This is a genomic window from Nocardiopsis sp. NPDC006139 (assembly GCF_040614155.1).
Taxonomy (GTDB): domain Bacteria; phylum Actinomycetota; class Actinomycetes; order Streptosporangiales; family Streptosporangiaceae; genus Nocardiopsis; species Nocardiopsis changdeensis.
Map to the genome: position 1 here is coordinate 189,278 of NZ_JBEXTT010000001.1, position 57,671 is coordinate 246,948.

Consider the following 57,671-nt stretch of genomic DNA (forward strand, 5'->3'; position numbering starts at 1 on the left):
GCCAGCACCCACGCCGCCGCGGCCTGGGTGATGCGCTCGTCCAGCCAGGAGTTCCAGGTGGCCGCCGTACGCTTGAGCCGGAACGCCCGCCGGTACTCATCATCCAGGCGGTCTTTCACTTCCGGCAGTGCCTTGACCTGCGCGGCAAGGTCGGTCTCGGCCTCCTTGACCTGGCGTTTCAGATCGTTCAGCAACGCCTTGTGGTCGACCACGCGGCCCCTCCCCCATCTTGTGCTTCTACAGGCCCCGGGTGCCATTGCTCCCCGGGGCCGAAATCGTCGTCCATCGTCATCCGCCGGAGCGGTGCAGGTTGTTCACCCATGCGTCCGACAGCCGGACCCACTCGCCCAGTGCCGCCTGGTAGGGCACGGCAACCCCGCCCAGGCGGGGTTCGCGCGCGGGGTCGTCCTGCGGGCAGAGCATCCACAGCCCGCGTGCGCCCTGCCGGGACACCTCGGCGAGCCGGTGCAGGACGTCCATCGCGTCGTAGCGGGCGAAGACACCGGTATCGGTCATCAGCACCGGCGGCAGGCTCGCACCCGTCCCCGATGTCAGCAGCTCGCGCAGCCTCGGTTCGACCCGACCCCAGGCAGTGGTCGCATACTCGGCGAATCTGCGTGCCGCGTTGGAGCCCACCGGAGCGGCGTCCGCCTTGAGGATCGTCTCCCAGCTCGGCTTGGGCTTGGGGTCCACCAGAGCGTGCAGGGCCTCCAGGAACAGCGCCGTGACGGAGACCTGCTCGGCCGCGAACCGGCCCCCGGTCTCCGACAGCTCCGCCACCGCGAGCGGACTCAGCCCGGTGCGCACCGTCAGTACCCGGAACCCGTCCCGCCGCACGGAGGCGGCCAGGTGCTCCTCCGCCGCGGCGGCGTCCGCGATCTGCGGGTCGTCGGCGTAGCGGGTGAAGGCGCCGACGCGCGTGCTGCGGCGCCGACCGCCCATGCTCAGGTAGCTGGACTCCGCCGACTCCTTGGGCGGGAGGTAGCGCAGGGTCCCGGTGTTCTCGCGCGTGGCCAGGACCAGGTCGAAACCGGCGTCCTTCAGGGCCTTGGTGAGGGGCCCGTCGAAAGGCAGCTCCCGGCGCCCGCGGGCGTCCACCAGCTCCGGGAACCGCGCCCGCACCCGCTCGTGGATCTCGCCGGGGGGCAGGCCGGGCTGGTCCGCCCAGGGCAGGTCGGGGACCATCCGCACCAGACCGGCCTGGGACAGGCGCAGGGCCCGCACCAGCGACAGGTCGCGCGGATAGATCTCCAGGCGCGGAGTCACCGCCGCGTTGGTCGAGGCGGCGGCGGCCATCTCCACCAGTCGGCGCTCGTTCCACTCCACCCTGCCCGGGGGCGGGTCCACCGCACCCAGTTCCGCGAGCACGGTGGCCGTGGTGGGAAGGGTGTCCTGCTGGCTCAGCCGGTCGGCGGCCCGGCCCAGGCGCACCGCGTAGTCGATCAGGCCCGGTGCGGACGGGGTGTCGGGGGCCTCGTCCTCCCCGACCTCCAGGGCCAGTAGACCGGCGCTCATGTCGGCGTCCGCCGCCTTGCGGTTGGCCTGGTGAAGGAAAGCCGCCTCCTCCGGGACCAGTTGCTCCGCCTCGACCACGGCGCGCACCGCGGCCAGGGCCAGCGCCCTGCGGCGATCGCGCCCCCGCAAGCGGGTACCGCGGCGGACGATCAGCGCATCGGCGACCTCGGCCACGGAGGCGGCCCGGCCCCGCTCCCGGAGCAGGTCGATGACCTCCTCGCGCAACGCCTGGAAGGCCGGCAGCCCCTTCCAGCGCTTGCGCTGTTCCTTGAGGGACAGGGAGACACTGGCCGGGTTGAGCCCGACGATCTCAGCGACGTCCTTCTGCCGCGGCCAGACGGCGATACCGGGCAGCACGCCCTCTTCGTCGGGGAGCCGCAGCAGCAGGCGGACCGTCTCCACCGTGTTCCCGTTGGACCCGTTGTTGTTGCGCTTGGGCACGAACAGGGTGGCCAGCGCGTCCAGGCTGACCGAGCGCAGGGCCTCGCCCGGCAGCGGCGCGGAGCCGTCGTGTTCCACGAGGCGGTCGGCGAGCGCCGACTCCAGGTCGCTTCCCAGCTCCTCGGCGGCCTTTCTGCGGCCCTCCGGGGTGAGCGGCGAGTCCGCGGCCGGCCGCAGCCGCTCGCCCCACTCGCGCTGGCGGCGCTGGATCTCACCGCGGGTCTTGGCCCCCATGCCGGGCGCGTTGAGGAACTTGCGCTGGCTGTGCTCGAGGAGTTCGCCGACCGTGGTGATGCTCAGGTCGTACAGGGCGGACTCCGCCATCGGGCTCAGTCCGGCGGCCGACAGGTGGGTCTCCCGGGTGGCCGCCCGCGCCAGCTCGTCGCGCTGCTGCTCGGTCGTCAGGGGCTCGGCCTCGGGAACCACCGAAGCGGGGGCTCCGTCGAGGGACTGGGCGGCATCGCCGGTCGACGCCGTTCCCGTCAGCGCGGGGTGGATGGTGGTCGGGTGCCCCGAGGACGGCCTGTTCTGCGCGTCCAGGAAGATCTTGCGCCACCGGTCCCGCATGGGCTTGAGGTCGCCGAAGCGCTGCGCGGCATCGCGGTGGAGGGCCTTGCGGAAGAACTTCTCCAACCCCTCGCGGACTGCGGGGTCGAAGGCCTCGGCGGCGATCTGCGGGTGGGGCCACTCCTCGGGATCGGTCTGTGCGGGAACGACACTGCCGTCGCCCCAGCGGGGCAGCTCGCCCGAGGCCATCTCGTGCAGGGTGACCGCGATGGCGTAGCGCTCGGCGTGGTTGTCGTAGACCGAGCGCTTGAGCCCGCCGATGAACGGGTCGAGGTAGCCGTCGGTGCCCGCCTCGACGGCCTTGGCCGGGTATCCGGCCAGGGAGAAGTCGATGAGGACCAGTTCCCGCGTGCGGTTGGGGCGCACCCGGATGGCGATGTTGTCCGGCTTGATGTCGCGGTGCCAGATCCCCTCGCTCTCCAGGGAGTCCACCGCGCCGAAGAGGTAGTCGCCGTAGGAGTACAGCTGGTCGACCTTCAGACGTCCGCCCTCGCGGAGCTGTCGGGCCACGGTCTCCTCGCGCCGGCGGGGGGTGCCCCGGGAGGAGGTGCGGTCCTCGTCCGGACGCTCGTCGCCGACGTACTCCAGCGCCAGGACGGTGCGCCCGCCCAGGGTCAGCGGTTCGGGCTCGACCAGGCGGATGATGCCCTGGTGGGCGCGCAGCGTGCCGAGGATCTCGGCCTCGCGGGCCAGGATCTCCCCGCGGCTGTCGGACAGGGCCACCTTGAGCACGGCCAGGGGGCGGGCCCCCTTCACCTGGGGGTCCACGGTGAGGTCGCGGACCAGGAGGGCGCGGCTCGTGGAACCGGTGCCCAACTGGCGCTGGACCTCCCAGCGTCCGCCGAGGACGTCGCCCTGGGACGCCTCCAGCGGATCCTGTTCGGGCTCGTGCGAGGAAGTGCCCGGCGTGGTCAGGGCGTCCTCGACGTACTCCAGCATCTCCAGGAACTCGTCGACGCTGGACAGCCGCTGTTCGGGCCGGTAGGCGGTGGCGGCCTGGACCAGCTCGTCGATGTCCTGGGACAGGCCGTCCACGACGGCGCTGGGGCGCAGCCCCTCGCCGGCCTCCAGGCGGGCGAGCAGCTCGGCCTGGCTCGCGGCCGGGGCCCGGCCGGTGGCGAGCAGGTAGGTGAGCACGCCCAGGCCGTACACGTCGAGGTGGACGGGGTCGGGGCGGCTGGCGCTCAGCTCGGGTGCCAGGTAGGCGTCGGCGCTGTCGGAGACGTGCCCCAGGGACAGCGAGGTCGGTGCGAACCGCCGGGTGTCCTCGCGCCCGCTGTGGCGCACGGCGACCTGCCAGTCCGAGATCCGCAGACGGGGGGCGAGCCAGCGGGCATCCTCGCCGTCGCCCCGGGACGGCCCGGGGGCCACGTGGACCGCGTGGGCGGAGAGCGTGCGGTGGTGGATGCGCCGGGAGTGCGCCGAGCGCACGGTCTCGGCGAGCTGGCGCACCAGCGACATCCGGGTGAGGATGTCGAGCCTGTCGCCGTACCGGATGAGGTACTCGTCCAGCCGGAGCGTCCTGGGGTCGTGCTCGAAGATGAGGGCGGGGCCGGAGCGGTGGCCGGACGGGTCGTACTGCTTGAACCGGACGACCCCGGGGTGCTGGAAGCGGTTCAGAACGTCGGACTCGCGGCGGGCCGCGTTCTCCACGGACTTCCTCATCGCGGCGCTGGCGCCGCGCTCGACGAGGTAGACGCGCACGCGCACCTGCTCGTCCAGGTCCGTGTGGCGGGCGATGTGGTCCACCCAGGTGGGGCCGGTGTCGAAGGGCTTGCGGTCCAGCAGGTAGGGGCCCACCTTGTACTGGGCATCGCTGCGGTGGATGCCCACCTGCTTCAGCCCGTTGGTGACCTGGGTGCAGCGGGGGCCGGTGATCCGGCTCTTCACGTCGTAGGGAGGGCGGTGGAGCATCTCCAGCAGGCCGTCGACGAAATAAACGCCGTTCTGGTCGTTGGCGGGCAGCCGCAGCCGCAGGGAGGAGTCCGTGAAGCAGACCGAGCCGGACACGTAGACGCCCTGGACGCCCTTCTGCCTCAGGAGTCCGGCCAGTTCCTTGGCCTTCTGCTCCACCAGGTGCCTCGGGTTGCCGTGCGGCTGCCTGCCCCCGTTCGGCCTGGTCTGGACCCAGGTGCCGTACTCGGTGGTGACGCTGCCGTGCCAGTTCTTCAGCTCGATCATGTGCAGCCCGCTGGGGGACAGCACGAGCAGGTCGACCTCGCGAACGTGGCCGCTGTTGGCGGTGAAGGTGAAGTTCGACCAGGCGTGCCAGACACCGCTGTCGGGGAGCTTCTCGCGAATGGTCTGCAGCCCGCGGTGCTCGTGGTCGAAATCCGACTCGGTGACGGTCGTCCACCGGCCTTCGCGCATGCGCCGCTCCGTCTCGTCACCTCGGGGGCGCATGAGGGATTGCGCCCGAGAACATCCTAAAGGGGGAGGCTATCGGAGCAGTACGTCGTTCCAGAAAGGCCAAGAGTCCCGAACCGGGCGCCTCTCTGCGGAAACGTCCTCGTTCGGCCCTACCGGCGCGGATGCGAAGGCGGTCGCTGCGCCAGGGGCGGCCACGGAGGTTCCGGCGTACCGTTCGCGCGGGTGAGTCTGACGCCTGGGACGGGATCGGCCGTGAGGGAACATTCACTCACGCCCGATCCCGATTCCAGCACTATCAGCAGCGCGTCGTCACGGGTTCCAGCACCCGGGTCAGGGTCAGGGTCCGGAGACCGGGCACTCCGGCGAGGCCGGTGGAGGAGACGCCCCGGTAAGAAGCCGGTGACTCACCGAACCAGACGACCAGGTGCGGGGGCTTCGCCTGGAGGGCGGCGGCGAAGGCATGCTCCCACCGGTACTCGGAGCGGCGGCCTCCGATCAGAGGTGGGCGCTGAGCGCGCAGAGTCCGGCAGGAGGGGCGCGCGCAGGACGGGCAGAACGGGCCGACCTGCGGGCTCCGCCGCGGCAGCGGCGGCAGCGGGCGTGGGGGGTGAAGTAGTGGCGGCACCGCTGCGGCACCGGTTCCCCCAGCCGCAGGGTCACCTCCGGCAGCCGAACTCGACCGGTGCGTCCATGCGCGCGAGGTTGAACAGGGGAACTTGCGCGTTTCGCAGACGCGGGGGACGGTCGCGGCGTAGATCGTTGGGGTCGCAAAACCCCTGAAGAGCGAACGGTGATCGACAAGCTGGTGTTCCAGAAGAGCAGTTACAGCGGGATCGGCCAGAACTGTGCGGAGGTCGCCGATCTGCCTTGCGGGGCGGTCGTCCGGAACTCCAAGCACACCACCGCCGGCCCTCTCCCTTCCCACAGCGAAGTGGGATGCCTTCCTCGTCCCGTCCGTATCCGGCAGCCGTAACACTCGAAGCCTCCCCGACGCAGCACCCCGTCACCCCCCGGCCGAGGCGTTAGTGCTTTCTCAACATGTTCGCCACGGGGAAGGCATGCTGTACTGGTGCTCGACCACGACGTCACCATCGGAAAGGCACCGCCATGACCGTCACCACGCAACTCCGCACCTAGACCGTCCACGGGGTCTGCTCGACGAGTGGGTCCGGCGGTGGCAGGAGGAGATCGTCCCGCCGCGTCGGGGCTTCGGGGTCTCCCCCGGTGCTGTCTGGATCGATCGGGAGCGCGACCGCCTCGTCGGGGAGATCTCCTACGACGGCCCCGAAGGCTTCGCCGAGCGCAACCGCGTCTACCGGGGCTCTCCCCAGCGGGAGACCATGGCCCCGGATCTGGAGGACCATCTGGTCTCCACTGAGGTACACGAGGTCACCCGGGTCCACCGACCCTGCCCTTCTCCCTCAGCATGCGGGAGAACCGAACCGACAGAAGGCCCGATGCAGGAGATCCGTCTGCTGGACGAGCGCTGGAACGGAGCACGCCTTCAACTGGTCAAGGACACCTTGCTGGCCAGTGTGGAGGCCGAGTCCGGACCCGGCCTTTTCACCGACGACTGGCTCGCGGTCCCCTTCGACCTGGCGGGTCTCCGTCCTCTGGGTCCCGTGAACTCCTTCGGCTTCCCAGTTCACCTGGTGGGCCTTCCCTCACTCGGCCCCGCCCCCGTCCTGGCGTCCATCACCTCCGGAACCCTGAAGATCACCGATGTGCGCGACGGGGCCGTTCTGAAGATCTTCCCCCTACCCCGCACGGGGACGGAGGAACGGTTCCATGTCGTGTGTGATCTGGCCCTGGGCCACCACCGTGGCCGCGACCTGCTTTTTCTGCATGAGGAGAGCGACAGGGGGCCGTACCACCGTTGGGTTTCGGTTGTGGACCTGACCGTCGGCGAACCGATCCCGGACATGGCCTTCGACCACTACCGGTACCGGGAGATCAGCGAGCGCCTCACCCTTCAGCACGGCTATCTGGCATGTCCCACCACCGAGGAGGTCGTCGAGTTCCAGGCCGACGACTTCAGCGTCATCGACAAACCCTTCATCCACGTACGGCGGGCGGATGACGGTTCCTGGGTGGGGAAGGTCAGTCTCCACACGGGGGTCCCCGAGGGCCGGGCCGCCGAGATCGCTCACACGGCCGGGCACACCTACCTCGCCGAGGCCGGGGACATCGTCACCCTGCCCGATCTGGAGCCGGTGTTCACGAAAAGGGTTCCGTGGGTGGCGGTGTCTCGAGTGACCGAGTGGGACGGACGTCCGGTCGCCGTCCTCGTCCAGGAACGGGCCTCCTCGGAGGAGCTTCCAGGGCGGCTGTGCCATCTGTTCCTGGACACGGACCACCCGAAGAAGGTCGACCTCCCCTGGTCGGTCCCGCCCGAGGCATACGACCTTCTGGCCACCCCCGACGGCACGATCGTGGTCTCCTCGGCCGAGGGCGTCCACGTACTCAACGTGGACCCCGCAGAGGCTTCTCGCGCCAACCCACGTTGAACCGGTTGCAGCGGAGCGTCCAGCCCACCAGAACCGCTGACGGCTCTCCACTCCCCTTTCCCCGGGAGACACGGCACAGCACTGCAGCCGCGAGGCTCCTCGGTGCCCGCCCGGTCCGTGTGGCCACTTCCCTCTCCACCGCTTTTTCGGTCTCCAGGGATCGGGAGGTCAGCGGCTCCGGGGAAGGAAGGCGCACCGAAGAAGGCCGGCGAAGCTGCAGGACGGCAATGGCCGCAGGGACGCCATCGCGCCCGCGTTCACGGCCGCAGCCGGGTTCGGTTCGGTGGCCCCTCCCGTCCGAGTACCTCATGACCGTTCACGGTCACCATGAGCCCCAGCCATGTGCCAGAACGTGACCGGAAGCGGACAACCGGGCGAATTGGAACGCAGAACCGGGAAGACCACCGGGTGATCAGGTAGCGGACCCCCATGAGGTGAAGCCGTGCCCACTCCCCCCGGGCGGACCCTGTCCCCGTCGACCGATCCCCATCCGATCGACCCGCTGGCCGCAGTGCGCGGCCGCATCCTGCTCCATGTCAGGGGCACGACCGAAGCACCCCTGGAACAAGTCTCGGCGCACCGCAGCGGTGTGGTCTTCTCCGGAGCGAAGGCGGTCGAGAACCTGGAATCATTCATCAGGGACATCTGCCCCGAATGTCCCACGGTTCTGGATCCCTCGGAGTATGAAAGGCACTTCGCCACTCCCGCGGCACCCTTCACCAGAAGCGATCAACTCCCGCTCCCCGGTGTGCCAGCCCCTCGGCCGAGCCCTGAGAGCGCCGAACCACAACCTGGCGGGCGCCGATTGCACCTCACCCCGACCCGATATCTGAGATGCGACGAAGATGGAGAAAAAGCACTCAGGGAGGCGGTCGCCCAAGCCGATGAGGCATCCGATCCCGCCCTGATCCTGGCCGTTCCCATCGACGCGCAATGGCTCACTGAACGCACGGATACCCTGATCTCCCTGCTGCACCGGAGCCGTCTACCCAAAGCCCTCATTCTGGGAGACAAGGACAATCCGACAGGATCGAAGATCCGAGCGAAGGGGCTGCGCCAGGTCATCTCTTCCTGCTCCGACATCGCACTGCTGCGTACGGACCTGGCCGCGGTGGACGCCATGGTGCACGGGGCCGTGTTCGCCTCGATCGGCGACACCTCCAGTGCTCGGCATGCCGCCCCTCCGGGCAGTCGCCCCTGGCGCGGTTCGGACTCCAGCCCGAACGTTCTCTACCGGCCCTTGTTGCGGTACATCCGGGGAGCGAAGCTGGCGCGTTATCTGGGAGAGGAGGCGAGGGACTGCTTCTGTTCCGCCTGCGCGCAGTGGGCCGATGACCACCACCGGTATTCCGGTGGCCGACCGCCGACCGGATTTCTCGACCCCGTGGACGCCCGGGACGCGCACGCGCACAACATGGCCGTGTGGTCGCGATTGTGGGCCGAAATCGCGCGTCAGCCCTCCCCCGAGGGGGCGAGGGAATATTGGAGGCGGGTGTGCGACAGTGCCGTCGGGCTGGACAGCTGGCACCACAAGGATGTGCCCGAGTATGAGAAAGTGTTCGCCGCTCCCGCGTATCTCAGGTTCTGGGCCGGGCGTCCCGAGCGACGGAACACCTGGTACCGGTGAATACCTCCGCACGGTCCGAGCCCTGGTGAATGCTCCCGAACACCTGCTCGGCGAGCCGCCAGTGAAATGGGGCCATCGGTTCCGGGATCCGCCGGGACGGACGCTCCAGGAGCCGTACGCCGTCCTCCCGAACCTCGGCGAGCCCCACCCCGCGATAGGCGGCCTCCAACCGGGCCTGCTCCTCCTCTTGCCGGAGCGGAGAACACAGAACAGTGCGGGGAGCGACCGCTCCCAGCGCACAGGCCCGTCCCAGGACTGTGCGCCAGCTCCCTCCCCGGACCAGGAGCAGATCCAAGCGCAGAGGCATGTCCGCCAGGCGCAGAACCTTCCGCTTCCCTCGCTTGCGGGCCCATACCGGGACGGCCGGCAGGATGTTCTGCTCGCGCTCGGTGAGAGCGTCCACCGCCACCCACTCCCCCAGGGGCAACGCCTGCAGTACCTGGTAGACACCCAGTCGCGCGCCGAGGGTCCGGCCACCGGCACGGAGCCGGGCCTGGTCCTCGACCGGGTGGTAGAGGGCCGTGACCGTCCCGTCGCGCATTCTCAGGTCCACGGTCCGCACACCCGCGGAACCGGTGAGCGTTCTGAGATGGGAAGGCTTGAGTTCCATGCCACCGATGCTCGCAGAGAACCCCGGGTGGGTCCGGGGTTCCCCACGATTCACAGCGTCACCCCCGGCTGGTCGGCATGAGTGATCTCAGGAACTCCCGGGTCTCCTCATCGGTGGAGTACAGGCGGCACGACTTCATCCCCCGGGTCATCAGCACCCGGTAGGTGTTCCGGGCGAGCTCGAGGTACAGCTCGGGTCCCACACCCCTCATCCTGGGATCGCGGCTCTGCTCCGGATGCGCCTCCCAGTGACCGGCACGGCGCACCAGATCCGGACCGATGATGACCCCGGCGTCGTCGTACTCCAGCCCCTGCGCGGTATAGACACAACCGACCTGGTCGACACCACCTGCGTGCGTCGCCCAGAACGGGCTCTTGGGTCTGACGACCCGGCTTCGGTCGGCGGTGCGTTCCTCCTCATGGAGGTTCCACGGACGTGCCCATCGTCGGGGGTGACCCTCATGCGCGTCGTGCCATTCGATGCTGACACCGGGCAACTGGAGGCCGGGAGCGGGCTGCGACCAACTCCAGCAGAAACCCGCGCCGATCCGCGCCGAACGTTCCTGCTCCACACATTCCCGCAGCCACTCCTCGAGTTGTGAAGGGTCGTCGGCGACGCCGAGGTCATAGCCCTTCCCACGCCATGCGACGGGCTCGCCGTACAGGAGCCGGTCCACCCAGTCGGTGAACTCTCGCGAACCGTTGCACCGGAATCCTCCCCTCAGCCGGTGACCGGTGACCTCGATACGGTGCTTTTCTCCCAGATCACGCACTTCCCATCCGGTAAGTCCCTCATCAGGCCGGATTCTCTGGCGTTCGTCCAGAAAGATGACCACGACCGGAACGCGAGCCAGGCTCCTCATGACATATCTTTCGAACACCCCATCCACTCGGCTCACCCGGTGTGCCTCGTCGAGAATGACCAGGTCCGTGTCGAGAACCGCACCGCTGGTGTAGCCGAAGAGGGACTTTGCCGCTGCGACATCCCTCGTGACCTCGCGAAGGTTGGTGTTGAGGGTCTTGGAAGGAGAACGGTAGAGCGCCCTGCGCTGGACCCGCCCATCCTGATCCCTGCCGATGTAGGACCTGAGCAAGCGCATGGCGAGGATGGTCTTCCCGCTTCCCGGACCACCCTCCACCAGCACGATGCTCCTACGTCCACTGGCAAGCGCCTCATCGACCTTGGCCCTGATCCCCAAGAAGGCGCTCTGCTGGTCTCCCATGAGAACAAAGGCCGGATCGCGATCGATGGCCTCGGCCGCCATGGACAGCAACTGCCGGTTCGGTCTCCAGGACGCCGTCTCGAACGCCTTCACCAGTCGGTTGTCCGCTCCTATGACATCTGAGCAGTGGAACAGGGAGCGCAGTGCATCGGCGTCGGCCGCACCGTTGATCCGCTCTCCGCTGAGCACGGGGTGCACGTACGGTCCCAGCGAGGAATCCTCGATCGCCCCCACCTGCGCTTCGGTAGCGTTGTGGAGCAAGGCCAGCCCGCGCACGTCCAGCTGTGCTTCGGGGGAGTCGAACCACCGTTTGAGGAAGGCCGTGTACCCGGCGACCTGAAGCACGGGATGGATCTTGGTGCTGTCGTCCCAGGGCAGGTGGACCTGACCGTGTGGGAGGGGTCTGGCGTCAGTCCACTGCTTGAGTTCGACGACCACTGCGGCGATTCGCTCGGCTGAGGTCCACCCCAGCAGCAGGGCGTCGAACCGACTGTGCCCCTCCGGGGTCCCGAACTCGAGGTAGATCCGCAGGTCCTCAAGTCCGGCCCTGACCAGAGCGTCGAGCAGCGGCGGCCAACTGTTACGCCAGCTGCGGATCTCGGATTCCCCGGGGATTCCGAATCCGGCCTCTCGGTATGCGGCGATGCATCTCTCGATGAACCCGGGATGCTGTAGGGCCCGCGCGGTGTCACCGACACTGGCCACGTGCACGAAGTCGAAGGGGGTGGAGGGGGTCTGCGACATCAGCTCTCTTCTACTGCGGCGATGGTCTGACGGTGCCAGGCGAAGTAGTCGGCGTTCTTGGCGGAGAAGGCGAGGCAGCGGTCGCCGAGGCGCTGCGCCGCGGTGCTCAGTGGCTCTCCCTCGGCCTTGGCGGAGGGACGGATGCGACCTCCCCCGTCGACGTACACGAAGCCGTGCTCGAAGAGGGAATCACAGCCGAGGGTGCAGGCGAACATGACGTTGTTGAGGTCGGTGCGCTCCGCGTGGTCGCTTCGGCTCCGGCGCTTGATGTGGGCGGTGTGGACGAGCCTCTTGGGCAGGGTCTGCCCGCACAGGTCGCAGGGGACCTCGGTCCGACCCTTGAGCTTCTTCGCGCGCAGCTTCTTCTGCTCGGCCCGGACGTGCACGTACGCGGAGACGTCGAGTACCGGGGGCAGGTCGAGCAGAACCTGGTCGGCCGGGTCCTCCGAGTCGAGGAGGCGTTCTTCGCCGCCGTGCTCCCGAAGGGCCTCCTCCAGGACCTGCTCCATGACGGACTCCCGGGTCTCCGGGTGGTAGGGCCCGCCCTGGGCACAGGCCGACCGGCGCAGAGCCTCGATACCCTCCGGGCCGATGCGGGGGTGCTCCTTGGTGACGTCGTGGAGGGTCTCCTCGACCACCAACCGGACGCGGTAGGGGTAGACGTCGTCGTCCCAGACCGGAGCGTCGTCCTGGTAGAGGCCACCGGTCAGCCGGGCGACCACCACCTCGGGCACGGTCCTGGTCTGCGCCTCCGGCCCGGAGATCCTCCCGAGCCCCAGATGGCCGAGGTAGAGGCGGTCGTCCTTCTTCAACGAGGCGAGCACCTCGTGGTGGGCCCTCTGTTCGGCGGTGTCGGGTTTCCACCCCCAGACGGACCGCTCGATGCCCCGCCGCAGGTTGGCGGCACCCTTCTCGCCCACGTACACGTAAACCTCGGTGACGCCGTCCTCGCCCACGATCCTCTTCTCGTCCATGGTCCGACCGCCCCACCCCTTGCGGGATCGGCTCTGTCGCAGGGGTTCCCTATGGTACGAAGTCCCTGAGACACCCCGGCTCCACCCGGCCCTGTGCGAACAATCCCCTGGAGTGTGACTTGACGGCCTACCGCCGCTCCGCGTCCTCCCTGTCCTCCCACGAATCGCCCCTGGAGGCGAAACTGGGGGAACTGATCGCCGAACACGTGCGCTACACCTCCAAGCGCTCCCCCTCCCCCTCGGAGGTCAGATCCTGGGAGCGGAGCCTTCCCGCGCTGGCAACCGATCTGGTCGACGCGGGTCTGGGCGGGGTGGAGATGCTCATCGAGTACAAGGTGCCGTTGACCAGCAAGCGGGTGGACGTCGTCCTGGCCGGCCAGCACCCGGTGACCGACGAACCCAGCTATGTGGTGGTCGAGCTCAAGCAGTGGAGCGAGGCCGAATCCCTGGAGGACGACCCGACGAGGGTCCTGGTCCCCGGGCAGCCGGGCGGCGCCAAGCTCCACCCGGTCCTGCAGGTACGGCGGTACTGCGAGTACATCGGCGACTTCGTCGCCTCGCTCGACACCCCCGCCGAGCAGCTGCGCGGCGCGGCCTACCTGCACAACGCCTACGACCCGGCCGTGCGCGATCTCTTCGACCTCCCCCAGGACGACGGCGGTCGCCTCTTCACCGCCCAGCACCGCGGCGAGTTCCTCGACTTCCTCAAGGCCAGGCTGGCTCCCAAGTCCGGGGTTGAGGCGGCCGACCGCCTGCTGAACGGGAAGATCCGCCCCAGCAGGCAGCTGATGGGTGTGGCGGCCGAAGAGGTCAAGAACCGTTCACAGTTCGTCCTGCTCGACGATCAGCAGCTCGCCTTCCAGACCGTCCTGCACGCCGTGGAGCGCGCCCACGAAGAGGACCGCAAGACCGCCGTCATCATCAGCGGCGGCCCTGGCAGCGGCAAGAGCGTCGTGGCGCTCTCCCTGCTCGGAGAACTCTCCCGCAAGGGCGTGAGCACCCTGCACGCCACCGGTTCGCAGGCGTTCACCAAGACGATGCGCAGGGTCGCGGGCAAGGGGAGTCCCCGGGTCCAGAACATGTTCAAGTACTTCAACAGCTTCATGGACGCCTCGAAGAACCAGTTCGAGGTCCTGATCTGCGACGAGGCGCACCGTATCCGGGAGACCTCGGCGAACCGCTACACCCGCAAGGAGTTGCGCACCGGTCGCCCGCAGGTGGAGGAGCTGCTGGCCGCGGCCCGGGTCCCGGTGTTCCTCCTGGACGAACACCAGGTGGTACGCCCCGGAGAGATGGGCACCGTGGCGACGATCCGCGAGCACGCGAAGGCCATGGGGTTGGAGGTCAGCCAGGTCGACCTGTCAGGGCAGTTCCGCTGCGGTGGCAGCGCCCGCTACGAGCACTGGGTTCTACGCCTACTGGGCCTCGCCCCCGGCGGACCGATCCCCTGGGAGGGGGACGGGGACTTCGTCCTCCGTACCGCGCCCTCCCCCGAGGAGCTGGAGACCCATCTGCGCTCCTTCCTCGATGCCGGTGAGTCGGCGCGGATCAGCGCCGGCTACTGCTGGCCGTGGAGCAAGGCCGAGAAGGACCGGCCCCTGGCGAACGACGTGCGGATCGGCGCGTGGGAGCGTCCCTGGAACAGCCGGCTGGAGACGTGGCTGCCCGGTGCACCGCCCAGCGCCCTGTGGGCGACCGAGGAGGGCGGTTTCGACCAGGTCGGCTGCGTCTACACGGCGCAGGGGTTCGAGTACGACCGGTCCGGAGTGATCCTGGGACCGGACCTGGTGTTCCGCGACGGCCACCTGGTGGTCGACCGCAAGGCCAACCGCGACCCGGCGCTGTCCCGGAAGGCCACCGACCAGGAGGCGGAGTCGCTCATCCGCAACACGTACAAGGTCCTGCTCACCCGGGGGATGCGGGAGACCGTGCTGTTCTCCACCGATCCGGAGACCCAGGAGTACCTGGAGTCGCTCATCGGGGCGTCGGTCTGACCGCAGCCGGGCGGGCGGGGCCTCGCGCCCCGCCCGCCCTCGGGTGGTACCGGCGCCCCGGGGCGAGCCGGGTTCCTGGGCTTCGACGGTTCCAGCCGTGCCGGTCCCCGCGAGGGTGCGGTCAAGGCTTGTCGCCCCAGAGCCAGTCGGGGTCCATGCCCGCGGTGAGGTGGTCGCGCGCGGTGTCCCGCACCAGGGGCCGGAGGCAGTCGCGGGCGACGCGGAGGTGGCCGCCCGGGTCCGGGCAGATGAGGACGGCGAAGACACGCAGGTGCAGAACAGCGGACGGCAGGTCCGCGCCCAGCAGCAGTTGCGCGCTCCGCCACAGCAGGCGCAGCGCCACTTCCGCCAGCCGGATGCGCGCCCGGCCCCAGTCGGCGGCTTCGCCGTGCTCCCGGACCGCGGCGCCGACCTCGTCGGGCACCTTGCCCAGGAGGTCGGCGCCCCGGTCCAGGGCATCGGCGATCGCGGCCAGCAGAGCGCACCAGAAGTGGCCCGTCACCTCCCGGCCGTACTCGGCGTAGGCCGGGTCCGTGTCCGACTGCTGTGCGGCGAAAGCACCCAACCCGTCGCCGAAGACGTCCCGGTGGATCGCGTTGCCGAACTTCTCCAGCCGGTTCACGGTGCCTTCGTGTTCCGCGAGCCAGGAGACCAGGGCGGCGACGCCGACCGCGCCACCGGCCCGCCGCAGGTACCGGGTGGGCGCCTGGCGGCGGTTCTCCTGGAAGCGTCGCCGCTGCTCGAGCCACTGTTCTTCGGCCGGCCCGCTCAGCTCCCGCACCCCTTCCACACCTCTGCGGGCCCGTTCGAGATGGCCGGACCACCCGTGCAGGCTGGTTCCGCAGGTGGAGCAGACACAGGTGGGCCTGACGGCCTGCTCGCATCGCTTGTTGTGCTCAGGGGTGGACTGCACGGAACCTCCGGGGGCTGGAGACGGCTCCGGCTCGGGCGAGCCGTCCCCACAGTGCCCCGCGAGGGCCGGTACCGGGTACCCCGCCGAAGGCCACTCTCCTGTGTCCGCGCAGGCACGGACCCCTTGCCCGGTAGGGCTTTACGGACACCCGGCCTCCACGGAACGGGCCTCTCCGCAGTGCCTCCCACATCAAGGTGTTCCGGTGCGATTCCGGGATACGGCACTGGATGGCGTCGGGCACGGGGTCGGCGCGGTGTGTCCCAAGAACGGCTTCGGCGGCGAGGGGTCGCGGTGATCGCCGTCCACTGCATCAGACCGCGGACCGGGCCGGGCGCCGGTTCTGTCCGGAGGGCCGAGGGCGTCCGCCCGGGTGGGGGTGGCCGGGCGGACAGGGTGGTCAGGTGTGGGGGCGGGCCCGGGGGCGGTCGGGGTGGCCGCTTCCGGCGATGTCGCTGAGGACCTCGGCGGCGGCGAGTTCGTCGCGGGCGGCGAGGCGGTCGAAGCCGTCGACGGCCGGGTGGGCGTAGGGGCCCAGGGTCGCGATGAGGACGGCGCCGGCGACGAGGACGCCCATGAGGACGGGGATGACGGGGTCGTAGGAGCCCAGCAGGTCGTAGCCGAGCCCGAGGAGGAGGGGACCCAGCGCGCTGCCGAGGAGGAACGCGGCCTGCACCAGGCCCAGGATCCGGCCGAAGTGGCGGGTGCCCAGGTAGCGGGTGATGAGCAGGGCGAGCAGGTCTCCCTCGATGCCGAAGGCGACGCCGATGAAGGCGACCGCGACGGCGGCGGCGCCGAAGGGCGGTTCCAGGAAGAGCATGCCGGCGATGGGGGCGAGGATCACGATCGGGCCGACGACGGTCGCGTGCACGCGGTCGAGGAGGAGGCCGCCGGCGATCCGGCCCACGAGCGAGGCGAGGCCGAAGACGACCAGCAGGGTGCCCGCCTGTTCGGGGGCGAGCCCGCGGTCGGTCATCATCGGCACGAGGTGGACCTGGAGGCCGTAGACGACGACCCCGACCAGGCCCAGGCCGAGGGCGACGGCCCAGAACCGCCGGGTGCGGAGCGCCTCGCCGACGGTCAGGCCGGGGAGTTCGAGGCTGACGTCGCGTCCGCGGGACCGGGTCTCCCGGACGAGCCGTCCGCGGACGTGGTGTTCGGCGCGGGCGCGCACGAACAGGGTGACCATCGTGACCGACACCAGGACCGAGACCAGGGCCATGAGGCCGTACGCCGACCGCCATCCGACGTTTTCGATGAGCGCTCCGGCCAGCAGCGGGGCCAGGGCCGAGCCCAGTCCGATGATGCCCGTCACGACCCCGACGGCGAGGGCGCGGTTGTTGTCGAACCAGCTCACCACCGCCCGGGTGGCGGGCACGGCCGTTGCTGCCCCGAAGAAGCCCACGAAGAAGCAGGGGACGAGGTAGGCCCACTCGATGGGCGGCACCAGGCCGATCAGCGCCATCGAGGCCGCGAACAGCACGAAGCCCGGTACGAGGATGTAGCGCGCGGCGAAGCGGTCCACGAGCTGTGCGACGACGACCAGGCCGACGGCCATCCCGACCGCCGCGACCGAGAACGCCCCGGTGACGGTGGTGCGGCCGAACCCGGTGTCCTCGACGATCGGCAGTACGAACAGGCCGATGGTGGCCAGGTACATCTGGGGGCCGACGGCGTTGGCGGTGCCGCTGCCGATGATCACCCACCAGGGGCTTCTGGGGCGGGGCGGGCGGGGGGCGGTGGTGCTCATACGGCCTCCGTGGGCTGTGGGGTGGCGGTGCGGGCGGCGGTCAGGAGGCGGGGAAGGCGACCTCGGTCAGTTCCTCCGAGGTCCGCCAGACGCGCGCGGCCTCCTGTTCGCTGCGCAGCGGCGGGTACAGCCGCTGCCGGGTCGGCGGGCCGCCGAGCCGGCCGGGGCCGCTGGGGCTGTAGAGCTCGCCGCGCCCGGCGTCGGGGACGGTCGCGGCCATGAGGGCGGGCAGCTTGGCGGTCTCGAGGGTGCCCAGCAGGATCCCGCGGGCCGACAGGGCCCGGATCCGGCGGATGTGCGGGGTGTCCTCGCCGCGGCCGATCTCGGGGCGGGCGGCCAGCAGGCTGGTCGGGGCCACCCCGGGGTGGGAGAGGTTGCTGGTGATGCCCCAGCCGTGGGCCGTGCTGCGGCGGTCCAGTTCGAGGCCGAACAGTCCCAGCGCGATCTTGGACTGGCTGTACGCGCGCATCTCGTCGTAGGAGCGCTGCCAGTTCAGGTCCCCCCAGTTGACGGCGCCCCGCCGCGCGGCCACGCTGATCTGCGAGGTGACCCGGGCCCGGCCGGCGCGCAGCAGCGGGAGGAGGCGGGCGACCAGGGCGAAGTGGCCGAGGTGGTTGGTGCCGAACTGCAGCTCGAACCCGTCGGCCGTGGTCTGCCGCCCCGGGGGCCGCATCACGCCGGCGTTGTTGATGAGGATGTGGATCGGCCGGGCCTCCCCGCGCAGGGTGTCGCCGAGGGCCGCGACCGAGTCGAGCGAGGACAGGTCGAGGCTGCGCAGCGAGACGTCGGCGCCGGGCGCGGTGTTCCGGATCTCGGCGATCGCGGCCGCGCCCTTGTCCGGGTTGCGGACCGGCATGATCACCTCGGCGCCCGCCGCTGCGAGCTGGAGGGCCATTCCCAGGCCCATCCCGTCGCTCGCGCCGGTGACGACGGCGCGCTTCCCGGTCAGGTCCGGCATGGTGATGTGGATGGGTCGGCGTGGCATGGTCCTGCTCCTCGAGGTCGTGGTCGCGGGGCGGTCGGCGGGCTGTCGCCGCCGGGTCCCGGGGTCTTCGGCCCGTGCGGGCGGTACCGGTGCGGGCGGTCGCGCCGCCGGTGCCGCCGGGGGCACCGGTCGTGGTCTCCCGCGGCTGGTCCGGCCCGGGGCCGGGTGGCGGTGGGCGACGCGTCCGGTCGCGTCCCGGGGTCCCGTTCGAGCCGTGGCACTGATCCTGGGCGGACGGCACGGACCTATCCAGGGCCTCGCGATCACAGGTTCGCCGGGCCTCCCCTGCGTTCCCCACGGGGTTCGTCGCGGTCGGGGCACCGGGACACCGGAACCGGAGGAGCCCTCGGGGAGGGAGTGGTCGCCGACGGCGGTACGGGAACGGCCGGGATCGGGGTTGCCTTCACCGTTCCGGTACCACGTCCCGAAAAAAGCCACGTCCCGAAAAACGCCACACCCCCGGAGAATTCCCGGATTTCCCGGACTTCCCGAACACCGTGGGCGAATGGAAAAGGCGATACAGTCACTCGCTTTTTCATGTGCGCGGAGCCATCGGAACCGGCCTCCGCCACAGAAATGCGGCGATACCCCGGGGAGCGAAAAAGGCCCCCGCGACAGGTTCACCCGGCGCCGGTCGGCCGCGTCTCCCCGACCAGGCACGACCCCCGCCACACCTCGGTTGATGGGATCATGGAATGCACGGTTCCACCGACCTTTGCTCCCACCGCCCCTGCCGACCCCGCCGTTTCCACTGTTTCAAATGTTTCTGCGGTTTCTGGTGTTCCTGTAGTTCCCGTTGCCCGCGTTAACTTCTGGAGACCGAGTCGACGAACCTGGCGCAATTGGACATTCAACCTTTAAGGTTCTGCCATCACCCCGCAGTAGGGCGTGGTGAGAGAAAGGTTGTCCCATGAAGGCATCCCCCCTCCTTCGTTTCGCCGACCGGATCCTCGAACGCTTCACCCCCCGGGCCGAGGCCCAGGCGGCCGCCGCCCCGTGCGGCTACCAGTACCGCTGCGTCAGCAGCACCTGTCCCCGGCGCGTGTACAGGCAGCGCCGCGAGTGCTGCCTGCAGGGCGGCGATGCCCGTTGCAGCTCGTGGGTGACCATCGCCTGCGACTGCTGACCCCCGGTCGGCGCGGTCCCGCCGCAGGGCGGGGCCGCGCCCGCCCCTCCTCCCCCGCCCCAGCGAACCGTGAAGCGGACCCCCTTGCTCGTACTCACCACGTTCTTCCTGCAGACCGCGGTCGCCGGGATCCTCCTCACCTCCGGGCTGTCCAAGGTCCGCGGTGACGCCAACCTCCGGACCTGGGCGGACCTGGCCGGACGCCTTCGTGTCCGGCGCTTCCCCGCCCGTGCCGCCTCCCTCGCGCACGTCGCGGTCGAACTGCTCGTGGGCGCCGCCCTGCTCGCCGGGGCGTGGGCGAGGGTGCCCGCCCTCATCGCGGCCACCGTTCTGTTCACGGCCTTCGCCCTGCTCGCCCTGTACTCCGTACGCGCGGAGAAGGCCGTCACGTGCTCGTGCTTCGGCAAGGCCGAATCCGCGCTGGGGTGGCCGCACGTGTGGCGCAACGCCGTACTGACCGTGCTCGCCGCCGCCGGCCTGGGGTGCTCCCTCGCGCTCGGCCCCGCGCTCCCGACGCCGGGCGGGGCGGCCGTGATGCTGGCGGCCGCCGTCGCGGTCACGGCGATGGCGTTCTACTTCGACGACCTCGTCGACCTCTTCGGCCCCGGGGCGGGCGGCACGCCGTCCGCGCCCCTCCCCCACGCATAGAACCTGGAGAACGTGATGGGAGTCCTCGTCGCGGCGGTCGTGGTACTGACCGCTCTCACGCTGTTCAACCTGGTGCTGACCATGGCGCTGGTGCGCCGCCTGCGTCAATTGGAGGACCCCGGGCGGGGAGGGACGTTCCCCGAATTCCCGGACCTGGAGGAGGTCCCGGCCGGCCGGCCCGTCCCGGACTTCACCGCCACGACCAGGGACGGGGTCGAGATCTCCGCCAAGGAGCGGCTCGGCGACCGGGCGGTGTACGCGTTCTTCGACACGAGCTGCGGCACCTGCAAGAAGCAGCTCCAGCCCCTGGTGGACTTCGCCCGGCGGGCGGGCCTGTCCCCCGAGCAGGTCATCGCGTTCGTGGGGCACGAGGACCCCGAGGCCGACGCGGACGCCTACACCTCCGTCCTGGAGGGGCACGCCACCATCGTCATGCAGAGCCTCGGCGACGAGGTCGGCCTGGCGTTCTCCCCCGGCGGCATCCCCGCCGTCATCCTCGCCGACGCCGACGGTGTGGTGGTCCGCTCCGGTGTGGAGGTCAGGAGCGTCGCGGCCGCCTTCCTGGAGGCCTGATGCCCTCGGACGCGCCCGGGTCCGCCCGACGGGACGGGATGGGCCCGCGCGCCGCGTGTGCGCGGGCCCTCCGCTCGCTGGAGATCGCCTGGCGGGCGGCCCCCTGGTCGCTGGTCCTGTACTCCGTCCTAACGGTGGCGGCCGGCGTCCTCCCCGCCGGGGCCACCCTCGTCACCAAGTGGCTCCTGGACATCCTCCAGGCCGGTGACGGCGCCGAAGGCGTCCCGGGGCCGCTGGCGGAGGCGCCCCTGCTGCTCGTGGTGCTCCTCGGGGTGTTCACCCTGGTCTCCGCGCTGTCCGAGTACGTGCTGACCTACCTGAGCTCGCGTCTGAAGCGCGCGGTGGCGCTGCTCGTGCAGGAGCGCCTGTACGGCGCGGTCGACCGGATCGCCGGGCTGCGCCGGTTCGAGGACCCGGCGTTCCTGGACCGGTTGCGGATGGCGCAGACGGCGGCGACCACCGCTCCGGAGGAGATCCTCGGGTCGCTGTTCGGAACCGTGCGCTGGGCCCTGACGATCACGGGCTTCCTCGGGATCCTCCTGACCATCAGCCCCGTGATCACGGCGATCACGGTGGTGTCCGCCCTGCCGATGCTGTTCGTGCAGATGATGCTCGACCGCGAGCGGGCCGGGATGCTGTGGCGGATGAGTCCGCGCATGCGCCGGCAGATGTTCTACCAGCAGCTGATGCTGGACCCGGCGGCGATCAAGGAGACCCGCCTGTTCGGCGCCGGGGGGTTCCTGCTGCGGCGGATGCGCGGTGAGCTGCTCCGGATCAACGGCGCCGAGGAGCGCCTGGACCGCAGAGCGGTCCTCGGTCACGGGCCCCTGGCCCTGCTGGGCGCGCTGGTGTCGGCGGGCGGCCTGGTGTGGATGGTGGCGGGCGCGCTGCGCGGAGAGTTCACGATCGGCGACGTGTCGGCGTTCATCGCGGCGGTCGCGGGGGTCCAGTCGTCCCTGGGTGGCATCGTCGGGAGCCTGACCGGCGCCTACCAGGCCCTGCTGCTGATGGGCCACTACCAGGACGTGGTCTCCACGCCCTCGGACCTCCCGGTCCCGGCCGATCCGCGTCCCGTCGGGCGGCTGCGCGAGGGGGTCGAACTGAAGGACGTGTGGTTCCGGTACACCGACGACGGGCCGTGGGTGCTCCGGGGGGTGTCGCTGACCATCCCCGCGGAGGGGTCGCTGGCCCTGGTGGGGCTCAACGGCGCAGGCAAGAGCACCCTGGTCAAGCTCCTGTGCCGCATGTACGACCCGACCCGGGGCAGGGTGCTGTGGGACGGGACGGACCTGCGCGAGATGGACCTCGGCGCGCTGCGGAGCCGGATGAGCGCGGTCTTCCAGGACTTCATGTCGTACGAGCTGCCGGTGCGGGAGAACATCGCGCTCGGGGCCCTGGAGGACGGGGACGACGGCGACCGGATCCGCGAGGCCGCCCGGACGGCCGGGGCGGACGGGTTCATCGGGGAGCTGCCGCACGGGTACGACACCATGCTCTCCCGCGTCTTCTACCAGTCGGAGGACGGGGACGAGGACACGGAGTCGGGCACGACCCTGTCGGGCGGCCAGTGGCAGAAGCTCGCGATCGCGCGGTCGATGATGCGGCGGGGCCGGGACCTGCTGATCGTGGACGAGCCGACCTCGGGACTGGACCCGGAGGCCGAGCGGGAGGTCCAGGACCGGCTGCGGACCCTGCGCGCGGGGGCGGCGACGGTGATGATCTCCCACCGGCTGGGTGCGGTACGCGGTGCGGACCGGATCGTGGTCCTCGAGGACGGTGTGGTCACCGAGCGGGGCGACCACGGGGAGCTGATGGCCCGGGGCGGGGAGTACGCCCGGCTGTTCTCCCTCCAGGCGGAGGGGTACACCGGCGGCGACGCGCCCGGCGGCCCTCCCGCGGAACCGGACGAGGTGATGGCGTGATCGTGGTCGCGGTGGTGGGGCCGGTGGTGCTGGCGCTCGCCGCCCTGGGGGCGGCGGCCTGGCGGTTGCGCAGCCGCTACGTGGTGATCACGGTGCGGGGGACGAGCATGGAGCCGACCTACCGGCCCGGGGACCGGGTACTGGTCAGGCGCGGCGTGTCCGGCATGGCGGCGGACGACGTGGTGGTCGTGGGCGAGCCCGACCCGGTGACCGGGTGGCGCGGGGCGGCCCCGTTGGACGGGAGGGTCACCGGCCGGGGGTGGTACATCAAGCGGGTGGTCGCCCTGGGAGGCGACCGGTACCCGGTGGAGGTCGGCCTCCGGGGGGCGTGCCCGCGGGGGCATGTGGCGCTGCTGGGCGACAACGTGCTGAGCACGGACTCCCGGGTGCACGGGCCCTGCCCCGAGGGGCAGGTCCTGGGGGTGGTGGTCCGGCGGATGGCGTCCGTTTCCGGTGGACCGGAGGCGACGGGCGGGTCCCCCGGGGTGTGACGGGGGCCTGCGACCGGTCGGCACCGGGCAGGCGCGCCGTCGGCGGAGCGAACGCGATGGGTGAGCCCCGGGATGTGCCGAGGTCTGCGACCGGTCGGCTCCGGGCAGGCGTGCCGTCGGTGGAGCGAGAAGCGATGGGCGGGCCCCGGGGCGTGAGAGGGCCTGCTACCGGCCGGTCCCGAGAAGGCGCGCCGCCGATGGAGCGGACGCGTATCGGAGCCGGTCGGCGCGGGCGGGGGTTTCGGCCCGCCGGGAGGGGCGGGTGCGGGTTGTTGCGGGGACCCGTGCCGGATAGGGGCGGACCGTTGCGGAATACGGGCTCGGATTGCACGAAACCGCCCCCGGAGCCGCCCCGTGGGCGGTAGAACGGTGGTCGTTGCGCGCGGTGACGCGGTCATCGCGGAAGGTGCGATGGAGCGGGGGCGGGAATGGTGTACGCGGGCACGGACGGCGGTCGGCCGGTCCGGCCGCGGGTCGCCCCCGGGGGTGCGCACCCCTCGGCGGCGGGGACCGGCGGCGGCACCGGGGGTGTCGGTGAGTGTGCGGCCCGGGGGGTCGTGGCCGAGCCCGGGTACGGCGGATTCGAGGAGTCGCTGCCGATGTCGGGCTGGGGCATGGGCGGCCGCGTCGCGTTCGCGCTGCCGGACGGGACGGGGCCGGCGCGGGCCGCCGCGCGGACCGTTCCCCTGCGCGACCTGCTGGACCTGGCCCGGTGGGTCTCCCCGTGCAGGCCGCTGACCCGTGCCGGGACACTCGGCGCCGACGACGTGCGCGCCGCGGTGGAGGAGCTGGGTCTGTGGCCCGCGGTCACGGAGGCGGCCGCGGCCGATCGCGCCGACCGGTTGCGGAGGCTGGGCGGCGCCGGGGACCTGCCGGAGTTCGCCGCCCTGTGGCGTGCGGCGGTGGAGCTGGGGGTCATCGAGGTGGACGCCCGGGAGGCGCGCCCCGCCCCCGGGTTCGCGGACGGGCGGACCGATGGGCTCCTGCCCGTGTGGGAGGCCCTGTTCCTGTCGGCCGTGGAGGGCGACGAGGTCCCCGGGCGGGAGGTCGGCGGGGGCGAGGCCCTGCCGGCCGTCCTGCACGTGCTGCGGGAGGTGCCCGAGGCCACCGCGGTGCCGCTGACGCGGCTGGTCGACCTGGCGTGGCACCTGCGCCGCGGCCGCCGCCCGGCGGAGCCGGAGCGTCGGGCCCGCGCGGTGGCGGCCGAGACGGTGTACGCCGGTGTGGTGCGGTTGGCCCGGGTCGGGGCGGTCCGGCTGGTCGGGGCCTCCCCCGCCGGGCTCCTGGTCCCGCACCGGCTCGGCCGCGGGCGCTCGCCCCTTCCGCTCTGGCCGGGCGCCCAGGAGGCGGTGTCGACAGAGCCGGTCGACGGCGCGGTGGTGCTCACCGCGCTGGGACGGCACGGGATGCGGTCGATGGGGCCCGGGGACGGACCGCGTGGGGAACCGGCCTCCGGGGGCGCGGTGCCCGCCCCGCGCGCCGGAACCGACCGGGGCGACGGGGTCGGCGTGTTCGGCGCAGGTGCCGGGGGCCGGGATGCCGGAGCCGCGGGGCGGGGCTCCGGTTCCGGGACCGCCGGTCTCCTCGACAGGCTGAGCACCCTGCCCCCGCCCCGGCACGACGCCGAGATCGGGCCGTGGCTGGCCGGGCGGACGGCCGCCGAGGCGGTCCGGGACATCGCGGCCGCGGCCGCCGAGCCCGGGCCGCGGGGGGCGCTGCGCCGCACGATCGGGGTGTCGGTGCTGGTCGCGGTGGGCGATGGGGCCGCGCCGGAGCTGCGCGCCCTGCTCGGATCCGCGAGCGCCGAGGTGGCCGGCCTGGCGGCCGGGGCGCTGATGGCCCTGCCCGGGACCCCGCCCGGGGAGCATCTGGACCTGCTCGCCGAGTACGGCCCCTGGTGGACGATCGACACGGTGTCCGGGCTGCTGGCCCTGGGCGAGGAGCACGTCGGGGAACTGCTCGGCCCCGGGTCCGGTGAGGGGACGGACGTCCTCGGCGAGATCCTCCTGTCCGGGCAGGAACGGGTGTGGCGGGTGGATCACCCCGGGGCCCTGACGGCCCTGGAGGCGCTGGGCCGCCTGCATCCGGACGCCCGGGTGGCGAAGGCCGCGCGCCGGGCGGCGGACAGGGCCCGGGCCCGTCGGGGCTGAGGGGTGGGAGCGCGCGGTCCGGGCCGTCCCCCCGTGCCCGGCCGGGGCGTTCGTCGCCTCCCGGGGCGTCCGCCGCCGGGGGTGGCCGACCGCCGCCGGAGAGGCCGGCGGGAACCGCGGGACCGCGGTCAGTCGCAGCAACAGCAGCAGTCGCAGTTGCAGTTGCAGTCCGGGCAGTCGCAGCCGTCGCACCAGGCGTCGCGCCGCTTGCCCGACCACGGCCCCGGGTGGGGGTCGCGGCAGCAGAGCTGGCAGGTGCAGCACATGAACAGCGCCACCGCGCAACCGGCGATGGGGCCCCGGCGCTTGGGCGGGTGGTGCAGCCGCGGCGTTCCGCAGGTGCACGACTCACAGCAGCCGCCGCCGTCCTTGTCGCGGCCGCCGCGGTCCCCTCCGCCGGACGAGTAGGAGTCGTAGCCGTCGCCGGAGGTGCCGCTGTCGTCGCGGCGTCGCTTGCGGTTCTGGTCCTGGTGGCCGTGGGGGTGGTGTCCCCGGGGGTGGTAGGGGCCGCCGGCCGGGTACTGCCCGGGGTACGGCTGCTGCCCGGGGTGGGGGTGTTGTCCCGGATGCGGATGCCGTCCGGGGTGCGGGTGGCCGTGGCCGGGGTGGTGGCCGGCCTGGGAGAAGACGCGGTCGACGGCGCGGCCGAGTTCGCGTTCCAGGAGGGCGCGGACCAGGCGGTCGTCGGTGAAGGCGGTCTCCGCCAGGGCCAGGCGGACGCCCAGCGCAGCGTCGTCGCACAGTTCGCGGGCCCGGTCCAGGCCGGTGCCGGTGGCGGCGAGCGGGTTCCACGCTCCGCGGGTCCGGTCCTCCTCCAGGTCCTCGACGGCGTCGAGGAGGTGGGCGATGCGGCCGAAGAGGCGGCCCGCCTCGCGCAGCGGCTCGGCGTTGGCCGGGCGGCCCGCCAGGGCGGCGGTGTGCGCGAACGCCTCGCCGGTGGCCTCCTCGGTCGGGGCGGTGACGGTGAGGACGTCGGTGCCGGGCCCGGCGGAGAGCTCGAGTTCGCGCTGGCGGTCGATGACCGCGAGGAGGGCGGAGCCGTCGAGGCCGAGCCCGTCGCCGGAGGCGGTGGCGCCGCGCCGCCAGCGTTCGGCCATCCGGCCCGCGAGGGCGCGGACGCCGCGGCGGGCGTAGACGCCGTCGCCGTCCTCGATGTGGTCGGTGATCTTGGCCGAGGCCAGCATCAGGGACACCGCTGCGGCCAGGTGGGCGCCCGCGCCGTCGGCGGCCTGCGCCCCGCGCATGCCGCGCAGCGGGCAGCGTCCGGCCCGGCGGGTCCCGGCCTGTTCCGGGGCCTGGGCGGCGGTGAGCACGGAGATGACCAGGCCGTCGTAGTTGGTGGCGATCCGGGAGACCTGGCCGTGGTCGTCGCGTAGGGCCAGGCACAGCCCGCACATGTGGGCCATCCACTCGTCGGCCAGTCCGTCGGGCAGGGTGTGGCGACAGGGGCGCAGGATTCCGAACACGGGCGCCATCTCACTTCCGGATCGTCGCGATGGGACGACGGTTCGATGCCGTGGACGGGCTCCGGGTTCCGGCGGAACGCGAACGGGGGCGGCGGTGCCGCCCCCGGCGCCCGCCTGGGGCTCCCCGGTCAGGGGGCGCGCCGTGCCCCGGTCCGTCCCGGTGCCGCCGGAGGGACGGACGGCCGGGGGCCGGACGGGCGGGTGGGTGGGCGGCCGGGCGGGTCAGCGCAGGGAGGCGGAGCCGCAGCACTTCTTGTACTTGCGGCCGGAGCCGCACCAGCAGGGGTGGTTGCGCTCGGGCGGCCAGGGCGCGACGTGCGGGGAGTCCGGCGCCGGGACCGCCGAGACCCAGGCGCGGAGGGTGCCCGGGTCGGCCGGGTCGAGGCCGTGTTCGGCGGCGAAGTCCGCGATCTCGGCCGGGGTGACCGGGATCGTGCCCAGTCGCACGTCCGGGAATCCGCGGGCCTGGGCGCGCAGGGTGAGTTCGACGGCGTGGTGGTGGGCGGCCGGGTCGCCGGAGTCGGAATCGGGGTCGGCGGGCAGCAGGCCGCGTTCGCGCGCCTCGCCCAGGGCGGGGTGGGGGAAGAAGGCGTGGTTCTCGCGCACGGTCTCCGGGATCGGGCGGGGGTCGGCGGTGTCCTGGGGGAAGGAGCCGGAGAAGGCCTCGGGGAGGGGGAGGTCGGGGGCGGCGGTGTCGCCCGCCATACGGCGGAGTTCGGCTGCCGCGTCGGGCAGGTGGCGGTCGGCCTCGCGGGCGGCCAGGTCGTGGCCGTCGGGGGTGAGGCCGAGGCGTTCGCGGACCGCGGCCCGGCCCAGAAGGGGCATCAGGCCGATGCGGTTGAGGTCGGCGACGGTCTCGGCCGGGCCGGTCAGGATGCTGCGACAGGCGATGTTGTAGCAGTTCAGGGCGCGTTCGAGGGCGCCGTCGGCGGCGAACTCCTCGGCGAGGAGGAGGGCGAGGACCCGGTCGAGGCGGCCGGAGTCGAGGAGGCCGGCGATGAGCCGGTCGGCCGTGTCCGCGTCGCCCCGGCGGCGCAGGAGGGCGGCGAGCGCGTGGGTCGCGTACTGGCGGTGCGCCTCCTGCGGGGCGTGGGAGCGAAGGGCGTCGAGGAGGGCGCGGGCACCGCCGGGGTCGGTGTCGCCCAGGTCCACCGCGGCGTCGAGGAGGAGGTGCGCGTCCGGGGCGGCGGCGAGCGCGGCGCGCCGGTGTTCGGGCAGGGGAAGGGCGTGGACCGCGTCCAGCAGCGGCTGCGGGAGGGCGGGGACCGGCGGTGTTCCTGTCATCCCTCCAGGTTAGGAGCGGGTGTCCCCCGGCCGCGCCGCACGCGGGCGGGGCCGGGGAAAGCAGCGGAAGGTCACAGCCCGTTCAGGGGTCGGCCGCACGCGGGGACCGCACTGCGGGGGCAGGCCCGGGTGGGAGCGGTGCCGGGCGGAGCGTCGTGCGCCCGTCCGCGCGACGGCCCACCGCATGACCGGTGGGTCGACGGCGAGCGGCGGGGGCGGCCGCCCCCGCCGGTGCCGGTTGGTGCGGGGGGTGGGCGGCGCGGCCTCCCGGACGGATCAGAGCGGCCACCAGGGGGCGTCGGCCAGTCGCCCGAGGAGGTCGAGGGCGCCGACGCCGAAGCGGGCCCCGGCTTCCAGGCCGGTGACGAGGAAGGCGAACAGGAGCAGCGCCACCAGTGCGCGGACGGGCCACCGGCGCTGCGGGGAGCCGGTGGCGAGGGGTTCGTCGTCGTCCTCCCGATCGATCCAGGAACGGTCCAGTCGGGCGACCTCGCGGCGGGAGTCCTGGAGTTCGGCGTGGTAGTGGTCGCGTTCGTCGCGCACGCGCTGGAGCTCGGAGCGTTCGGCGCGGACCGCGGCGCGGGCGTCGACGAGGTCGATGCGGGCCTCCTCCGGGCCGTACTTGGTGAGCCAGCGCTCCAGGCGGTCCAGGGGGAGGTCGACGTACTGGGTGGGCCAGTTGTCCTCCGGAGCGACGTGCTCGGAGGGTTCGGGGGCGGTCTCGGCGGCGTAGTCGGGGGTGCCGGGGGGCTCGGGGTGGGGAGCGGCGGCGGCATCGGGCTCGGAAGCGTCGGGGAAGAGGGGCGGCGCCTCGTCCGGGGTGCGCTCCGCGGCGGGCGGGAACTCCTCGGGGTCGGGGGGTTGCGGGGTCGACCGCGTGGGTCGGCCCCCGAAGGCGCCCTCGGCGAGCGCGCGGACCCGGCCGTCCGGGCGGGGCGTGTCCGGTTCCGCGGCCCGGGGGGTGCCGCCGGCGGGGGTGTCGCGGCGGGTGGTCCGCTTGCGGAAGAGGCCGGTGCGGATGGGCGAGGGGGAACGCCGGGCGGAGGCGGGGGGTTCGGTGTCCCTTGGAGGCTCGGGGTCCCGCGGGGGTTCCGGATCGACGGCGGGGGCGATGCGCGGCCTGCGGGGTTCGGGGGCGTCGAAGATGCGCGGCGGGCGCCCCTCCCCCGACCGGTGGTCGTCCGGGGAGGAGGGCTCGGGTCCGGGGCCGGTGGCCGTCTCGGTGTGCGTCGGCGCGATGCGGGGGCGGTGCGGACCGGGGGCACCGTCGTCGGCCCCGCTGCCGGGGGTCGGAGGGGCGGACGGCCACAGGGCCTCATCCGGGTCCGCCCCGCCGGAGGAGGCGGGGGCGAGGCCGGGCCAGAGGGGTTCCTCGGGGCCGGGGTCGGGATCGGAATCGGGTGGCTCCACGGCGGCCCGGCCGCTGGGAACCGAGGGCTCGGGGGGTGCCTGGGGGCCGGTCTCGTCGGTACCGGGCGGCTCGACCTCGGGCAGGGCCGAGGCGGCCTCGGCGGCGGCCTCCCGGGACGCCCAGGCCCGGGCGGGGAGGTCTCTGGCCGGGGACGCCTTACGGAACGGGGAGGACAGGGGCGCGGAACCGCCGCCGGTGTCACCGGGGAGGGATTCGGCCTCGGGGAGGTCGTCGTCGGCCGCGGCGGTGTCCGTGGGGTCCGCGAAGCGGGAGGTTCCCGTCGGCCCTTCGGTGCTCGTGATGCGGGTGGGGTCGGTGGGGCCGTCGAGGTCGGCCGACGGGAGGGGCGTGCTTCCGGTGTCCGTGCGACCCATGGGGTCGGTGGGACCATCGAGGTCAGCCGACGGGAGGAGCGCACTGCCGCTGTCCGTGCGACCCGTGGGATTGGTGGGACCCTTGGGGACATCGGGGGAATCCGCAGGCACGGCCTCAGCAGCCTCCCCGGCCCCCGGAAGGCGAGCGCTGCCCGCAGCCCCCGAATCGGCAGGGACCCCGGGCAGAGGCTCGGCCTCGGGCAGATCGTCGTCCCTCCCCGCCGAATCGGCAGGCACGCGTGGCAGGGGCTCGGCCACCGGCGGCTCATCACCTGCGTCCTCGCCAGCCGCGGCGCGTTCGGGATCGGCTGAATCGCCCGGACCTGCGGCTTCCCGGGGAAGGGGCTCGGCTTCCAGTGGGTCGTCGGCGGGTTCTCCAGAGCCGGTGGGGCGCGCGGGGCCGCCGGGGGCGACCGGCCCCTCCGTGTGCTCGGCACCGGCGGGGAGGCCGGTGTTCCGGTCACCGGAAGCAGCGGACGCGTCGGCGGGGCCGGTGGGGGCCTCGGCACCTATAGGGCCCGGGTGCTCGGTGGCCACGGCGTCGGTGTCCTCGCCCCCGAAGGCTCCCTCGGTGACGAAGCGGCGGAGGCGGGCGGCGCCCTCCGGGCGGGCCGCGGGCGCCTTCGCCGCGGGCACCGTCGGCACAGGCGCGTCCACCGGGGGCTCCGGCAGGTGGTCCGGCGCATCCGGAGCGGCCTCGGCGCCCGGCTCCGCGCCGTCGGCGGCGACCGCCGCGGCGAGCGGCCGGTCGTCACCGTCCCCACTCCCGCCTCCGGCGCGGGGCGCCGACGGGCGGGGGTCCAGCCAGTCGGCGAGGAGGTCGCGGCGCTCCCCGAACGTCGGCGCGTCCGGAACGCCCCGCTCCGCGAGGTGCTCCGCGAGCGCGTCCCCGCCCTCCTCGCGCAGCACGCCCACCAGGCGCTCGGCCACCGTCCGGAACCCGGTCCCGGGCATCCGCAGCAGCGGCCCCGCCGCCCCCGTCGGCGGCCCGAAGACGATGTGCTGGCGGCTCTCCTCCAGCACCGGGTCGTACGTGGACAGCGACCACTCCCAGCCCGGCGCCGGGCTCGTCCCGCGCGGGCTCAGCACCTCGTACAGGCTCCGGTGCAGCCCCCACAGGAAGCGCAGCTGCACCGCGTTCCACAGGTCCGCCCGTCCCGGGTCCAGGAACACCCGCACCGGCAGGTCGGGCCGCTCCAGCGCCGCCGCGACCCCCAGCGCCAGCAGCTCCTCCCCGCGCGGGGCGGCGAGGTCGGCCGCGCGGCGGTCGCGGGCGCGCACCGCGCCCGGCGCCGCCGACCGCTCCCAGGGCTCGGGGGCGTCCAGCACCGGCATCGCCGCCCACCCCGGGGCGGGCGGACGGGTGCGGTGCGGGCGGGTGTTGGGGTTCTCGTGCAGGCTCAGGACGCGCGGAAAGGTGAGCCCCTCGGCCGGGCCGACGATGGCCCAGGCGTGCGCGGACTCCACGTCCCCCGGCCAGCGGTAGACGAGCGCCGCCTGTCCGTCCTCGTAGGCGCGCACCCACAGGGTCTCGGGGTGCTCGGCCGGGTCGGGCATGCACACCCGGTAGTCGACCGTGAGGGCCGGCTGGAGGCGGTTGCGCCAGGCGCGCAGGGTGAGGCGTTCGTCCTCGGTGAGGGAGGAGGAGGCGGGTCCGGGGCCGACGCGTCCCAGCAGGGTGGGATCGGCCCAGGCGAAGTGGATCTGGTGGTACGTGCTCTCCGGCAAGTGCCCCTCCCCGCGGGTCGCCCGGGCGGTGGGATCCGACCGCCGCCTCTAGGGAAGGTATCCGGTCAAACGCCGGTAAAAACCGTGTTCGCGAACATGTGCACGGCCCGTGTCCGCCGTTGCTCAGGCGTCACTCGCGCCCCGGGGGTCTCCGGTCGCCCCCGGGAGGCCGCTCCCACCTGCCCCTATCCGGTCCGGCCCGCCCGGCCCCGGGCCCGGCGCGCGTCGGCCACGGCGCGCGGGGCCCGCGGGTGTCCGCTTCCGGCCGCGTCCCGGCCCGCCCCCGCCCCGGCCCGCCCCCGCGCGCCGGAACGGGCCCGCACCGCGGCCGCGACCGGTCAGTGGGCCGCGTCGAGGGTCTCGCGCTGCTCCGGGGTGAGTTCGAGGTCGGCGGCCTCCACCGCCTCGTCCAGCTGCCCCGTCCCGCTGACCCCGATCACCGGGACCATCCCGCCGCCGATGAGCCAGGACAGCACCACCTGGTTGCGGGTGGCGCCGGTCTGCCGGACGACCTCGTCGAGCGCGGCCAGGCGGTTGCGGGTGCCGGGGTGGTCGTAGGCGGGGCCGAGTTCGGCGGCGCGTTCGGGGCGCGCGTAGGAACCGTGGAGCAGCGGGGTGTACACCGTCAGGACCAGGTCGCGCCCGGCGGCCTTCTCGGCGTTCACGTAGTCCAGCAGTTCGGGGGTGACGTGCGTGAACCCCGGGGACTCCAGCTGCACCTCGTGGCGGGGCTGGAGGTAGCTGTACCGGTACTGGAGCGCGGTCACCCTGTGCCCGTGGGCCCGGGCCGCGGCCCGGGCGCGCTCCAGCCGCCAGGTGCGGTGGTTGCTCATGCCCAGCAGCGCCACCGAGCCCTCGTCGACGGCCCGCGACAGGGCCGCCATCGTCTCCTCCAGCGGCGTGGCCGGGTCCTCCTTGTGCGTGTACAGCAGGTCGAGGCGGTCGGTGCCCAGCCGCCGCAGGCTGCGTTCGACGGCGGTGGCGACGGCCCCGGCGGACAGCCCCTCCCAGGACTCGGGGCCGCCCCCGGGGACGGTGGGCTGGGCGCCGAGCTTGGTGGCGATGAAGACCTCGTCGGTGATGCCGCGTTCGCGCCGCCACCGGCCCAGGAAGGTCTCGCTCTCGTGCCCCTCGAAGCCGTTGACCCAGTACTGGTAGCAGTCGGCGGTGTCGACGAAGGTGCCGCCCGCCTCCATGAACCGGTCCAGCAGGGCCGCCGAAGTGGCGTCGTCGGTCTGGCTGCCGAACTTCATGGCGCCCAGGCACAGGGCGCTGACCTTGCGGCCGCCGATCTCGGTGTAACGCATCAGTCGCCGTCCTTGAGGGTGTGCGCGGTCTCGGCGGCGCGGTCGGAGAGGACGCCGAGGTAGTAGTCGATCTTGTGCTCGATGGCGCCCTGGCGGTCGATGAGTTCGGCGATGCGGGCGTCGAGCCGGTTCTTGTGCTCCTGGAGCACGTCCAGGCGCTCGGGGATGGTGTGGTCGCCCGCGCGGACGAGTTCGGCGAAGTCGCGCAGGCGGGCGATGGGCATGTCGGTGTCGCGCAGGCAGCGGATGAGGTGGAGGAGCTCCACGTCGTCGGTGCGGTAGCGGCGGTGGCCGCTGGGCGCCCGGTCCACCCGGCGCAGCAGCCCGGCCTTCTCGTAGTAGCGCAGCGTGTCGAGGGTGAGATCGAAGCGCTCGGCGATCTCCCCGGGGGTGTAGAAGTCCTTCACGGGTCCAGCATGGGACCTGGAGTGCGCTCCAGGTCAAGGGCCGCCGCCGAACGGGGTCCCGGGCGGCGCGCTCCTGCGGGCGTCAGACCCGGTCGCTGCTGCCCTGGACGGCGCCGACCACCGCCGCGGTGAGGTGGTCGATGATCTCCTCCTCGCCGACCTCGGGGTGCTCCAGCCACCACTCCCCCGCCGCCTGCACCATCCCGACGACGGCGTGCGCGGTGATCTGGGCGCGCAGCCGCCCGGTGATGCGGCCCTCGCCGACCAGGAGCTCGGCCAGCTCCTCGCCCATGCGGCGCACCATCATGCCCAGGTCGCTGCGGGTGCGCTGGTCCTCGGAGGTGGCCCGGTCCATGAGGAAGCGGTAGAGGTTGAGGTTCTGGGAGATCATCGACAGGTAGGCGCCGACGGTGGCCCGGGCGCGCACGTCGAACTCGGTGTGCCGGTGCAGCTCGTCGCGGATCCGCTCGATGAGGGGGTCGACGTGGCGGGAGGCGAGCGCCCGGTACAGGCCGCTCTTGTCGCCGAAGTGCCGGTAGAGGATGGGCTTGCTGATCCCGGCCTCGGCGGCGATGGCGATCATGGAGGCGTCGGGGCCGTCGCGCTGGATGACCCGGTCGGCGGCGTCGAGGATGGCGCGGCGGCGTTCGGGGTCGCGCCCGCGTCCGCTCCCCCGCCCGCCGCGGGCGCGGGGCGCGGGAAGGGTCTCCGACACGGGCGCCGTGCCGGGGGCGTCGTCGCTGTCGGTCATCGGGGTCCGCCGCACGTCTTGGTAGGCCACAACGTTCGAGCTTAGAGGTTGCCGAGGGGTCCGGTGCCCGCGCCGGGGGCGGTCCCGCGGGGTCCGCGGGGGATCGCGGGGTCCGTCCCCGGCGCGGCGGGCCCGGGTTCAGCCGCGCAGGGCGATCCAGGTGGCCCACGCCTGGCCGAGGAGCAGCCCGTCGGCGTCGTACAGGGCGCTGCCGGTGCGGATCTTGCGGCCGTCGACGGAGTCCAGGTGTCCGGCGACCACGTGCGTCCGGCCGATCCGGGGGGCGCTCAGGACCTGGACGGTGATGCGGCCCAGGACGGCGGGGCGGCCGGCGACGTCGCTGGACCAGCCGCCGGGGCAGTCCAGGGCGGCCCACACGTCGGGCAGGCCGACGGCGCCGGTGCCGTCGTCCAGGGAGGGGTGCGGGGTCCAGGTGCAGGCGACGGTGTTGCCGGTCCCGTCGGGGCCGTGTCCCGCGCGGACCTGTCCGGCGAACAGGCGCAGGCCCTCGCCCTCGGCGCGCTCGGTTCCGCAGCTGTAGCAGCGGGGGAAGGGGTGCCGGTCCAGGCCCGCGTAGCGGCCCTCGGCCTCCCGGGCGGCGGCCGGGTCGACGGGTCCGCCGGGGACCGCGGGGGTGTCGGGGACGGTGACGGTCTCGGCCTCGGCGACGAGCCGGGCCTTGGCGTCGGCGGCCTCGGGGTCGACGAGCCGCACGGGCGCTCCGTCCTCCTCCTCGACGGCCAGCGGTCGGCCCAGGGGCGGCGGGACCCGCAAGGTGACCTGCACGGCCGGGCCGCCGACGGCGGTCAGGCGGGCGGCCAGCAGCCCGGCGCTGTAGCCGCCGTTGCCGGAGCCGTCGGGGCCGTTGTGCGTGGTGGGGATGGTGATGGTGGGGGCGTCGTTGCCCGTGGTCGCGTGCATGGCCCCAGAGTAGAGGTGGGACGTTTCCCGCCGCCAGGACGCCGCCCCCGCGGGGTCAGTCGTCCTCGGGGAGGGCGGCGGCCAGGCGGGCCGGCGGCCACTCCTCCAGGCTCCGGAAGTCGGTGTCGAGCAGCCCGATCCGCGGGTCCACCCGGTGCAGCAGGGCCGAGGACGGGTGGCGGCGGTGCACCCAGTCGACGTCCCGGTCGGTGATCATGTCGTCGACCCAGGCGAAGGGCCGCCCGTCGGCGTACTCGACCAGGGTCGCGGTCTTGAAGCAGAGCCCGTCGGTGGCTTCGGACCAGTGCGGCAGCTCGACCACCGGCAGCTCGGGCAGGCCGATGACGGGGCCGATCATCGTGTTGGCGTCGTACTCCCAGGTGGTGGCCCAGACCAGGGTGTAGGGCAGGGCGAGCAGGTGCTCGCCGTGGTCGGGCCGCAGCCACACGCGCAGGGGCTTGGGGGCGTCCTCCCAGCCCCGGGGGCGCAGGCGGTGGGTGGTGTAGCCGTCGGGGCGGCGTTCGTCCGGTGCCCGGAACGGGTTGAGGGGGCCGTCGACGTCCAGGAACAGCAGGGGAAGATGGGACACGGGTCTCCTGAGGGGGTGTGGATGGCGCGCCGCCGCCCATCTTAGGGACGGGCCGCCCGGGCGCCCAGGGGATTGTCGCGCCGCCGACCGGCGCGCACGGCCGCCGCACGCAGCAGCCGGACGTACGGGCTCCACCGGGCGGGGGCGCGGACGGTGCCGGTGAGGGCGCGCTCGGCGCGGTCCAGGCAGTCCTCCAGCAGGGCGTCGTGCAGGGGCCCGAACACCAGCGGCCAGGTGAGCAGGGCCGGGCCGTGCGCCCGGATGACCAGCAGGTGGCGCAGCACGGTGCCGTCCTCCCCGGGTTCGACGGTGAACTCGTGGAACCCGTCGAACCCGCGCGGGGCCGTGAAGCGGAACCGCACGTGCCGCCCCGGGGTGCGGGCGGCGACGGTGTAGCGGACGGGGCCGTGCCCGCCCGCCGCCCCGACCTCCAGGGGGCGGTCCAGCACCAGGGCGGGCCAGCGGTCGGCGGGCCAGAGGGGGTCGGCGGGCGAGGCCAGGCCGTCGAGCAGGGCGCCGACCCGGTCGGGGGACGCCGCGAGGTGGCGCAGGTGCAGGTTGCGGACACGCATGGGAGTGCACTCCTTGTTTTAGAGAGGCGTCTCTAAAACCAAGTGGAGCATACAGTCGCCCCTATGGGAAGACCCGCGCGCTTCGATTCCGACGTCCTGGTGGCGGCCGCCACCGCCCTGGCCGCCCGGGGCGGGCCGGGGGCGGTGACGATGGCGGCCGTGGCCCGGGAGGCGGGAGCGCCCAGCGGTTCGGTCTACCACCGGTTCCCGGGGCGGCCCGCGCTGCTGGCGGCCGTCCGGCTGGCCGCCCTGGCCGACTTCCAGGAGGGCTGCTTCGCCGCCCTGGCCGCGCGGGACCCGCTGGCGGCGGCCGTGGGCGCGGCCCGGCACGTGCCGGCCTGGAGCCGGGCCGCCCCGGACCGGGCGCGCGTCCTGCTGTACTCGGACGCCGACTTCGAGGCGGAGCGGTGGCCGCCCGCCGAGCGGGAGCGGCGGGACCGGGGGAACGCCCGGTTGGGAACGGCGTTCGCGGAGGTCGCCGAACGGCTGCGCGCGCCCGGGGAACCGGTCGGCGCGGCCCTGGAGCGGGTGCGGACGGCGGTGGTGGACCTGCCCCTGGCCCTGGTGCGCCGGCACCTGGCCGAGGGCGGGGAGGTCCCGGCCGAAGCGGAGGAGGCGGCCGCGGACGCGGCGCACCGGCTGCTCGCGCCCCGGCCCTGAACGCCCCGGCCCGGGCGGCCCCGACAGGGCGGTCCCGTCACCCCCTCGGGCGCGGCGGCCGTGCGGTCCCGGACGCCGTGGACGCTGCGAACGCCGCCGACATCACGAACGCCTTGGACGCCGCGGATACCGCGGACACCGCCGGCATCACGAACACCGCGGCGGCCCCGGTCAGGAGTGGTAGTCCACGGTGACCACGTAGGCGTCGCCGGGCAGCGCGTCCAGCAGCGGCACCACCCGGTCCAGGTGGGCCCGGCGGCGGTCGATCCAGTTCGCGTGGGTGATCGGCGCCCGCACTCCGGCCCGGGAGTCGGGGTCGTACCAGGTTCCGTCCAGGTCCAGGAAGGCGAAGCCGAGGCCGACCCCGTCGCGGGCGTCGGCGACGTACTCCTCCCGGGGGCGGTCGTACACGTCGATGGAGCAGTCCAGATCGCCCGCCAGCCCGGCGTCGATCAGCCCGCGCACCGCGGGCTGGGCGAAGTAGCGGGCGCGAGCCCGCCGCCGCTCCTCTCCCCTCGCCTCCGCGACCAGCTCCCCCAGCCGCACGGGGAACGGGTGCTCCGTCAGGATGCGGTGGGCCCGGTCCCAGTCCCGGGCCGCCCGGGCGGCCTTCCGCGCGCGCTGCTCCCCGAGGGCGAGCAGCCGCACGGGGGCGCCGGTGGCCGGCCAGGGCCCGTGCTCCTCCCGGGGCCCCGCCCGGCCGGGCAGCACCCGGGGGTCGTCGGGGTCGGACACCGGGAGAATGCCCGGATACCTGCCGCCGATCGACCAGTAGTCCCACTGCGCGCGGGGGTTGTCGGTGGTCACGGCGTAGAGGCGGCCGTCGGCCGGGTCCCGGTGCACCGGCGTGTGCAGGAGGGCGCTCAGCAGCGAGAGGCGGTCGTTCGGGTCGAAGGGGTCCGGACGCCGGGCGGGGTGCGCGGTGAAGTACTCCACCGCCCAGCGGTACTCCTCCTCCCAGTCCTCGTACTCGTAGTCGCGGTACGGGGGGACTTCGAGTTCCATGTCGAAGGGGGCGAGCACCGGGCCCAGGGCGGACTCCAGACCTTCCAGGAGGTCCTCCCCCGGCACGGGCCGGTGGTCGAGTGCGACGGTCAGTGCGGCGTGCACGCGGTTCCCTCCTCGCGGAGCCGGGTCGGCGGTCCGCCGCAAGCCTAGGGCGGGTCCGGTGGATGCCTTCGTGCGGCCCGGCGCTTGCGCCGGGTGCCGGGAGCGGTCGTCGGGCGATCTCCCGCAAGCCGCCCGGCGATGTCGGCCCGTGGTCGGCCGTCCGAGCCCAGGCGGCGCGACGAGAGGCGGCCGCTCCCCGGAATGATCCGCCGAACACACACGAGGGACGGGTCCCCAGGTGGTCGGCGGGAGCCCGCCGCTCGCGCCGGGGACGGCGGCGGAGCGCCGGCCGGTGCTCAGTGCCAGCTGCCCCGGACCTCCAGGGCCCCGTCCGCCGCGACCAGGGTGGCGCGGCCGTCGTGGTCGTCGATGGTGCGCGGCCGCAGGGTGCCGCGGAACGCCGGGGTGGACACCCGCACGCGGTCGGGCGCGCGGGCGGTGAGGACCCGCAACCGCCAGGGCTCCCCCGGGTCGGCGGGGTCGGCGGGGGCCGCCAGGTGGACGGTGGCGTCGGGCTCCAGGGCGCCTTCCTCCCACGACCGCCCGGCGTTGTAGGAGACCAGGCGCAGGGCGGCGGCGGAGGGCACGTCGAGGTCCCGACTCGGGGCGGTCCGCGGCTCCGGGGCGCCGTCCCGCCCGCGCAGTTCGCGGGCGAGCCGCCGGGCCGCCTCCAGCTCGTCGACGCCCGAGGAGCGGGACACCGCGTCCAGCGCCCGGTCGAAGTGGGCGGCCGTCTCGGGTCCGCCGCGGCGGACCCAGGCCAGGGCCAGGTCGCGGAAGGCCCGTTCGCGCCGCCCCGGGGTGAAGTGCGCCGCGGCCGCGGCGATGTCCGTGCCCGCCCCGGCCAGGGCCCGGCACAGCGCGGGCACCGGGGTCGTGCTCCGGCCGGAACGGCCGCCGGACGAGCGGATCCTGATCATCGTCCAGACCAGCAGGTGGCAGACGGCCCGGGCGGCGGGCCCGTGGACCTCCCCCGTGAGGGGACGCGCCTCGCGGCCCCGGTCCCGTCTTCGGGCGGGTTCGGGAGAGGGCCGGGGCGGGGGCGACCAGCTCCGGGCGGCCGCCGGCAGCCCCGGACCCCGGGCCTCCCTGCGGACCTCCACCGTGGCGGCGGGCCCGCGCAGCAGGCCGTCGCCGAAGGCGACCGTGACCCCGTAGTGGTCGCAGGACAGGCGGGCGCCGGGAACATCGCGGGTGTCGAAGCGGACCTCGTCCACCTCGGGCAGGTGCACGACCAGGTCGGCCGTCCCCTCGCCCTCCTCCGGCCCGGGGCGGGCGCGCTCCGCCGTGAGGACGACCCTGGCGGTCAGCCGGGTGCCCCGCCGCTCCACCGAGAACGTACTGACCGTGGCGGTGTCCAGGCGGTGGTCGGCGGCCAGCCCTTCGGCGACGCCGCCGGTCACCGGGGCGGCCGCGGGGCCCGGGTCGCCGGAGGTCCGCGCGGGCGGCAGCAGGGCGCCGATGTCGTACCCGGCCTCGGCGGCGCTCGCCGCCATCCAGGCCCGGCGTGCGGGGCCGAGGTCGGCCATCCACCGCAGGGCCCGGCGGGCGCGCCGGTCCCGGGCGCGGCGGGTGCGGCCCAGGGCGGAGACGAAGAAGGCTCGGGTGTTGTCGTCCCAGACATCCGCCGCGGCGCGGACGGTCTCCCGGTCGTGGAACCGGGCATCCGCGGTGGCGTCCTCGATCTGCACCAGGGAGCGGTCCAGGAGCGCACCGAGTACGGCCAGAGCGGACGCGGGGCGCGGGTCGGCGGGGGGTGCGGTGCCGGGCATACCCGGAATCCTGGCACATCCGCGCCCCGGGCACGAAGCGGAGAAGGCCCGCCGCCCCCGGATGCGGCCCCGGCTGGCCCCGCCCCGGAGGGGCGGAGGCGGCGGGCCGGACGGAGCGGGGGCGCCGTGCGCGGGAGGGCGGGCACCACGCGGACGGACGGCGGGGCGGGTGCGGCGACGGGGAAACCCGCCGCACCCGCCCCGGGGCCGTACGGCCCGGCGGGGCCGGGGACCGGGGTCCCCGTCGGAGCGCCCCGCCGGGCGGGCGCCGCCGTCCCGCGGGACGGCGGCGCGGTCCCTATCGCCGCGGCAACGACTCCTGTTCCCGCGGAAACAACTCCGGTGACAACCGTCCCCGAGCAGCCGGGAACAACCGGTGAATGTGGGTGACCCGCCCCCCGCTCACTGCCCGAACACAACCCGTTCGAGACCCAGGGCTCACTTTCGAGTCACAGGTGTTGACCAGCACAAATGTCAGCGCACGGGCAGACCGGTGACCGCGCGGCCGATGATGAGCTTCTGGATCTCGCTGGCGCCCTCGAAGATCGTGAAGATCGTGGCGTCGCGGTGCCAGCGCTCCACGGGGTACTCCCGCGTGTAGCCGTTGCCGCCCAGGATGCGCACCGCGTTCTGGGTCACGAAGGTCGCGGTCTCGCTGGCGTAGAGCTTGCTCATGGAGCCCTGCGCATTGTCGAAGTCCTTGCCGTTGCGGGCCATCCAGGCGGCGCGCCACACCAGCAGGCGGGCGGCGTCGATGCGGGTGGCCATCTCGGCGAGCAGGAAGGCCACGCCCTGGTTCTCGCCGATGGGCCTGCCGAACTGCTCGCGCTGGGTGGCGTACTCCAGGGCGTACTCGTAGGCGGCGCGGGCGCAGCCCACGGCCATGGCGCCGACGGTGGGCCGGGAGGCCTCGAAGGTCTTCATCGCCGCCTGGCCCTTGGAGCGCCGCCCCTCACGGGCGCGGGCGATGCGCTCGTCGAGCTTCTCCTTGCCGCCCAGCAGGCAGGCGCCGGGGATGCGCACGTCGTCCAGGACCACCTCGGCGGTGTGGGAGGCGCGGATGCCGTGCTTGGCGAACTTCTGCCCCTGGCTCAGGCCGGGGGTGTTCGGCGGGACGATGAAGGTGGCCTGCCCGCGCGAGCCCAGTTCGGGGTCGACGGAGGCGACGACCACGTGGATGTCGGCGATGCCGCCGTTGGTGGCCCACGTCTTGGTGCCGTTGAGGACCCATTCGTCCTTGGCCTCGTCGTAGACGGCGCGGGTCCTGATGGCGGAGACGTCGCTGCCCGCGTCGGGCTCGGAGGAGCAGAACGCGGCGAGCTTGATGTCGTCGGCGGTGCCGAACATCTGCGGCGTCCACTCGAAGATCTGCTCCTGGGTGCCGTTGGCGGCGACGGAGACGGCGGCCAGGCCGGTGCCGGTGATGGCCAGCGCGATGCCCGGGTCGCCCCAGTACAGCTCCTCGAAGGCGACCGGGATGCCCAGGCCGCTGGGCTCCAGCCACTGGTTGGCGAAGAAGTCGAGGGAGTAGAGGCCGATCTTGGCGGCCTCCTGGATGATCGGCCAGGGGGTCTCCTCCCGCTCGTCCCATTCGGCGGCGGCGGGGCGGATGACGTCGGCGGCGAACCCGTGGGCCCAGTCCCGGACCTCGCGGATGTCCTCGCTCGGTTCCAGGCTGAAGGCGGGCGCGGTGGCCTCACTCATGCGCTTACATCCTTTGTCGGACCCTCCGGGGGAGGAGGGGGAGGTTCAGCTCGTGTTACCAACGGTAACACCAAGGGTGGCCGGGCACAATCGCCACCCCGGCGCGGACGCGGGCCCCCGACGGGCGCCCGCCCGCACGGCCGGCCGGACACCCGCGAGCGGGCGGGCGCGGGCGCTCCCGGCGGAGCCCGGCCGACCCCCGCCCGAAGGAGGCTCTGGAGAGCGCTTGCCTGTATCGCACCCGGGGTCGACCGATCCACCACCCGCCGCGCCCGTCGGCCCCAGTCCCCCGGTCGAACAGGGAGGCCGCTCGACCCCGAGTGCGCAGGTCATGCGGGCTTCGCCCATCGGATCCCGGAGCCGATTCGAGGGATAGCGCTTTCCGTTACATTCGGCCCGTGAATGGACCCCCGAAACCTCTCGAACGGGCCCCCGGCCCGGACCGCTCCGGCATTTCCGCACCCCCTCCCGAAGGGTCCGCAAACCACCGGAGATACGGGCCGACCCTCCCCGGCCGGGGTGAGCGCCACGGCACCGAGAGCCATGGGGGCTGGTGGAGGGGTCGGATGGGACCCCCGAACGGCCACGGGAGGGCGGCGCCGATCGCGTCCTCTTTGGTACCGGATCCTAAATTCCGCGTCGAATTCCGCGGAATCGCTGGTTACGGGCGCACGACGCACTCGCGTCATCCGGGTTTCCCAGAAAAGGTCGATTGACCCCCTTGACGGGGAAAGCGCTTTCCCTAACTCTCGAATGAGACACACCCCACACTCGTCCCCCAGAAAGGGGAAACGGTGAGACGAACAAGCACGCGTCGGCTGGTATCGACGCTGGCGGCGACGGCCATGGTCGCCGCCGGCCTGGCCCTGCCGATGTCCCTGGCCTCGGCGCAGACCGGCGAGGCCACGGGCTACGCGACTCAGAACGGCGGGACGACCGGAGGCGCGGGCGGGCAGACCGTTCGCGCCACGACCGGCACCCAGATCCACGAGGCCCTGTGCGAGCGGCCCGACACCTCCACTCCGATCGTCATCGAGGTCGAGGGGACCATCAACCACGGCAACACCTCGAAGGTGTCGGGCGACGGCTGCGAGACGGCCGACGGCGTGATCGAGCTCAAGAACATCAGCAACGTCACGATCGTGGGCGTCGGCGGCGGAGCCGTGTTCGACCAGCTGGGCATCCACATCCGGGGGTCCAGCAACATCATCATCCAGAACGTGACCGTCCGGAACGTCAAGAAGTCCGGCTCCCCCACGTCGAACGGCGGCGACGCCATCGGCATGGAGTCGGGCGTGCGCAACGTCTGGGTCGACCACGTCACCCTGGAGGCGTCGGGCGGGGAGTCGGAGGGCTACGACGGCCTCTTCGACATGAAGAACGACACCAAGTACGTCACCCTCTCCTACAGCGTCCTGCGCAACTCCGGCCGCGGCGGCCTGGTGGGGTCCAGCGAGAGCGACCGCTCCAACGGCTTCGTCACGTACCACCACAACGTGTACGAGAACATCGACTCGCGCACGCCCCTGCTGCGCGGCGGCGTCGGGCACATGTACAACAACCACTACGTCGACATCGCGGAGTCCGGGATCAACTCCCGGGCCGGGGCGAGCGCGAAGGTGGAGAACAACTACTTCGAGGACTCCAAGGACGTCCTGGGCACCTTCTACACCAACGAGAGGGGCTCCTGGGAGGTCGGCGGCAACGTCTTCGACAACGTGACCTGGTCCGCCCAGGGCGACGAGAACTACCCCGCCGGACCCGACCCGCGGTCCAACACGTCGGTGAGCATCCCCTACTCCTACGAGCTCGACGACGCCGACTGCGTGCCCGCGATGCTCGGTGAGATCGCCGGCGCGGGCAAGGGCAACCGGGTCTCGGACGGCGAGTGCGCCGGACAGGAGCCGACCGACCCCGAGCCCACGGACCCCGAGCCGACCGACCCGGAACCGACCGACCCGGAGCCCACCGATCCCCCCGACGGGACCAACCTCAGCATCGGCGCCGGCGCCGACGGCTCCAGCAAGGGCTCCGGCACCAGCTTCGGGAACGTCATCGACGGCGACATGGGCACCTACTGGTCGCCGAGCGGCTCGACCGGCCGCATCTCGGTCAAGTGGGGCGCCGACACCACGGTGTCCGCGATCAACATCCGCGAGGCGGCGGGCGCCGAGGGCGCCATCGGCTCGTGGCGGGTCGTCGACCACGACACCGGCAACGTCCTGGCGACCGGCAGCGGGGCGGGCGTCATCACCTTCGCCCCGACAACGCTGAGCAAGATCAACTTCGAGATCACCGGCTCGAACGGCACCCCCCGCGTCGCCGAGTTCGAGACCTACGCCGGAACCCCGTCCGGCGGCGGCGACGGAGGCGGCGACGGTGACGGAGACGGGGATGGTGACGGCGACGGCGGCGGCCAGACCCCCCAGCCCTCGGGCGACGAGCTCTTCGTGGCCCCGGACGGGAGCGCCGGGGCCCCCGGCACCGAGTCCGACCCGACGACGCTCACCTCGGCGATCGACCGGATCGAGCCCGGCGGGACGATCTACATGCGCGGCGGCACCTACGACTTCTCCGAGACGGTGCACATCGAGCCGGGGAACGACGGCCTGTCGGGCGACCGCAACGAGCTGTTCGCCTACCCCGGCGAGACCCCGGTGCTGGACTTCTCGGCGCAGAGCGAGGACCCGGCCAACCGCGGGCTCGCCATCGGCGGGGACCGGTGGCACGTCAACGGCCTCATCGTCCAGCGCGCCGGCGACAACGGCATCCTGCTGGGCGGCAGCGACAACGTCATCGAGCGGGTGACCACCCGGTTCAACCGCGACAGCGGACTCCAGCTGGCCCGGTACACCGCCGGGGCTCCCCGGTCGGAGTGGCCCGCGAACAACCTCATCGTCACCTCGGTCTCGCACGACAACGCCGACTCCGACGGCGAGGACGCCGACGGGTTCGCGCCCAAGCTCACCGTCGGGGACGGCAACGTGTTCCGCTACACGGTGGCGTACAACAACATCGACGACGGGTACGACCTGTACGCGAAGTCGGACACCGGGCCCATCGGCGAGGTGACCATCGAGCACTCCCTGGCGCTGGAGAACGGTTCGCTCTCGGACGGCTCCCAGCACTCCAACGGCGACCGCAACGGGTTCAAGCTCGGGGGCTCGGACATCGCCGTGGACCACACCATCACCCACAGCATCGCCTTCGGCAACGGCAAGCACGGGTTCACCTACAACTCGAACCCCGGCAGCCTGACGGTCTCGAACAACCTGGGCGTCGGCAACGAGGAGCGCAACTTCCAGTTCGACGGCGGTTCGTCGGTGTTCCGGGGCAACACCTCGTGCGACGGCGGCTCGAACGACCGCTACGAGGGTGACGCCGACGGCTCGAACCAGTTCTGGAACGGTTCCAACGGTTCCCGCTGCTCCCAGTACTCCGGGTCGCTGGACTGGAGCTTCGCCTCCGACGGCCGGCTCGTGGTGACCATCGGCGGCAACGAGGTCGAGCTGTAGCCGACCCGTTCGGCGCTGACCAGGGCCCGCCCGGTTCTCCGGGCGGGCCCGTCCGCGTCCGCGCCGGGGCCGAGTGGCCCGGCCCCCACGGGTCAGTCCTCGTGGGCGTACTTCTCCAGGAACGTGTAGACGTCGTGCTCGTCCACGCCCGGGAAGGTGCCCGAGGGCAGCGCCGACAGGACGTGCGAGTGGGCGCGCGCCGACGGCCACACGTTGCCCTCCCAGCGGGCGGCCATCTCCGCGGGCGGGCGCACGCAGCACTCGCCGCCGGGGCAGTTGGACTTGGTGCGGTTGGTGGTCTCCCGGCCCCGGAACCAGCGCGATTCCTTGTAGGGCACGCCCAGGGTGATCGCGAAGTTGCGCTCCCGGCTGGGATCGACGTGCGCCACGCACCAGTGGGTGCCGTTGGGCTTGTCGGTGTACTGGTAGTAGATCGAGTACCGGTCCGGGGAGGCGAACACCTGGCGCCCCGACCACTGGCGGCACATGCGCTGGCCCTCGATCGCGCCGGTCTCGTCGGTGGGGAAGACCAGCCCGTCGTTCTCGTAGGCCTTGTAGATGATGCCGGTCTCGTCGTTGCGGATGAAGTGGCAGACCAGGTCGAGGTGGCGGTACGCGAGGTTGGTGAACCGGTGCGCCGCCATCTCGTAGGACACCGAGTAGACGTCGCGCAGGTCCTCGACGGACAGGTCGCGGGCGTGCTTGGCCTCCTGGAGGTAGGTGACCGAGGTGGACTCGGGGATGAGGACGGCCGCCGCGAAGTAGTTGGCCTCCACCCGCTGGCGCAGGAAGTCGCCGAAGTCCTTGGGCTTCTGGTGGCCCAGCACGACGTGGCCCAGGGTCTGCAGCAGGATCGTGCGCGGGCTGTGCATGCCCAGGGTGGTCTCGCGCTTGAGGTAGATGCGCCGGTTGACGTGGTCGGTGAGGGAGCGCACCGAGCGGGGCAGGTCCTGGACGTAGCGGAGGCTGAACCCGTGGTGGGTGGCGATGGCGAGGATCTGGCCCTGGGAGAGGGCGCCCGCGCTGTAGTTGACGGCGTCGAGGGTCTCGGCCGCGGCCTTCTCGATGTGCTCGAAGTAGTTGCCGCGCTCGCGCATCTGGCGGCGCAGGTCCGCGTTGGCCCGGCGGGCCTCCTCGGGGGTGGCGGTGGGCTTGGCGCTGCGGCGCTTGAGCTCGTCGTACAGGCCCACGATGTGTTCGAGCACGTCGTTGGGGACCCGCTTGCCGACCTTGAGGTGGGGGAGGTTGAGGGTCTGGTAGACGGGGTCGCGCTGTGCCTCCTCGACCGCGATCTCCAGCTGCGCGCGCCGGCTGGGGGGCTGCTTGGAGAGGAGTTCCTCGACGGAGACGCCGAGGGCGGAGGCGAGGGACGTGAGGAGGGAGAGCTTGGGCTCGCGTTTTCCGTTCTCCAGCAGGGAGAGCTGTGAAGGCGCCCTGCCCACGCGTTCTCCCAGGTCGGAGAGAGTCAGGCCGCGCGCCCGGCGGAGATGACGGAGCCGCTGGCCGAAGGTGACGAGATCTAGGTCACCTGTCAAAGACGGTATTTCTTCAGCACCAAAGTACGCCATGGGTTCATGGTACGGAAAGAAACGACGATCTTCACCCGATTTCGAGTGGAAAAGGCTTGGATCTTCACCAAGAATCATAGTTACCGGCGGGGAACTTACCGCCCAGGGCTCACCCCCTGGCCCCGGGCAGGGCCTCCCCTCGACCGGTGCGAACACCTTGGGGACTACACGTAAGGCGGGAACGCACATGAGCACCAGCGCTCGACGACAGGAAGCCAGCGCGGCACTCCAGCGGGAGTGGGAGACCGACCCCCGGTGGGCCGGGATCGAGCGCACCTATTCCGCCGACCAGGTGATCAAGCTCCGCGGTTCGGTCACCGAGGAGCACACGCTGGCCCGCCTCGGTGCCGAGCGCCTGTGGAACCTGCTGCACACCGAGGACTACGTCAACAGCCTCGGCGCCCTCACCGGCAACCAGGCGGTCCAGCAGGTCCGCGCCGGCCTCAAGGCCATCTACCTCTCCGGGTGGCAGGTCGCGGCCGACGCCAACCTGTCGGGCAACACCTACCCGGACCAGAGCCTCTACCCGGCCAACTCCGTCCCGGCCGTCGTCCGCCGCATCAACAACGCCCTGATGCGCGCCGACCAGATCACCTGGGCCGAGGGTGACGACAGCGCCCCGCACTGGCTCGCCCCGATCGTCGCCGACGCCGAGGCCGGCTTCGGCGGCGTCCTGAACGCCTACGAGCTCATGCGCGGCATGATCGCCTCCGGCGCGGCGGGCGTCCACTGGGAGGACCAGCTGGCCTCCGAGAAAAAGTGCGGCCACCTGGGCGGCAAGGTCCTCATCCCCACGGGCCAGCACGTCAAGACGCTGAACGCCGCGCGCCTGGCCGCCGACGTCGCCGGCGTCCCCTCGCTGGTCATCGCCCGCACCGACGCGCAGGCCGCCACGCTGATCACCAGCGACATCGACGAGCGCGACCAGCCCTTCGTCACCGGCGAGCGCACCGCCGAGGGCTTCTACCGCTTCCGCAACGGCGTCGACGCCTGCGTCGCCCGCGGCCTGGCCTACGCCCCGCACTCCGACCTGCTCTGGATGGAGACCGCGACCCCGGACCTGGAGGTCGCCCGCAACTTCGCCGAGCGCATCAAGGCCGAGTACCCGGACCAGATGCTGGCCTACAACTGCTCGCCGTCCTTCAACTGGAAGCGGCACCTGGACGACGCGACCATCGCGAAGTTCCAGCGCGAGCTGGGGCACATGGGCTACAAGTTCCAGTTCATCACCCTGGCGGGCTTCCACTCGCTCAACTACTCGATGTTCAACCTGGCCAAGGGCTACGCCCGGAACGGGATGACCTCGTACGTCGAGCTGCAGGAGGCCGAGTTCGCGGCGGAGGCCGAGGGCTACACCGCGACCCGCCACCAGCGCGAGGTCGGCACCGGCTACTTCGACACCATCAGCACGACCATCTCCCCCGAGGCCAGCACCACGGCTCTCACCGGCTCCACCGAGGAAGACCAGTTCTCAGCGGCTCACTGACCCTGGTCTTCCGTTCCCCGGCGGTCGTCCCTCCCCGCTTTCGTGGCTGGGGCGGGGCGGGACGACCGCCACCCCCTAGCCGTCGGCCATGCGCGCTCCGTGTCACACGCGCATGGCCGGCGGCTTGTCGGCGGCCGCCTCCCATCCCCTGGAGGCGGCCGCCGGAGCGTGTCCGGGACCCGGCCGCGGGACCGGTGGCCGGACACGGCCGCGTTCCCGGCCCGGCGGGGTCCCCGCCCCTAGGCTGAACAACGCACGGGCCGGCCCCGGCCCGGCGGAGGAGATGCGGAGGGACCCGTGACACTTCCCGACACCCCGCGCCCGTGGTGGGCGTCGCTGCGCGCGCTGCTGGCCGCTCTGACCCTGGCCGGCGCCGTGACGCTGGGCGCGACCGCCTGCGACCTCGGCGGCGGAGACGACGATGACGCCGAGCAGGGCCAGGAGGACGGCGACGGCGGCGGCAACGGCGGCGGGGACGACGACGGCGATGACGATGGCGGCAACGACGGGGACGACGGCGACGGGGACGACTGACCCGCTCCCCCTGCGCCCGCGCCCCCGCGCCCCGTCCGGCGGGGGCGCGGGGGCCGTGGCGGCCGTCCGCCGCGGGCCGGCGTGCGCCGGAGCCGCGGCCTGCGGACACCGCCGGAGCGCGAGCAGGCACGCGGGGCGCGTAGATTGCGTTGCGTGAGAGACGAGATCCACTCCGACCGGCGGCCGCCCGAGGACACCCCGGCCGCCGGGGACGCCCGGACACCGGACACCGCGCGCCCGCCCGCCCCCGCCCTGCCGGGGGCGACCACCCTGCGCTGGGAGATCGTGTGCCTGCTGGCGCTGTCGCTGGGCGCCTCGGCGGTGTCGGCGGTCATCTCCTTCCTCGGGGTGCTCACCGCACCCGAGTCCCTGGCCGAGCACACCGCCAGCCTCGTCCGCCCCCAGGCCGACCAGCGGCCGTGGCTGGACCTGTCCTGGCAGCTGTACCGGGTGGCGGTGGGCCTGGCCCCGGTGCTGCTGGCCGGCTACCTGCTGCACCGCTCCGCGGAGTCGATGCGCACCATCGGGTTCGACCTGCGCCGCCCCTGGTTCGACCTGCGGTCGGGCACCGTGCTGGCGGCCCTGATCGGGGTGGGCGGCCTGGCCGTCTACGTGGTCTCGTGGCGGCTGGGCATGACCGTCACCATCGCCCCCAGCGCCCTGGAGGGCAACTGGTGGGACGTCCCCGTGCTCGTCCTCCAGGCGGCCAAGAACGGCATCCTGGAGGAGGTCATCGTCGTCGGCTACCTGCTGCACCGGCTGGGGCAGCTGGGCTGGACGCCCTGGAAGGCGGTGGTCGCCAGCTCGGTGCTGCGGGCCTTCTACCACCTGTACCAGGGCGTGGGCATGTTCTTCGGCAACCTGGTCATGGGCCTGGTCTTCGGCTGGTTCTACCACCGCTACGGCCGGGTGATGCCGCTCGTGGTGGCGCACACCGTCATCGACATCGTGGCGTTCGTCGGCTCGGTGTACCTCGTCGGCCGCCTGGACTGGCTGCCCTCCTAGGCGTCGTCCCGGGCGGCGAGGGCGTCCTCCAGGTAGCGGGGGCGCCCCAGCAGCCAGCCGGAGGCGATGTTGCCCAGGACCAGCACCAGGACCAGCAGCAGCGGCGCGTGCCACCCCCCGGTCAGCTCGTGCAGCAGGCCGAACAGGAAGGGTCCGGCGCCGCCCATGAGGTAGCCCAGGCTCTGGCTGGTGGCCGACAGCGCCGCCGTCCCCTCGCCGGTGCGGGTGCGCAGCGCGAACGAGGTGAGGGCGTAGACGAAGCTGCCCATGCCGATGCCGATCAGGGTGGTCCACGCCCACACGCCGTCCAGCGGCGAGATCCACAGGCCGGCCAGGCCCACCAGGTAGGCCGCCGCGAACATCAGCACGAACGGCCGCTGGTCGCGCACCCGGGTCAGCAGGGTGGGCAGCACCAGGGACATGGGGATGCCCAGCAGGGTCAGGTACGACAGGGCCAGCCCGGCGCTCTGGGCGCTCATGCCCTCGTCGCGCAGCATCTGCGCGTACCAGCCGAACATGATGTAGGCGATCGAGGACTGGGTGCCGAAGTACAGCATCGCCTGGAGCCCGACGCCGGTGGAGAGCACCCGGCGGAAGCCCAGCGCCCGCGCGCCGTCGCCGGGGGCGGGCCGGTGGCGCAGGGTGACCAGCCACGGCAGGGCGGCGACCAGGCCGAACAGGGCGTAGGAGCCCAGGGCGACGCGCCACTGCCCGGTCGACTCGTACATGGGCACGGTGGCGGCCGCGGCGATGGTGGTGCCCAGGGCCAGGGCGGTGGTGTACACGGTGGTCATCAGCCCGACGCGGTGCGGGAAGTGCTGCTTGACCAGGGCGGGGAGGATCACGTTGCCGACCGCGCCGCCGGACAGCGCCAGCACGCTCAGCACGAGGAACAGGACCGGGGAGTCGGCCAGGGCGCGCCCGGCCAGGCCGACGGTGACGGCGGCCAGGGCCAGCAGCAGGAGCAGGTGCGACCCGAGTCGGCGGGACAGGGCGGGGGTGAGCCCGCCGAAGAGGGCGAAGCTCAGCACGGGCAGGGTGGTGAGGACTCCGGCGCCCACGGCGGTCATGCCCAGGCCCGCGGTGACCTCGTCGAGGAGGGGGCCCACACTGGTGATGGCGGTGCGCAGGTTGAGCGCGGCCAGGGCGATGCCGGCGGCGATGAGGAGGAGCGCCCCGGCGCCGGGGCGGCCTGGGGCGTCGGGGGTGGTGTTCAAATCGCTGCTTCGGGGAACGACTCGGGTACTCATGTAGGGCGGCTCACATATTCATAGGATGACCCGATGTACTGCATGAGGATAACGCATTGCCGTCCGAGACCAATTCCCGTACGGGACTGGTCTAAGCTCCGGCTTTAACCGACCCGCACCCGTACGCTGGCCCTGTCATCCGGCGACCCGCCCCTAGGAGGTAAAAGCGTGCCCCTCGCCTCGACACGCCGGACCGGTCTAGTCGACCAGGTCATCAGTCAGTTACGAGCGCAGATCGACTCGGGTGAGTGGGGCATCGGCGACCGCATCCCCACCGAGTCGGAGCTGTCCGAGCAGTTGGAGGTGGGACGCAACACGGTGCGCGAGGCCGTGCGCGCCCTCGCCCACGCCGGCCTGCTGGAGATCCGCCAGGGGGCGGGCACGTTCGTGCGCGCCTCCAGCGAACTCGGCGGGGCCCTGCGCCGCCGCCTGGAGCGCTCGCGCCTGCGCGAGAACCTGGAGGTGCGCCGCGCCCTGGAGGTGGAGGCCGCCCGCCTGGCCGCGCTGCGCCACACCGAGGAGGACATGGCCGACATCGACCGGGCCATGGGCCTGCGCGAGGCGACCTGGCGCGAGCGGAACATGAGCGCGTTCGTGGAGGCCGACTTCGCGTTCCACCGGGCGGTCGTCAACGCCACCCACAACACGCTGCTCATCGACCTCTACGACGACATCGCGCAGGTCGTGCACGCGAGCATCGCGCACACCGCCTACGAGCAGAACCAGAAGGAGGACGTCGAGCCCACCCCCTCGGGCGACGGCATCGACCACTCCAAGCTCACCGAGGCGATCCGCTCCGCCGATCCGGCGGCCGCGGTCCGCGAGGCCACCTGCTACATCGATGAGCTGCTGTCGCTCACCGAGGAGTGAGGCCCCCGCACGCCTCGGCCCCGGTCCCGGGAACGTCCTCCGGGGACCGGGGCCGCGTCGTGTCCGATGGGGCCGAAGTTTTTTGTGGTGCCGGTGGTGCGCACGGTACGTGACGGCGCCCCGGGCCGCGGCGCCCCGGCGGACTCAGTCGCCGTAGGAGTCGCCCACCGCGGGCCGGGAGGGCAGCCGCGATCGGCCCGCCTCGCCCCCGGCGCCGCGGGCCGGGACCTCGCGCCGGGTGCCCAACGCTCGGGGCCGCGCTCCGGCCCGGCGGCCGCGGGCGTCCGCCCCGCCCTCCCAGCCGCTGACCCGGGACGGGTCCAGGCCGAGCAGGTCCAGGGTGCTCTCCCCCGCGCACACGGCGTCGATGATCTCCTGCTCGCGGGTGATGCTGTCCATCGTCTCGGTGATGATGGCGCTGACCTGCCCCCGGGGCAGGCACACCACGCCGTCGTCGTCGGCCACGATCCAGTCGCCCCGGCGCACCGCGAGCGGGACCGGCCCCGCGGCCGTCATGGCGATCGGGTCGCCGACCGAGCCGCCGGCCTCGGGGCGGGCCTCGCGCACCGCGACCCCCGCGCCGAACACGGGCAGCTCGCAGCGGGCGATGGCGGCGACGTCGCGCACGCACCCGTCCAGGACGATGCCGCGCACGCCGCGGGCCCGCGCCGCCACGGCGAGGATCTCGTCGACGTAGCCGTACTCCGACTCCCCGGACACGTCGACGACCAGGGCCGACCCCGGCGGGGCCTGGGCGACGGCCACGTGGATGGCGAGGTTGTCGCCGGGGGTGCAGCGCACCGGGAAGGCGGTCGCCGCGAACGACGCCCCGGGCCAGACGGAGAAGAGGTGCGTACCGAAGGGGCGGCCGCCGCACCTGGCCAAAGCCACAGTCCCCACAGCCGTCAGTGTGTCCGCAAGCGCCACGTCAGCCTCCCACTACACCCGCGCCCGGTGCGGCCGGTTGGAACCGGCCCCTTCCATACTCACGGGTAACTTAAGCGTGATGCAAGGCGTACGGGACGGAAACACGTAAAAATGCTACCGCTGGTTACATTTCGCGCGTCCGACGGCCGCCCCCGGCCGGCCGACCCTAGCCCGGGATCCACTCCAGCTCGCGGTCCCCTCCCCGGCGCTCCTTGCGGACCGACAGGTGATCCCACGTCTCCACGTGGGACACCCCCGGGGTCGAGCGGACGCCCTCCAGCGCCTCCACCAGGCGGCAGCGGTCGGGGGCGGTGAGCGTCCCGACCACGTCGTAGCGGCCGAACCCGCTGGCCAGGAACGACACCCGGGGCATGTTCGCCAGCCCCGTCCCCAGCGCCTCGGCGTCGCCCCGGCAGCGCAGGCCGAACCCCAGCTGCTCGTTGGCGCCCATCGCCGTCGGCTCCACGACCGCGGTCACGTGGATCACCCCCGAGTCGAGCAGGCGCACCACCCGGGAGCGGGCCGCCGCCTGGGACAGCCCCACCTGGCGCGCCAGGTCCGCGTACGAGGCCCGGCCGTCGCGCAGCAGCCTGCGAACCAGCCGCCAGTCCAGGGCGTCCAACTCGACGTCGCGCAGTTCGCGCACGCTGCTGTGGGCGTCCTTGAACACCGACCCGGCCCGGAACACCTCCGCGCCGTCCACCCCCGGCAACGCGCGCAACTCGGCGAGCTCCTTGGTCAGGGCGCCGTCATCGGCCACCCTGACATGGGCGACGGCGGGGAACCTGCCCGCCGTCTGCGCGGCGAAGGTCACCGCCTCGCGCTCCCCCAGAGCGTCCAGCAAGGGTCCCACCGGACCCGTGACACGGAACGACACATGGCCGAGGACCTCCATGCCCACCACACCGGCGTGCAGGACGCCGACGATCCTGATCGCCCCCGACTGGACCAGCTGGCGCACGCGGGCGCGCACCGCCGTACGTGAGAGGCCGACCCCGTCGGCCAGTGCCTGGAACGTCGCTCTGCCGTCCCCCTGCAACGCGCGCATCAGCGCCGCGTCAACCGCATCGAGCACAATGGTGCCTTTCGTTCCCATGACGCCGCCCTTCCCCCGGACGGCGCCCCCTCCTGCGGCCAGATCATCGCAGCTACGGCGCCACCATCACTACCGATCGAGAAAGAAATCGGCTGATTCACCCCTTTGAACGGCCGGAAGGGTCCGCGCAATGCCCCATCGGCGGCGTCTGCGCCACATAACAGACTTGTATAGAACATCCCTAATGAGGGAGTAGCCGTGCACACAACTCCGACAAAGCGCCACACTGATCACACGTGTCGGCGCGACACCCCCGGGGGCACCCCGCACCCCGTGGCGGAGGCGGCCGGCCCCGACGGCGGACCCCGGTCCGCCCCGGGCCCGCGCGTGGCCCTCCGCGTTCCGTCCCGGAGGCTCCCGCCGGGAGTCGAGGACCCGTTCGGCAGCGGTGCCCGATGACCGCGAACGGTCCGGCGGCGGGGAACAATGGAGAGTACGGGGCCGGAAGGCCGACCCCTGGAGAGGAATCGTCGGTGGCAGCGGAGGACGAGCAACAGGACGGGGCACCCGCGCGCCCGAGCACGGCCGGGGCCCTGCTGTGGACCGCCGCCGCGGTCCCCCTTCCGGGCATCGCCCACCTGCGGATGCGCCGCAGGGTGGCGGGCGGGGTCATCATGGGCCTGTACCTGGCCGGGATCGCGGCCCTGGCGGTGTGGGCGCTGAGCCTGGGGCGCTCCGACGCGGGCACTCTGACGTCCGTGGCGAGCCTGGCCCTGCGCAGCAGCTGGCTGATGACCGCCATGGGCGTCGTGTTCGTCGTGGCGGTGCTGTGGCTGACCGTCATCGTGCACTCGTGGGTCATCACCCGGCCCCCCGGGGCGACCACGGGCGCCCGCCTGCTCAGCGGCGCCGTGGTGGTCCTGCTGTGCCTGACGGTGGCGGCGCCCTCGGCGCTGGCCCTGCACGGCGGGTACACCGCGTACGAGGCGCTCAACAACATCTTCGGCGGCCCCGAGCGGGAGGACCTGCCCCCGCACAACGCCGCCGACCCCTGGGACGGGGCCGACCGGGTCAACGTGCTGCTGATCGGCTCGGACTCGGCGGACAACCGGTACGGCGTCCGCACGGACACGATGATCGTCGCCAGCCTGGACCCCCACACCGGCGAGGCGGTGCTGATCGGCCTGCCCCGCAACCTGGAGAACGTGCACTTCCCCGAGGGCAGTGCGCTGGCCGAGCGCTACCCCGAGCCCTACGGGTTCGACCTGCTCCTCAACGACGTCTACCAGACGGTCGCCGAGGAGCCCGACGAGCTGGCGGTCAACCCGCGCGTGCCCGACCCGTCGGCCGACACCCTCAAGGCCGTCATCGGCTACAACCTGGACCTGGACATCTCCTACTACGCGATGGTCGACATGAGGGGCTTCCAGGACCTCATCGACGCCATCGGCGGGATCCGGGTGAAGATCGAGGAGCCCATCCCCTACGGCGTCCACGGCGGCGTCCTGGAGCCCGGGGTGCGGGTGCTCGACGGCCACGAGGCGCTCTGGTACGGGCGCTCGCGGGTGAACAGCGACGACTACGGCCGGATGGGGCGGCAGGGCTGCCTCATCAAGTACGTGACCGAGCAGGTGGAGCCCACCACCATCCTCACCAGCTACCGGGAGCTGGCCGGCGCCACGCAGCGGACGCTGAGCACCGACATCCCGCAGTCGAAGGTGCCCGCCTTCGTGGAGCTGGCGGACCTGGTGACCGACACCGGCGAGATGAGCACGCTGCAGCTCTCCCCGCCGCAGGTCAACACGGCGAACCCGGACTGGGACGCGATCCGGGCCCTGGTCGCCGAGACGATCTCGGCCGGTGGCCCGGAGGGCGACGAACTGCCCTCCGACGGCCCGAGCCCGTCGGACCCGGCCACCGCGGGCGAGGAGGGTGCCGAGGAGGGCACCGGCGACGACCGCACCGAGTGGCAGGAGTACACCGGCCTGGACGAGCCGTCCCCGGCCGACCCGGGCCGCCAGGTGGGCGAGGAGGCCAGCGACCTCAACGCCCTGTGCCCCTGATCTGAGGACAGTGGAGGGCGCCGACCGGGTTCCGGTCGGCGCCCTCCGGCGTTCACCGCCGGATCGGCGAGGCCGCGGGGGCGGCGGCTGCCCGCTCGGACCCCGCGTGAAACCGCGGACACGCCAGGTGACCGCTGTCGGTCAGCCCGCGGCGGGCCGTTGCCCGCTCCCCCGGTGCGTGTGAACCTGACGCCGTGACCTCCGCTCAGCTTCTGACCCTCGTCGCGTTGGGCGCCTTCCACGGCCTGCACCCGGGCATGGGCTGGATGCTGGCGGTGGCCCGGGGCCTCCAGGAGGGCGGTCGCGGCGCGGTGCTGCGCGCGCTGCCCCCGATCGCCGCAGGCCACGCGGTGAGCGTCGCGGCCGCCGCGGTGGCGATCACCGTCACCGGGTCGGTGACCGCGTCCGTGTTCTTCCCCGTGGTCGGGGGCGGGGTGATCGTGCTGGTGGGACTGGTGATGCTGCTGTGGCGCCGCCACGTCCACCGGATGGAGATCCGGCTGCCGCCCTGGCAGCTGGCGGCCTGGTCGTTCGTCATGGCCTCGGCGCACGGCGCGGGGCTGATGCTCATGCCGGTGCTGGCGGGGCGGACCTCGCACGGCGGCACGGGCCACGGCGGCGGCCACGCCGGCCACGGTGCCGCGGCCCCGGAAACCGGGGAGCCCGGCGGGGCGGCGGAGGGCACCCGGGCCGCGGAAGCGAACGGGTCGGCGGAGGCCGGGGCGGAGGGTGACCGGACCGCGGAGGCGGACGGGGCAGTGGGACCCGGGGCGGGGATCGTACCGGAGGACGGGGTGTGGGACCTGTGGGACGCGACGCTCACCGGGCTGTTGGCGGCGGGGGTGCACACCGCGGCGATGCTGGTCGCCTGCACCGCGGCGGCGCTGATCGCGCACGATTTCCTCGGGGTCCACGCACTGCGGTGGAAGGGGGTCACCATGGACCGGATCTGGGCGGTGACCCTGCTGGCGGGCGGTCTTCTGGTGCTGTGGTCGGTGCGCTGAGCGCCGCCCCGTCCCGCGTTCCCACGGGTGGGCGACCGACAATGTGGGAAAAATGTCCATTGTGCCGGAAATCTGAGCATCTCCTGGGGAGTTGACCACTCTGGAACCCGCGCCGGGCGGCCACCGCCCGGCACGAGCGAAGGGCACAAGGGGCATGGCACACAGACCCGTACGACGGGAGCGGCGCTGGAACGGCGTCCTCCTGGCCGTGGGCATCCTCGTCATCCTGGCCGCCCTCGCGGCCCTGGGCACCCGCTGGGCCGTACAGCGGGGCGAGATCGCCTTCCCGATCTCCACACCCTGGGGCCCCGAGTGCTCCGTGTGGACCGGCGAGGACACCGTCCGCCTCGAACGCGACCAGGCGCGGCGGGCCACCACCGCCGCCGCGGTCGCCGTCCAGGGCGACGACGCGCCCGTGGAGGCGCCCGACACCGACGACATCCCCGACGCCGTGATGGACGTCCTGACGAACGGCCCCGAGGACGACGCCGGACCCTCGCTGACCTGCCGTTCCGTCAAGAACCGCGACCTGGTCCCGGAACCCGACCTGGAGCCCTCGGGTCTGACGCCCCGGGCGCAGAACCTCAAGGACGGCGTGGAGGAGCACTTCTCCGGCCTCAGCCTGGGCGGCTTCGTGCCCGGCGGCTACAACACCGGCCACGGCGAGCGGTCGGCGCACTACGAGGGGCGGGCGCTGGACATCTTCTACCGCCCGGTCAACGAGGACAACCGGCGCGCGGGCTGGGTCATGGCGCACTGGCTGATCGCGCACGCGCCCGACTACGAGATCGACGTCATCATCTTCGACGACCGCATCTGGAGCACCTACTACCCGTCGCTGGGGTGGCGCGACTACGAGGCCGACCCCGACAACGAGATCCTGCGGCACCTGGACCACGTGCACGTGGACGTGCAGCGCGGCAGCGACCCGGCCGAGGAGCGCTGACCGGGGCCGGGCGGAACGAACGGGGCCGGGCGGGGGACGACTCCCCCGCCCGGCCCCGCCGCCGTCCGGCGGCGCTGCTACCCCTGCGGCTCCTCCAGCCGGAAACCGACCTTGAGGCCCACCTGGAAGTGTGCGATGCGGCCGTCCTCGATGTGGCCGCGGACCTCGGTGACCTCGAACCAGTCGAGCCCGCGCAGCGTGCTCGACGCCCGTTCGATCCCGTTGTGGATCGCCTCGGTGACCCCCTCGGGCGACGTGCCGACGATCTCGGTGACCCGGTAGGTG

44 protein-coding genes (2 of these 44 running past the window's edge) are annotated in these 57,671 nt (G+C 73.0%); 19 read left to right on the plus strand and 25 right to left on the minus strand.

Translation table 11 applies throughout. The features are described 5' to 3' along the window. A protein-coding gene (pglX, locus tag ABZ249_RS00760; protein WP_355255299.1) for a BREX-2 system adenine-specific DNA-methyltransferase PglX crosses the window boundary here: on the minus strand, nt 1–257 show its beginning. 3,388 nt of this gene lie to the left of the window's left edge; the window shows 257 of its 3,645 coding nt (coding positions 1–257); its start codon is at nt 255–257; its stop codon lies beyond the left edge, outside the window. Nucleotides 258–288: 31 nt separating this feature from the next. After that, nucleotides 289–4,893 (minus strand): BREX system serine/threonine kinase PglW, encoded by a 4,605-nt coding sequence (gene pglW, locus ABZ249_RS00765; RefSeq protein WP_355255302.1) that lies wholly within the window; start codon nt 4,891–4,893, stop codon nt 289–291. 805 nt (nt 4,894–5,698) lie between these two features. On the opposite strand from pglW, the gene ABZ249_RS00770 reads away from it, so the two are divergent. The 3 genes from ABZ249_RS00770 to ABZ249_RS00780 all read left to right on the plus strand — a co-directional run bounded on the left by ABZ249_RS00770 (nt 5,699) and on the right by ABZ249_RS00780 (nt 9,027). Further along, the gene (locus ABZ249_RS00770; RefSeq protein WP_355256015.1) at nt 5,699–5,866 is read left to right on the plus strand and encodes a DUF397 domain-containing protein; all 168 of its coding nucleotides are present in this window, start codon (nt 5,699–5,701) and stop codon (nt 5,864–5,866) included. Nucleotides 5,867–5,951: 85 nt separating this feature from the next. After that, the gene (locus tag ABZ249_RS00775; protein ID WP_355255305.1) at nt 5,952–7,400 is read left to right on the plus strand and encodes a hypothetical protein; all 1,449 of its coding nucleotides are present in this window, start codon (nt 5,952–5,954) and stop codon (nt 7,398–7,400) included. A 442-nt stretch (nt 7,401–7,842) separates the two neighbouring features. Next, nucleotides 7,843–9,027, plus strand: coding sequence for a hypothetical protein (locus ABZ249_RS00780; protein ID WP_355255308.1), 1,185 nt, complete (start codon nt 7,843–7,845; stop codon nt 9,025–9,027). On the opposite strand, the gene ABZ249_RS00785 is transcribed toward ABZ249_RS00780, so the two are convergent. Genes ABZ249_RS00785 through ABZ249_RS00795 form a run of 3 tightly spaced genes read right to left on the minus strand, consistent with a single transcriptional unit; the run spans nt 8,978 to nt 12,577 of the window. Beyond that, complete coding sequence (locus tag ABZ249_RS00785; protein WP_355255311.1) at nt 8,978–9,637, minus strand: hypothetical protein; 660 nt, start codon at nt 9,635–9,637, stop codon at nt 8,978–8,980. The genes ABZ249_RS00780 and ABZ249_RS00785 overlap by 50 nt on opposite strands. Nucleotides 9,638–9,695: 58 nt before the next feature. Then, complete coding sequence (locus ABZ249_RS00790; protein ID WP_355255314.1) at nt 9,696–11,603, minus strand: DNA/RNA helicase domain-containing protein; 1,908 nt, start codon at nt 11,601–11,603, stop codon at nt 9,696–9,698. Continuing rightward, on the minus strand, nt 11,603–12,577 hold the full coding sequence (locus ABZ249_RS00795) for a hypothetical protein (RefSeq protein WP_355255317.1): 975 nt from the start codon (nt 12,575–12,577) through the stop codon (nt 11,603–11,605). Before ABZ249_RS00795 ends, ABZ249_RS00790 begins: the two co-directional genes overlap by 1 nt. Before the next feature lie 119 nt (nt 12,578–12,696). Between ABZ249_RS00795 and ABZ249_RS00800 the strand changes: the two genes are divergently transcribed. Then, nucleotides 12,697–14,571 (plus strand): DUF2075 domain-containing protein, encoded by a 1,875-nt coding sequence (locus ABZ249_RS00800; protein WP_355255320.1) that lies wholly within the window; start codon nt 12,697–12,699, stop codon nt 14,569–14,571. 121 nt (nt 14,572–14,692) lie between these two features. Here the strand turns inward: ABZ249_RS00800 and ABZ249_RS00805 are convergent, their stop codons facing one another. From ABZ249_RS00805 to ABZ249_RS00815, 3 genes are all read right to left on the minus strand, one after another. Further along, entirely contained in the window at nt 14,693–15,484 is a 792-nt protein-coding gene (locus tag ABZ249_RS00805) for a hypothetical protein (protein ID WP_355255323.1), read from the minus strand. Nucleotides 15,485–15,881: 397 nt separating this feature from the next. Further along, nucleotides 15,882–17,231, minus strand: a complete 1,350-nt coding sequence (locus ABZ249_RS00810; protein WP_355255326.1) for an MFS transporter — start codon at nt 17,229–17,231, stop codon at nt 15,882–15,884. A 40-nt stretch (nt 17,232–17,271) separates the two neighbouring features. Further along, nucleotides 17,272–18,216 carry an SDR family oxidoreductase gene (locus tag ABZ249_RS00815; RefSeq protein WP_355255329.1) on the minus strand — a complete coding sequence of 315 codons (945 nt, stop codon included), beginning with the start codon at nt 18,214–18,216 and terminating at the stop codon, nt 17,272–17,274. 910 nt (nt 18,217–19,126) lie between these two features. On the opposite strand from ABZ249_RS00815, the gene ABZ249_RS00820 reads away from it, so the two are divergent. The 6 genes from ABZ249_RS00820 to ABZ249_RS00845 all read left to right on the plus strand — a co-directional run bounded on the left by ABZ249_RS00820 (nt 19,127) and on the right by ABZ249_RS00845 (nt 25,126). Then, a complete protein-coding gene (locus ABZ249_RS00820; protein ID WP_220562174.1) occupies nt 19,127–19,342 on the plus strand; it encodes a hypothetical protein in 216 nt (71 codons plus the stop codon). 84 nt (nt 19,343–19,426) lie between these two features. Beyond that, nucleotides 19,427–19,990 carry a MauE/DoxX family redox-associated membrane protein gene (locus tag ABZ249_RS00825; protein WP_355255332.1) on the plus strand — a complete coding sequence of 188 codons (564 nt, stop codon included), beginning with the start codon at nt 19,427–19,429 and terminating at the stop codon, nt 19,988–19,990. Between the two features lie 15 nt (nt 19,991–20,005). Next, the gene (locus tag ABZ249_RS00830) at nt 20,006–20,563 is read left to right on the plus strand and encodes a redoxin family protein (protein WP_355255336.1); all 558 of its coding nucleotides are present in this window, start codon (nt 20,006–20,008) and stop codon (nt 20,561–20,563) included. Next, entirely contained in the window at nt 20,563–22,485 is a 1,923-nt protein-coding gene (locus ABZ249_RS00835) for an ABC transporter ATP-binding protein (RefSeq protein WP_355255339.1), read from the plus strand. The genes ABZ249_RS00830 and ABZ249_RS00835 overlap by 1 nt, the downstream gene beginning before the upstream one ends. Beyond that, the gene (locus tag ABZ249_RS00840; protein WP_355255342.1) at nt 22,482–22,976 is read left to right on the plus strand and encodes a S24/S26 family peptidase; all 495 of its coding nucleotides are present in this window, start codon (nt 22,482–22,484) and stop codon (nt 22,974–22,976) included. The genes ABZ249_RS00835 and ABZ249_RS00840 overlap by 4 nt, the downstream gene beginning before the upstream one ends. A 557-nt stretch (nt 22,977–23,533) precedes the next feature. Beyond that, nucleotides 23,534–25,126: a hypothetical protein gene (locus ABZ249_RS00845; protein WP_355255345.1), complete on the plus strand. Its 1,593-nt coding sequence runs from the start codon at nt 23,534–23,536 to the stop codon at nt 25,124–25,126. A gap of 128 nt (nt 25,127–25,254) precedes the next feature. On the opposite strand, the gene ABZ249_RS00850 is transcribed toward ABZ249_RS00845, so the two are convergent. The 9 genes from ABZ249_RS00850 to ABZ249_RS00890 form a co-directional block, all read right to left on the minus strand. Continuing rightward, nucleotides 25,255–26,592: a DUF5685 family protein gene (locus ABZ249_RS00850; protein ID WP_355255348.1), complete on the minus strand. Its 1,338-nt coding sequence runs from the start codon at nt 26,590–26,592 to the stop codon at nt 25,255–25,257. A 222-nt stretch (nt 26,593–26,814) separates the two neighbouring features. Beyond that, on the minus strand, nt 26,815–27,876 hold the full coding sequence (locus ABZ249_RS00855; RefSeq protein WP_355255351.1) for an SEC-C metal-binding domain-containing protein: 1,062 nt from the start codon (nt 27,874–27,876) through the stop codon (nt 26,815–26,817). Nucleotides 27,877–28,152: 276 nt separating this feature from the next. After that, nucleotides 28,153–31,389 carry a hypothetical protein gene (locus ABZ249_RS00860; RefSeq protein ID WP_355255354.1) on the minus strand — a complete coding sequence of 1,079 codons (3,237 nt, stop codon included), beginning with the start codon at nt 31,387–31,389 and terminating at the stop codon, nt 28,153–28,155. A gap of 338 nt (nt 31,390–31,727) precedes the next feature. Next, on the minus strand, nt 31,728–32,696 hold the full coding sequence (locus tag ABZ249_RS00865) for an aldo/keto reductase (protein WP_355255357.1): 969 nt from the start codon (nt 32,694–32,696) through the stop codon (nt 31,728–31,730). Beyond that, nucleotides 32,696–33,103: a MerR family transcriptional regulator gene (locus ABZ249_RS00870; RefSeq protein WP_355255360.1), complete on the minus strand. Its 408-nt coding sequence runs from the start codon at nt 33,101–33,103 to the stop codon at nt 32,696–32,698. The genes ABZ249_RS00865 and ABZ249_RS00870 overlap by 1 nt, the downstream gene beginning before the upstream one ends. Before the next feature lie 82 nt (nt 33,104–33,185). Beyond that, nucleotides 33,186–33,884: a TetR/AcrR family transcriptional regulator gene (locus ABZ249_RS00875; protein ID WP_355255363.1), complete on the minus strand. Its 699-nt coding sequence runs from the start codon at nt 33,882–33,884 to the stop codon at nt 33,186–33,188. Nucleotides 33,885–33,992: 108 nt separating this feature from the next. Further along, nucleotides 33,993–34,775, minus strand: a complete 783-nt coding sequence (locus tag ABZ249_RS00880; RefSeq protein WP_355255366.1) for a hypothetical protein — start codon at nt 34,773–34,775, stop codon at nt 33,993–33,995. A 55-nt stretch (nt 34,776–34,830) separates the two neighbouring features. Then, nucleotides 34,831–35,364: a hypothetical protein gene (locus ABZ249_RS00885; RefSeq protein WP_355255369.1), complete on the minus strand. Its 534-nt coding sequence runs from the start codon at nt 35,362–35,364 to the stop codon at nt 34,831–34,833. A gap of 41 nt (nt 35,365–35,405) precedes the next feature. Then, complete coding sequence (locus ABZ249_RS00890; protein ID WP_355255372.1) at nt 35,406–35,936, minus strand: SRPBCC family protein; 531 nt, start codon at nt 35,934–35,936, stop codon at nt 35,406–35,408. A 63-nt stretch (nt 35,937–35,999) separates the two neighbouring features. Between ABZ249_RS00890 and ABZ249_RS00895 the strand changes: the two genes are divergently transcribed. After that, nucleotides 36,000–36,596 (plus strand): TetR family transcriptional regulator, encoded by a 597-nt coding sequence (locus tag ABZ249_RS00895; protein ID WP_355255375.1) that lies wholly within the window; start codon nt 36,000–36,002, stop codon nt 36,594–36,596. 171 nt (nt 36,597–36,767) lie between these two features. Here the strand turns inward: ABZ249_RS00895 and ABZ249_RS00900 are convergent, their stop codons facing one another. The 3 genes from ABZ249_RS00900 to ABZ249_RS00910 form a co-directional block, all read right to left on the minus strand. Next, nucleotides 36,768–37,706, minus strand: coding sequence for a hypothetical protein (locus tag ABZ249_RS00900; protein WP_355255378.1), 939 nt, complete (start codon nt 37,704–37,706; stop codon nt 36,768–36,770). A gap of 296 nt (nt 37,707–38,002) precedes the next feature. Continuing rightward, nucleotides 38,003–39,478, minus strand: a complete 1,476-nt coding sequence (locus tag ABZ249_RS00905; protein WP_355255381.1) for a hypothetical protein — start codon at nt 39,476–39,478, stop codon at nt 38,003–38,005. A gap of 474 nt (nt 39,479–39,952) precedes the next feature. Next, complete coding sequence (locus ABZ249_RS00910; protein WP_220562190.1) at nt 39,953–41,182, minus strand: acyl-CoA dehydrogenase family protein; 1,230 nt, start codon at nt 41,180–41,182, stop codon at nt 39,953–39,955. Between the two features lie 845 nt (nt 41,183–42,027). On the opposite strand from ABZ249_RS00910, the gene ABZ249_RS00915 reads away from it, so the two are divergent. Then, nucleotides 42,028–44,697, plus strand: coding sequence for a right-handed parallel beta-helix repeat-containing protein (locus ABZ249_RS00915; protein WP_355256018.1), 2,670 nt, complete (start codon nt 42,028–42,030; stop codon nt 44,695–44,697). Between the two features lie 92 nt (nt 44,698–44,789). On the opposite strand, the gene ABZ249_RS00920 is transcribed toward ABZ249_RS00915, so the two are convergent. Beyond that, a complete protein-coding gene (locus ABZ249_RS00920; protein ID WP_220562191.1) occupies nt 44,790–46,232 on the minus strand; it encodes an XRE family transcriptional regulator in 1,443 nt (480 codons plus the stop codon). A gap of 220 nt (nt 46,233–46,452) precedes the next feature. Here ABZ249_RS00920 and aceA point away from each other — a divergent pair, with 220 nt between their 5' ends. The 3 genes from aceA (at nt 46,453) to ABZ249_RS00935 (ending at nt 49,290) form a co-directional block, all read left to right on the plus strand. Beyond that, on the plus strand, nt 46,453–47,751 hold the full coding sequence (gene aceA, locus ABZ249_RS00925) for an isocitrate lyase (RefSeq protein ID WP_220562192.1): 1,299 nt from the start codon (nt 46,453–46,455) through the stop codon (nt 47,749–47,751). A gap of 297 nt (nt 47,752–48,048) precedes the next feature. Beyond that, a complete protein-coding gene (locus ABZ249_RS00930; RefSeq protein ID WP_355255386.1) occupies nt 48,049–48,285 on the plus strand; it encodes a hypothetical protein in 237 nt (78 codons plus the stop codon). Between the two features lie 252 nt (nt 48,286–48,537). Continuing rightward, complete coding sequence (locus ABZ249_RS00935) at nt 48,538–49,290, plus strand: CPBP family intramembrane glutamic endopeptidase (protein WP_355256021.1); 753 nt, start codon at nt 48,538–48,540, stop codon at nt 49,288–49,290. On the opposite strand, the gene ABZ249_RS00940 is transcribed toward ABZ249_RS00935, so the two are convergent. Further along, nucleotides 49,287–50,507, minus strand: coding sequence for an MFS transporter (locus ABZ249_RS00940; protein WP_355255389.1), 1,221 nt, complete (start codon nt 50,505–50,507; stop codon nt 49,287–49,289). The two genes, ABZ249_RS00935 and ABZ249_RS00940, sit on opposite strands and share 4 nt — an antisense overlap. A 201-nt stretch (nt 50,508–50,708) precedes the next feature. Here ABZ249_RS00940 and ABZ249_RS00945 point away from each other — a divergent pair, with 201 nt between their 5' ends. Continuing rightward, nucleotides 50,709–51,410 carry a FadR/GntR family transcriptional regulator gene (locus tag ABZ249_RS00945; protein WP_355255392.1) on the plus strand — a complete coding sequence of 234 codons (702 nt, stop codon included), beginning with the start codon at nt 50,709–50,711 and terminating at the stop codon, nt 51,408–51,410. 144 nt (nt 51,411–51,554) lie between these two features. Here the strand turns inward: ABZ249_RS00945 and ABZ249_RS00950 are convergent, their stop codons facing one another. Together ABZ249_RS00950 and ABZ249_RS00955 are read right to left on the minus strand one after the other, a co-directional pair. After that, nucleotides 51,555–52,310: an RraA family protein gene (locus ABZ249_RS00950; protein ID WP_355255395.1), complete on the minus strand. Its 756-nt coding sequence runs from the start codon at nt 52,308–52,310 to the stop codon at nt 51,555–51,557. Nucleotides 52,311–52,503: 193 nt separating this feature from the next. Further along, entirely contained in the window at nt 52,504–53,412 is a 909-nt protein-coding gene (locus ABZ249_RS00955) for an Lrp/AsnC family transcriptional regulator (protein ID WP_355255398.1), read from the minus strand. Nucleotides 53,413–53,906: 494 nt separating this feature from the next. On the opposite strand from ABZ249_RS00955, the gene ABZ249_RS00960 reads away from it, so the two are divergent. The 3 genes from ABZ249_RS00960 (at nt 53,907) to ABZ249_RS00970 (ending at nt 57,386) form a co-directional block, all read left to right on the plus strand. Continuing rightward, entirely contained in the window at nt 53,907–55,436 is a 1,530-nt protein-coding gene (locus ABZ249_RS00960; protein ID WP_355255401.1) for an LCP family protein, read from the plus strand. Between the two features lie 194 nt (nt 55,437–55,630). Continuing rightward, nucleotides 55,631–56,440, plus strand: coding sequence for a cell wall anchor protein (locus tag ABZ249_RS00965; RefSeq protein ID WP_355255404.1), 810 nt, complete (start codon nt 55,631–55,633; stop codon nt 56,438–56,440). Nucleotides 56,441–56,594: 154 nt separating this feature from the next. Next, nucleotides 56,595–57,386 carry a hypothetical protein gene (locus tag ABZ249_RS00970; protein ID WP_355255407.1) on the plus strand — a complete coding sequence of 264 codons (792 nt, stop codon included), beginning with the start codon at nt 56,595–56,597 and terminating at the stop codon, nt 57,384–57,386. 77 nt (nt 57,387–57,463) lie between these two features. On the opposite strand, the gene ABZ249_RS00975 is transcribed toward ABZ249_RS00970, so the two are convergent. Next, a protein-coding gene (locus ABZ249_RS00975) for a dodecin (RefSeq protein WP_355255410.1) crosses the window boundary here: on the minus strand, nt 57,464–57,671 show its 3' portion. Its footprint extends 11 nt past the window's final position; only the last 208 of its 219 coding nucleotides appear in the window; its start codon lies beyond the right edge, outside the window; the stop codon is at nt 57,464–57,466.

What these genes read in the sequence shown, in the direction of transcription:
- pglW (WP_355255302.1), bottom strand. Translation starts at nt 4,893, where the DNA reads ATGCGCGAAGGCCGGTGGACGACCGTCACCGAGTCGGATTTCGACCAC.
- ABZ249_RS00775 (WP_355255305.1), top strand. Translation starts at nt 5,952, where the DNA reads ATGCTGTACTGGTGCTCGACCACGACGTCACCATCGGAAAGGCACCGC.
- ABZ249_RS00785 (WP_355255311.1), bottom strand. Translation starts at nt 9,637, where the DNA reads ATGGAACTCAAGCCTTCCCATCTCAGAACGCTCACCGGTTCCGCGGGT.
- ABZ249_RS00790 (WP_355255314.1), bottom strand. Translation starts at nt 11,603, where the DNA reads ATGTCGCAGACCCCCTCCACCCCCTTCGACTTCGTGCACGTGGCCAGT.
- ABZ249_RS00795 (WP_355255317.1), bottom strand. Translation starts at nt 12,577, where the DNA reads ATGGACGAGAAGAGGATCGTGGGCGAGGACGGCGTCACCGAGGTTTAC.
- ABZ249_RS00810 (WP_355255326.1), bottom strand. Translation starts at nt 17,231, where the DNA reads ATGAGCACCACCGCCCCCCGCCCGCCCCGCCCCAGAAGCCCCTGGTGG.
- ABZ249_RS00815 (WP_355255329.1), bottom strand. Translation starts at nt 18,216, where the DNA reads ATGCCACGCCGACCCATCCACATCACCATGCCGGACCTGACCGGGAAG.
- ABZ249_RS00820 (WP_220562174.1), top strand. Translation starts at nt 19,127, where the DNA reads ATGAAGGCATCCCCCCTCCTTCGTTTCGCCGACCGGATCCTCGAACGC.
- ABZ249_RS00830 (WP_355255336.1), top strand. Translation starts at nt 20,006, where the DNA reads ATGGGAGTCCTCGTCGCGGCGGTCGTGGTACTGACCGCTCTCACGCTG.
- ABZ249_RS00835 (WP_355255339.1), top strand. Translation starts at nt 20,563, where the DNA reads ATGCCCTCGGACGCGCCCGGGTCCGCCCGACGGGACGGGATGGGCCCG.
- ABZ249_RS00855 (WP_355255351.1), bottom strand. Translation starts at nt 27,876, where the DNA reads ATGACAGGAACACCGCCGGTCCCCGCCCTCCCGCAGCCGCTGCTGGAC.
- ABZ249_RS00865 (WP_355255357.1), bottom strand. Translation starts at nt 32,696, where the DNA reads ATGCGTTACACCGAGATCGGCGGCCGCAAGGTCAGCGCCCTGTGCCTG.
- ABZ249_RS00880 (WP_355255366.1), bottom strand. Translation starts at nt 34,775, where the DNA reads ATGCACGCGACCACGGGCAACGACGCCCCCACCATCACCATCCCCACC.
- ABZ249_RS00890 (WP_355255372.1), bottom strand. Translation starts at nt 35,936, where the DNA reads ATGCGTGTCCGCAACCTGCACCTGCGCCACCTCGCGGCGTCCCCCGAC.
- ABZ249_RS00895 (WP_355255375.1), top strand. Translation starts at nt 36,000, where the DNA reads ATGGGAAGACCCGCGCGCTTCGATTCCGACGTCCTGGTGGCGGCCGCC.
- ABZ249_RS00905 (WP_355255381.1), bottom strand. Translation starts at nt 39,478, where the DNA reads ATGCCCGGCACCGCACCCCCCGCCGACCCGCGCCCCGCGTCCGCTCTG.
- ABZ249_RS00910 (WP_220562190.1), bottom strand. Translation starts at nt 41,182, where the DNA reads ATGAGTGAGGCCACCGCGCCCGCCTTCAGCCTGGAACCGAGCGAGGAC.
- ABZ249_RS00915 (WP_355256018.1), top strand. Translation starts at nt 42,028, where the DNA reads ATGGTCGCCGCCGGCCTGGCCCTGCCGATGTCCCTGGCCTCGGCGCAG.
- aceA (WP_220562192.1), top strand. Translation starts at nt 46,453, where the DNA reads ATGAGCACCAGCGCTCGACGACAGGAAGCCAGCGCGGCACTCCAGCGG.
- ABZ249_RS00970 (WP_355255407.1), top strand. Translation starts at nt 56,595, where the DNA reads ATGGCACACAGACCCGTACGACGGGAGCGGCGCTGGAACGGCGTCCTC.